44 protein-coding genes and 3 pseudogenes are annotated in these 47139 nt (G+C 38.4%); 28 read left to right on the forward strand and 19 right to left on the reverse strand.

What is annotated here, in order from left to right:
* Positions 1-796: 796 nt before the first annotated feature.
* Both AC2JBO_RS12760 and AC2JBO_RS12765 read right to left on the reverse strand, forming a co-directional pair.
* Positions 797-1048: a hypothetical protein gene (locus AC2JBO_RS12760; protein ID WP_496954031.1), complete on the reverse strand. Its 252-nt coding sequence runs from the start codon at positions 1046-1048 to the stop codon at positions 797-799.
* A gap of 113 nt (positions 1049-1161) precedes the next feature.
* On the reverse strand, positions 1162-2205 hold the full coding sequence (locus AC2JBO_RS12765) for a sensor histidine kinase KdpD (RefSeq protein WP_496954032.1): 1044 nt from the start codon (positions 2203-2205) through the stop codon (positions 1162-1164).
* A gap of 235 nt (positions 2206-2440) precedes the next feature.
* Between AC2JBO_RS12765 and AC2JBO_RS12770 the strand changes: the two genes are divergently transcribed.
* Together AC2JBO_RS12770 and AC2JBO_RS12775 are read left to right on the forward strand one after the other, a co-directional pair.
* Positions 2441-3124 (forward strand): response regulator transcription factor, encoded by a 684-nt coding sequence (locus tag AC2JBO_RS12770; RefSeq protein WP_496954033.1) that lies wholly within the window; start codon positions 2441-2443, stop codon positions 3122-3124.
* A gap of 321 nt (positions 3125-3445) precedes the next feature.
* On the forward strand, positions 3446-3625 hold the full coding sequence (locus tag AC2JBO_RS12775; protein ID WP_496954034.1) for a hypothetical protein: 180 nt from the start codon (positions 3446-3448) through the stop codon (positions 3623-3625).
* 61 nt (positions 3626-3686) lie between these two features.
* Here the strand turns inward: AC2JBO_RS12775 and AC2JBO_RS12780 are convergent, their stop codons facing one another.
* The 4 genes from AC2JBO_RS12780 to AC2JBO_RS12795 all read right to left on the reverse strand — a co-directional run bounded on the left by AC2JBO_RS12780 (position 3687) and on the right by AC2JBO_RS12795 (position 6756).
* Positions 3687-4109, reverse strand: a complete 423-nt coding sequence (locus tag AC2JBO_RS12780; protein WP_496954035.1) for a response regulator — start codon at positions 4107-4109, stop codon at positions 3687-3689.
* A 340-nt stretch (positions 4110-4449) separates the two neighbouring features.
* Complete coding sequence (locus AC2JBO_RS12785) at positions 4450-4899, reverse strand: PEP-CTERM sorting domain-containing protein (RefSeq protein ID WP_496954036.1); 450 nt, start codon at positions 4897-4899, stop codon at positions 4450-4452.
* 279 nt (positions 4900-5178) lie between these two features.
* Positions 5179-6354, reverse strand: a complete 1176-nt coding sequence (locus AC2JBO_RS12790) for an LL-diaminopimelate aminotransferase (protein WP_496954072.1) — start codon at positions 6352-6354, stop codon at positions 5179-5181.
* Positions 6355-6426: 72 nt separating this feature from the next.
* On the reverse strand, positions 6427-6756 hold the full coding sequence (locus AC2JBO_RS12795; RefSeq protein ID WP_496954037.1) for a thioredoxin family protein: 330 nt from the start codon (positions 6754-6756) through the stop codon (positions 6427-6429).
* 210 nt (positions 6757-6966) lie between these two features.
* Here AC2JBO_RS12795 and AC2JBO_RS12800 point away from each other — a divergent pair, with 210 nt between their 5' ends.
* The 3 genes and pseudogenes from AC2JBO_RS12800 (at position 6967) to AC2JBO_RS12810 (ending at position 7631) form a co-directional block, all read left to right on the forward strand.
* Positions 6967-7164, forward strand: coding sequence for a DUF488 family protein (locus AC2JBO_RS12800; RefSeq protein WP_496954038.1), 198 nt, complete (start codon positions 6967-6969; stop codon positions 7162-7164).
* Positions 7165-7226: 62 nt separating this feature from the next.
* A pseudogene (locus tag AC2JBO_RS12805) lies at positions 7227-7292 on the forward strand (hypothetical protein); the annotation flags it as partial.
* A 36-nt stretch (positions 7293-7328) separates the two neighbouring features.
* Positions 7329-7631 carry a hypothetical protein gene (locus AC2JBO_RS12810; protein WP_496954039.1) on the forward strand — a complete coding sequence of 101 codons (303 nt, stop codon included), beginning with the start codon at positions 7329-7331 and terminating at the stop codon, positions 7629-7631.
* Between the two features lie 191 nt (positions 7632-7822).
* On the opposite strand, the gene AC2JBO_RS12815 is transcribed toward AC2JBO_RS12810, so the two are convergent.
* Positions 7823-8686: an Rpn family recombination-promoting nuclease/putative transposase gene (locus AC2JBO_RS12815; RefSeq protein WP_496954040.1), complete on the reverse strand. Its 864-nt coding sequence runs from the start codon at positions 8684-8686 to the stop codon at positions 7823-7825.
* Positions 8687-8899: 213 nt separating this feature from the next.
* Between AC2JBO_RS12815 and AC2JBO_RS12820 the strand changes: the two genes are divergently transcribed.
* Positions 8900-9295, forward strand: a complete 396-nt coding sequence (locus AC2JBO_RS12820) for a VOC family protein (protein WP_496954041.1) — start codon at positions 8900-8902, stop codon at positions 9293-9295.
* 126 nt (positions 9296-9421) lie between these two features.
* Positions 9422-9670, forward strand: coding sequence for a DUF433 domain-containing protein (locus AC2JBO_RS12825; protein ID WP_496954042.1), 249 nt, complete (start codon positions 9422-9424; stop codon positions 9668-9670).
* A gap of 41 nt (positions 9671-9711) precedes the next feature.
* Here the strand turns inward: AC2JBO_RS12825 and AC2JBO_RS12830 are convergent, their stop codons facing one another.
* The 3 genes from AC2JBO_RS12830 to AC2JBO_RS12840 form a co-directional block, all read right to left on the reverse strand.
* Complete coding sequence (locus tag AC2JBO_RS12830; RefSeq protein ID WP_496954043.1) at positions 9712-10674, reverse strand: extracellular catalytic domain type 1 short-chain-length polyhydroxyalkanoate depolymerase; 963 nt, start codon at positions 10672-10674, stop codon at positions 9712-9714.
* A 178-nt stretch (positions 10675-10852) separates the two neighbouring features.
* Positions 10853-11128 (reverse strand): hypothetical protein, encoded by a 276-nt coding sequence (locus AC2JBO_RS12835; RefSeq protein ID WP_496954044.1) that lies wholly within the window; start codon positions 11126-11128, stop codon positions 10853-10855.
* 602 nt (positions 11129-11730) lie between these two features.
* A complete protein-coding gene (locus AC2JBO_RS12840) occupies positions 11731-12705 on the reverse strand; it encodes an N-acetylmuramoyl-L-alanine amidase (protein WP_496954045.1) in 975 nt (324 codons plus the stop codon).
* A gap of 356 nt (positions 12706-13061) precedes the next feature.
* On the opposite strand from AC2JBO_RS12840, the gene metH reads away from it, so the two are divergent.
* Entirely contained in the window at positions 13062-16598 is a 3537-nt protein-coding gene (gene metH, locus AC2JBO_RS12845) for a methionine synthase (RefSeq protein ID WP_496954046.1), read from the forward strand.
* Positions 16599-16993: 395 nt separating this feature from the next.
* The gene (gene tnpA / locus AC2JBO_RS12850; RefSeq protein ID WP_496954047.1) at positions 16994-17452 is read left to right on the forward strand and encodes an IS200/IS605 family transposase; all 459 of its coding nucleotides are present in this window, start codon (positions 16994-16996) and stop codon (positions 17450-17452) included.
* Positions 17453-17567: 115 nt separating this feature from the next.
* Here the strand turns inward: tnpA and AC2JBO_RS12855 are convergent, their stop codons facing one another.
* Positions 17568-18755, reverse strand: coding sequence for an McrC family protein (locus AC2JBO_RS12855; protein ID WP_496954048.1), 1188 nt, complete (start codon positions 18753-18755; stop codon positions 17568-17570).
* Positions 18752-20341, reverse strand: coding sequence for an McrB family protein (locus tag AC2JBO_RS12860; protein WP_496954049.1), 1590 nt, complete (start codon positions 20339-20341; stop codon positions 18752-18754). Before AC2JBO_RS12860 ends, AC2JBO_RS12855 begins: the two co-directional genes overlap by 4 nt.
* A 127-nt stretch (positions 20342-20468) precedes the next feature.
* On the opposite strand from AC2JBO_RS12860, the gene AC2JBO_RS12865 reads away from it, so the two are divergent.
* The 5 genes and pseudogenes from AC2JBO_RS12865 (at position 20469) to AC2JBO_RS12885 (ending at position 23596) form a co-directional block, all read left to right on the forward strand.
* Complete coding sequence (locus AC2JBO_RS12865; protein ID WP_496954073.1) at positions 20469-20804, forward strand: XisI protein; 336 nt, start codon at positions 20469-20471, stop codon at positions 20802-20804.
* Between the two features lie 29 nt (positions 20805-20833).
* Positions 20834-21064 (forward strand): hypothetical protein, encoded by a 231-nt coding sequence (locus tag AC2JBO_RS12870; RefSeq protein WP_496954050.1) that lies wholly within the window; start codon positions 20834-20836, stop codon positions 21062-21064.
* 65 nt (positions 21065-21129) lie between these two features.
* Positions 21130-21285, forward strand: a complete 156-nt coding sequence (locus AC2JBO_RS12875; RefSeq protein ID WP_496954051.1) for a hypothetical protein — start codon at positions 21130-21132, stop codon at positions 21283-21285.
* Positions 21286-21388: 103 nt separating this feature from the next.
* Positions 21389-22564 carry a DUF262 domain-containing protein gene (locus tag AC2JBO_RS12880; RefSeq protein ID WP_496954052.1) on the forward strand — a complete coding sequence of 392 codons (1176 nt, stop codon included), beginning with the start codon at positions 21389-21391 and terminating at the stop codon, positions 22562-22564.
* Between the two features lie 6 nt (positions 22565-22570).
* A pseudogene (locus AC2JBO_RS12885) lies at positions 22571-23596 on the forward strand (MAE_28990/MAE_18760 family HEPN-like nuclease).
* Between the two features lie 183 nt (positions 23597-23779).
* Here the strand turns inward: AC2JBO_RS12885 and AC2JBO_RS12890 are convergent.
* Entirely contained in the window at positions 23780-24121 is a 342-nt protein-coding gene (locus tag AC2JBO_RS12890; RefSeq protein ID WP_496954053.1) for a hypothetical protein, read from the reverse strand.
* A gap of 213 nt (positions 24122-24334) precedes the next feature.
* Between AC2JBO_RS12890 and AC2JBO_RS12895 the strand changes: the two genes are divergently transcribed.
* The 5 genes from AC2JBO_RS12895 to AC2JBO_RS12915 all read left to right on the forward strand — a co-directional run bounded on the left by AC2JBO_RS12895 (position 24335) and on the right by AC2JBO_RS12915 (position 28176).
* Positions 24335-26161, forward strand: coding sequence for a GmrSD restriction endonuclease domain-containing protein (locus AC2JBO_RS12895; protein WP_496954054.1), 1827 nt, complete (start codon positions 24335-24337; stop codon positions 26159-26161).
* Between the two features lie 3 nt (positions 26162-26164).
* Positions 26165-26386 (forward strand): hypothetical protein, encoded by a 222-nt coding sequence (locus tag AC2JBO_RS12900; protein ID WP_496954055.1) that lies wholly within the window; start codon positions 26165-26167, stop codon positions 26384-26386.
* Positions 26387-26792: 406 nt separating this feature from the next.
* A complete protein-coding gene (locus AC2JBO_RS12905) occupies positions 26793-27026 on the forward strand; it encodes a hypothetical protein (RefSeq protein WP_496954056.1) in 234 nt (77 codons plus the stop codon).
* Positions 27013-27432, forward strand: a complete 420-nt coding sequence (locus tag AC2JBO_RS12910) for a type II toxin-antitoxin system VapC family toxin (RefSeq protein WP_496954057.1) — start codon at positions 27013-27015, stop codon at positions 27430-27432. The genes AC2JBO_RS12905 and AC2JBO_RS12910 overlap by 14 nt, the downstream gene beginning before the upstream one ends.
* A 126-nt stretch (positions 27433-27558) precedes the next feature.
* On the forward strand, positions 27559-28176 hold the full coding sequence (locus tag AC2JBO_RS12915; protein ID WP_496954058.1) for an FMN-dependent NADH-azoreductase: 618 nt from the start codon (positions 27559-27561) through the stop codon (positions 28174-28176).
* Positions 28177-28473: 297 nt separating this feature from the next.
* Here the strand turns inward: AC2JBO_RS12915 and AC2JBO_RS12920 are convergent, their stop codons facing one another.
* The 3 genes from AC2JBO_RS12920 to AC2JBO_RS12930 form a co-directional block, all read right to left on the reverse strand.
* The gene (locus AC2JBO_RS12920; protein ID WP_496954059.1) at positions 28474-31260 is read right to left on the reverse strand and encodes a type I secretion system permease/ATPase; all 2787 of its coding nucleotides are present in this window, start codon (positions 31258-31260) and stop codon (positions 28474-28476) included.
* On the reverse strand, positions 31209-31967 hold the full coding sequence (locus tag AC2JBO_RS12925; protein WP_496954060.1) for a peptidylprolyl isomerase: 759 nt from the start codon (positions 31965-31967) through the stop codon (positions 31209-31211). The genes AC2JBO_RS12920 and AC2JBO_RS12925 overlap by 52 nt, the downstream gene beginning before the upstream one ends.
* Before the next feature lie 295 nt (positions 31968-32262).
* The gene (locus tag AC2JBO_RS12930; protein ID WP_496954061.1) at positions 32263-33036 is read right to left on the reverse strand and encodes a TIGR00297 family protein; all 774 of its coding nucleotides are present in this window, start codon (positions 33034-33036) and stop codon (positions 32263-32265) included.
* A gap of 366 nt (positions 33037-33402) precedes the next feature.
* On the opposite strand from AC2JBO_RS12930, the gene AC2JBO_RS12935 reads away from it, so the two are divergent.
* From AC2JBO_RS12935 to AC2JBO_RS12955, 5 genes and pseudogenes are all read left to right on the forward strand, one after another.
* Entirely contained in the window at positions 33403-35310 is a 1908-nt protein-coding gene (locus AC2JBO_RS12935; RefSeq protein WP_496954062.1) for a S8 family serine peptidase, read from the forward strand.
* Positions 35311-35666: 356 nt separating this feature from the next.
* Complete coding sequence (locus AC2JBO_RS12940) at positions 35667-37106, forward strand: C2 family cysteine protease (protein WP_496954063.1); 1440 nt, start codon at positions 35667-35669, stop codon at positions 37104-37106.
* A gap of 250 nt (positions 37107-37356) precedes the next feature.
* Positions 37357-38799, forward strand: coding sequence for a S8 family peptidase (locus AC2JBO_RS12945; RefSeq protein WP_496954064.1), 1443 nt, complete (start codon positions 37357-37359; stop codon positions 38797-38799).
* Between the two features lie 232 nt (positions 38800-39031).
* Positions 39032-39661 (forward strand): annotated as a pseudogene (locus tag AC2JBO_RS12950) (transposase).
* Positions 39662-39700: 39 nt separating this feature from the next.
* Positions 39701-40063: a hypothetical protein gene (locus tag AC2JBO_RS12955; RefSeq protein ID WP_496954065.1), complete on the forward strand. Its 363-nt coding sequence runs from the start codon at positions 39701-39703 to the stop codon at positions 40061-40063.
* 324 nt (positions 40064-40387) lie between these two features.
* Here the strand turns inward: AC2JBO_RS12955 and AC2JBO_RS12960 are convergent, their stop codons facing one another.
* Together AC2JBO_RS12960 and AC2JBO_RS12965 are read right to left on the reverse strand one after the other, a co-directional pair.
* Positions 40388-41884, reverse strand: coding sequence for a beta-barrel domain-containing protein (locus AC2JBO_RS12960; protein ID WP_496954066.1), 1497 nt, complete (start codon positions 41882-41884; stop codon positions 40388-40390).
* Between the two features lie 48 nt (positions 41885-41932).
* Positions 41933-42808 (reverse strand): SDR family oxidoreductase, encoded by an 876-nt coding sequence (locus AC2JBO_RS12965; protein WP_496954074.1) that lies wholly within the window; start codon positions 42806-42808, stop codon positions 41933-41935.
* 59 nt (positions 42809-42867) lie between these two features.
* Here AC2JBO_RS12965 and AC2JBO_RS12970 point away from each other — a divergent pair, with 59 nt between their 5' ends.
* Positions 42868-43035, forward strand: coding sequence for a hypothetical protein (locus AC2JBO_RS12970; RefSeq protein WP_496954067.1), 168 nt, complete (start codon positions 42868-42870; stop codon positions 43033-43035).
* A gap of 584 nt (positions 43036-43619) precedes the next feature.
* On the opposite strand, the gene xth is transcribed toward AC2JBO_RS12970, so the two are convergent.
* Positions 43620-44408 (reverse strand): exodeoxyribonuclease III, encoded by a 789-nt coding sequence (gene xth, locus AC2JBO_RS12975; protein ID WP_496954068.1) that lies wholly within the window; start codon positions 44406-44408, stop codon positions 43620-43622.
* Between the two features lie 639 nt (positions 44409-45047).
* On the opposite strand from xth, the gene AC2JBO_RS12980 reads away from it, so the two are divergent.
* The 3 genes from AC2JBO_RS12980 to AC2JBO_RS12990 form a co-directional block, all read left to right on the forward strand.
* Entirely contained in the window at positions 45048-46115 is a 1068-nt protein-coding gene (locus tag AC2JBO_RS12980) for a glycosyltransferase family 4 protein (RefSeq protein ID WP_496954069.1), read from the forward strand.
* 76 nt (positions 46116-46191) lie between these two features.
* Entirely contained in the window at positions 46192-46380 is a 189-nt protein-coding gene (locus AC2JBO_RS12985) for a hypothetical protein (RefSeq protein ID WP_496954070.1), read from the forward strand.
* A 130-nt stretch (positions 46381-46510) separates the two neighbouring features.
* Positions 46511-47139 (forward strand): zinc-dependent alcohol dehydrogenase (locus AC2JBO_RS12990; protein ID WP_496954071.1); only part of this gene is annotated, 629 nt, incomplete at its 3' end.

The raw sequence follows: 47139 nt of genomic DNA on the forward strand, positions 1-47139 counted from the left end.
CTTGTAGCTTGGCCCGTTCTGCCAGAGCAGCCTGCAGGGCCGGGTGGTCTGCAGCAGCAGATGCAAGCATAAATCAGTGGTCCGAGCAGATTACATCACCCATCAGGGACGACCACATCTGCAAATGAGCACATGCTGCACACGCACACCAAGTCTGATAACCCTACGCTAACCAGCTGTGCTTCCTTGCTAGATTGACAGTGCTGCAGCTTGAGATGAAAGACCCTGCAAGCTATGCATAAGCCACGCGTGTATGTCATGCATGCACGTCAAAGCATAACTCAGAGCATTGCCTACCTGCTGGTAGTGTGTACGTGTACAGTGCTGCTGCTCCATCTGGAAGCTACCTTGCTGGTAATCGAGTGTGCTGCAGCGACTCTACTTTGCAAGCTGTGCTTTCTTGCTAGGGTGAACAGTGACCAGTGCTGCAGTGGTTGCGGCAGGCCCTGCAGGCTCTACTTGAGTTGCGTGTGCATGCCATGCATCATGCTGTATTTGCGCAAGCCGCTCGTGCATGCCATGCATTACGTTGAGTTAGCATTGCCTACCTGCCGGCAGTGTGTACATGTACAGTGCTACTGCTCCCTCTGGAAGTACAGGAGGAGCCACAAGCACGCCCTCAACCTGCAGTGAACAGCAACAGCACAGGATCAGCATGCTAATAACAACTTGATAGAGCAGGTGGCAGCAGCAGCAGAGCAAAGCCAGTTTCATGCCCTTGGAAGCACAGAACGAGCCACTAGCATGCCCTCAAGCAGCAAGGCACCAACGCAGTAAACACATCTTTAAAAACCCATCAGCTGCCCAGGTTGACCACCCTGCATGGCTGTGACAATCCCAAGTGCTGAAATTTAAAGTGATGAACTCCATTGCTGTTGCAAGCAGAGTGGCGCACCTTCAGCGGCTGGAACACAAGCACCCGCTGCTGCTGCTGCTGCTCCGCCTGCTCAGTATCTGCAGCATCACCGGCTTGTTGCTGCTGCTGCTGCTGCTGCTCGCTCTTGTACTGCCCGTTCATCATCTGTGTTGCTATGTTGATGACGTTCACTGCCTTAGGCAACCAGTCCTCATTGTGTGCTACAATGCGCGTCAGGGCCTGCAAGCATAGTTGAAACATGCGTTGTGTCAGAACATGTGGTTTGTGTCAATGTCACTGCAGGGTCAGCAGGCACTAGAGTAGGAGTACTGTTGACTTTCACCTATGACTATTTGGGTAATGTGAAGGTCTGATGCTATTTTGGCTATTTCTCCAGCAACACTATGACTGTTTACTTTAACGAAGTGACCACCAAACTCTTTACAAAGCTTCTCACATGTTTCGACATGTAAACTTTCTTCCTTACTTAAAAAACGGTCGGGGTCTGCAACAAATACTGAATGTAAAGGAGCATTCATATAATTGGCAATTCTGGCGCCACGACGCAATAGCTGTACAGAATTTGGATATGTTGAAATACAAACTAAAACTCGTTCGTGGATATTGCAGCTTTGTCCACTGAGGTTAGAATTTCCATCATCTTCGACTGTATCTGCGACTTCCCGCAGCGCAAGTTCTCGCAATGCAATTAAATTACGTCGCTGGAAAAAATTCTCTAATGACTGCTCAATTTTGTCTAACCTGTAAATTTTGCCTTCTCGCAGTCGTTCTTCTAAAGTTTCTGGTGTTACATCTATTACCACAACTGCATCCGCTTCATCAAGTAAACGGTCGGGAATACGTTCGCGGACGACAACACCTGTAATCCTTGCTACTAAATCATTCAAACTTTCTAAGTGCTGAATGTTGACGGTAGAGTAAACATCAATCCCCGCTTGTAAAATCACTTCGACATCCTGATAGCGCTTTTCGCGTAATGAACCTGGGACATTTGTGTGAGCGAGTTCGTCAACCAAAACAAGCTGTGGGCAGCGTTCCAAAACTGCATCAGTATCGAACTCTTCTAAAGTCACATTTTGATAAAATATGGCTTTTCTCCCGATTAATTCGAGTCCAGTAGCTTTTTCTGCTGTTTCTTTACGTCCGTGCGTTTCAATAATACCAACAACGACATCAATACCTTCTGCCTTGAGTTGATGTGCCTCTTCGAGCATTTTATAGGTTTTGCCTACACCAGGCGCCATCCCAATAAAAATCTTGTGCTTTCCGCGTCGGGCCGGGCGAATGTATGTATTATCTGGAGAAGGAGAAGTAGAGGAATGATACATAGCTGATGATATAAATTAAGATGGTGTAAAAGCCAGTTATAATTTTTGGGGAAGTGAGACGGACAAACGGAATGATAATGTTTATTAAGATATTTTAATTTTATAACCATAAAAGTAAAAAAAAATACTTGCGCTTATGTAACTAACATTATGAGCGTACAAGGGTATAATTTGGGCAGAAAACTAATTGCTCGCACGCTACCTGATTCGTTTATTTAATCTCTGTACGAACTAAATGTCTTCTAGCTGTCTCAAAATACTTCTTGTTGAGGATGATGAACTGTTTCGTCTTGGTCTAAAAACTAGATTGCAGCAAGAACCGGGAATTGAAATCACTGCCGAAGCAGAAGACGGGGAAACAGCAGTTGAACTCGTTAACTCTCACGCTCTTGATATTGTTGTACTGGATGTCGGTTTACCTGGTATCGGTGGTATTGAAGCATGTCGCCAAATCAAACTTATCTTCCCGCAACTCCCAATTTTAGTATTAACCTCGCGTTCAGAGGCGACGCTTCTCGCGCGCTTGATAGAAGTCGGCGCCCAAGGTTACTGTCTAAAAGGAATTCCAGCACATTCACTTGTACTAGCAATTCGTTCAGTTGTAGCAGGTGCCTCATGGTGGGATGCCACGGCAACACAAGAAATTCGTTCGACTTTTGCAAGTAAGGAAAATAATTCAACAGCAGGAATATCAAATAATATAGTCAATACCAACAATCCTCTTACAGGACGCGAACTAGAAATACTCTTGCTTATAGCAACCGGAAAAACAAACCAGCAAATAGCCGAAACCCTATATATTACTCCGGGAACTGTTAGAGTTCACGTTCACGCAATATTACACAAGCTCGAAGTCGGCGATAGAAATGCTGCAATTACAGCAGCAGCAAGAAAAGGATTGATTAACCATCCACATTAAGTAATGTATCTTTATATTTCTGTTCCAGCCTTGTCAAAAATTTTATAAACTAATGTCAGTATTTTTAAAGTACAGATACTCCAACCCAAAACGCGCGTTCGCCAACGGCTACAATTAGCAATATTGTTTATAACTTAGCAATTTTGGAGTGTGATTTTATATTTTCTTATCAAAATCAAATGAACATATCACTCTTCCTAGTGAGTATTTCGGAATTTCTCGAAAATCTTTGCAATTAGGCGGTTCAACGGATTAATCTGTTCATGTGTGCTGGTTATCCTGAATACAACAACAGGTAATGCAGAAAGTGAGGATGTAATCATGAATATACAAGAATTTGAATCTCAATATCGCGACGCGATGGCTGAAACTCTTAACGAATTGCAAACGGCTATATTATTGTTAGCGCAAGTACAGCGTAAAATTAACCAAATTGGCAGTTCCGTGCAAACCTTGAGTCAAAGCGTTGAAGACTATATCACCAAGCAACAAGTTAATTGATTAACAATACTTACGTTAGGTTTTTTGGCTAAATTTATTTAGTGAAAAATTCTTTTAACAGCTATTTAGATGCCTTTAATAACTCTTCTTCAATTGCTGTTACTAGTTCGTTAAGATTAACAGGTTTGACAAAATAACGACTGGCGCCCAATTTCATCGCTCTGTCTTGGTCGGCTTTAAATGCAAAAGCTGAAACCACAATTACTGGTATTCTTGAGTACTTAGGTTTTTGCTTAATTTCTGTTAATACGGAGTACCCATCAATGTCTGGTAACTTTAAGTCTAAAAGTATTAATTCTGGTTGAAATTGCTCAACCGTGGTAAAAAATGTGGATGCTTCTGGTAAACCAGTCACATCGTAATTAAAATAACCTAAATAGTCACTTAGCAACATTCGATTCATATCGTTATCCTCTAATAGCAGAATACGTCTAGAAGGATACGATTCAAACTGGCGTTTAGTATCAAGTAATTGCGCTGTCATTTCTCCCTATAAGATTAGGTAAAAACTCAACGATAACTACTGGACTCAAAATAACTGCACAAAACTCGTTGAATTTATAAGTAAGGTTGTTTTATTTCATGCAGCCTGAAGTAATAAAAAATTAAGTATAATATATTATTATCTATGCTAGACAATATTAACTCAAGTTGTAAAGGTACGTAAAAACCTCTATTTAAAACGGCTGATTTGGTACTTTCCGTAGTCACCAGCAATTTTTGTCAGTCTTTGAGCGTTCATTAGATATTTATCCTATGGGAATAAAATTCTTGTAGTATTTAATTACTACAAGGATTCATCTTGGAAGTGCATTTTCTAGGAGTTATTTAAGCTTGCGTCGCTTGGCAAAAAAAACGAGTATAGCTAGTAAACCAACACTAGTAGCAGGTTCAGGCACTTTTCTTCTGGGAGCAGATGCTGGTAACTTCCAAGGACTTCGAGAAACTACCGGAATATTTGTATTAGTACTAGATGCATTTACTGGTTTGGTATCCAAATTGTAAAGATATATTTTTTTGTCACCAACCGTTTCTTGTGTAACTTGGCTTGCTTGCTTTACTTGGTTAAGGGTATTTTGCGTTTCTTGAAATAGACGATACTGAAGTTCGTTTTTCTCTTCGCTGTTTTTACTCAATACAGCTTGGCTAGTTAGTGGTATTCCAAGCAGTTCGTCACTTGGAATTGCGGCTTTATGTGGGTTATATAATGATTTTATTTGTTCTTCAGATAGTGTGTTCTTTAAGGATGTAGCTCGTGCTGGGGTTGTTACCATAACCCCTAATACAGTAATGATAAATATATATATAGTTATCTTTATATTTATATTTAAGTTTATACTGTCTTGATTTATGTCCAGTTTACTGCTCATAAATTATGACGAATGCCTATCAACTAGCTTTGATTGCGGAGTAATTATTTTTAAATTACGTCCGCAATCAGGATTTGTGTTAGATATATAACATGTTATTCAGTAATACTCCTGTAGTCTAGCTTGTGAATACTGAAATTTAAGGCAATCTTTATAAACTTATGGTTAAGTCGTGATAAAGAACTAGTAAATTTTATGTAGAAACTCTGCTATTCGTTGGACAGCAATTTCTAAAACTTCTGGTTCGCGAACGAGGGCAAAACGAACATAACCTTCTCCTGACTTACCAAACCCTGCACCAGGTGAAGCAGCTACTCCTGTTTCTTGAACAAGTTTGGTACAAAATTCAACTGAGTTTTGATGAACTGGCGCCGGTAGTTTTGCCCAGACGTACATTGTTGCTTCTGGTGTTGGTACGTTCCAACCAATATTACATAATGCATTTACAAAAGCATCACGGCGCCTTTTAAAAGTAGCAACAGTAGTCTCGACTCCTGTTTGAGGTCCAGTTAAAGCTGCAATGGCGCCGTTTAAAATTCCTCGGTACTGGTTAAAGTCAACGGCAGCTTTAACTTGACGCAGCGCGCGAATTAGGAGCGCGTTACCAATGGCGAAACCAATGCGAAAACCGCCCATATTATAAGACTTTGAGAGCGTGAAAAACTCTATAGATACGCTTTTTTCCGGGTCTGCTTGAAATATAGAAGGATTCTCCTGATTAGAGAAAATTAAATCAACGTAGGGAAAGTCATGAACGAGAACGATGTTATGCTGCTGGCAAAATACGACTGCTTCTTTGAAAAACGATAGTGGTGCAGTTGCGGCAGTTGGGTTATGTGGGTAACTTAGTACCATTAAGCGCGCTTTACTTAAAACATCCGCAGGAATATCGGTCAGTATAGGTAAAAAATTGTTTTCCGCGCGCAGTGGCATTGGATAAATTAGTCCAGAAGCTAAATATACTCCACCTGCGTGAGAAGGATAACCTGGGTCAAGTAGTAATGCGTAATCACCAGGGTTGAGAATTGCTAGAGGTAGATGAGCAGTTCCTTCTTGCGAACCGACTAGTGGCAATACTTCAGTTTCCGGGTTTACGGAAATACCGAACTTTTGCTTGTACCAATTTGCAGCAGCCACACGGAATTCTTGCGTGGCGCCAAAAAGTAAGTAACCGTGAGTAGATGGGTTGTTTAATGATTTAGCGATAGCATCAACAACATGTGGTTCTGCTGAACCGTCCGAAGAACCTAGCGATAAATCAATTAACTCTTTTCCTGCTGCCAAAGCTTTAGTTTTGGCAGTATCCATATCCGCAAATACATTCGTTTGCAGAGGGTGTAGACGTTTAGCAAACTGCATTTCAATAAATTTAATGACTAACACTGCTTGCAACCCGGTTTCTAGAAACCGGGTTTCTAGCTAGTTTAGTAGCTAGTTTAAATGGCTATCAATGAAGCTGAATAATTTGTCTTTACCAATGGCGCCTTCAGTAGCTGCCAAAAGTTTACCATCTTGAACTATCCGAAAAGCTGGTACACCTTCAACTTGGTACTGCTTGACAGTAGTCGGATTTGGGTCAACTTCCATTTTAACTACTTTCAGACGGTCGCCATAGGTACTAGCAGCATTATTCACCGTCATTGCCATTAACTTGCAAGGACCGCACCAAGAAGCCCAAAAGTAAAGTAATACGGGCTGCTCAGATTTCAAAACTTCAGTTTCAAACTCAGTATCTGTGATAGTAATTACACCCGTACTCATTCGCTTCTCCAATCAGGTGATATCGTTAATAATTGACATATAACTTAATGTATACCAAAGTTGACCTGAGTCCCAAACTATTTAAGGTTTTTTCTGGTCGGTAAGTAATTAACAATTGTTGCAATAGATTTAATTCATTTACGCTCAGACATCTACCATCTATCTGAGGTAAACGAGTAAAAAATCGAAAACAACAAGTTTTACTTGACCATGAACCGCGAACTTGAACTATTTACCATCGGTCACTCAAACTATAGCAGTGAAGCTTTTATCCAACTGCTCAAGCAACATCAAGTTACAGCAGTTGCGGATGTGCGCTCACATCCTTATAGTCGTCACCTTCCACATTTTACCCAAGCTAACCTCAAAGCTGCTTTAGTCGAAGCGAACATCCACTATGTTTTTTAGGTAAAGAGTTAGGCGCCAGACCAAATAATCGTAGCTGTTATGTTGATGGCAAAGCGCTATATGAAAAAATTGCTGCAACTGAAGAGTTTTCAAAAGGAATACAGCGTTTAATTACTGGCGCCCAAAAGCATCGAATAGCCTTGATGTGCGTGGAGAAAGACCCAATGACATGTCATCGTGCCATTTTAATATGTCACAATTTACGGCATCATGACTTAAAAATTAATCATATATTAAGTAACGGTACATTAGAATCGCACCAGCAACTCGAATCAAGATTGTTACAAAAATACGGGTTGCAAGACGAACAAGTTAATCAACCAGTTCAGCTATCGTTGTTTACAGAGACTAATTCTGTGGAAACACCAATGTCAAATAGTTCAATTGATTACAGACTAGAAATTGCATATCATCAGCAAAGCCAAGAAATCGCATACCAAGAACAAAAATATGAGTCGTCAAATTAATATGTATAGCATTCCTATATGAATTGTAAAAAATATATCTACGTAGAGACGCGATTAATCGCGTCTCTACAACGTGCGGATTTTACAAATGATTTAGGACTACTATAGTTTAGTCAAAAGCATAATTAAGTATAAAAAAGGTCAAAGCTATTAACTTTGACCTAATAATGTGCGATTTCAAGCTAAAATTTTCATTGTCGCTTTAACCAAGCATCTAAATCAGAAATATTTGAGAAATCTAAAAAGTCTTCTCCTAGTGCTTCAAGTTGCTCTGTTGTTAAAGCTTGGAGACGTTCAAGGATTGATGAGTCGATGGCGCCAAATTTTCGATTCAATTGACGACTCAAAAAGCGAAAAGCCTCATTTTTTTCTCCTCTTTCCTCTCCTCTTTCCTCTCCTCTTTTTTCTCCTATTTCTTCCCCTTTCTGTAATATATCTTGATAAATTACTGATTCTTTCATGATGTCCTCACTTAATAAATTACGAATCATGTTTTTGTCGAACTTTAAACCAGCTAATATTTGTGTGTATGCAGCAGTGTTTTGTCTATCATCTCTATCTGGAATTGTAGCAATCTTCTGGGCAACTTGGGATAGTAATTTTTCGGATGAAGTTGTTGCTGCTAACGGCGCCAGTGGTAATAACGCTTCACTGTTTAAAAATTGTTCCGGATTTTGTTCCCACATGCGAATGACTTTGTATTTATGGAGTGTGGTTTCATCCCTATACTCGTCTGTATAAGCGATTGGGTCGTTTGTGAACTGTAAGAAAATTACCACTTGTGTGACAGGAAGTTTGTATTGTCGCTTGAGTCTGACGGAGTAATCCAATTCTCTAAACGGTATTGGAGGTTCAGATTCAGGTCGAGTTTGGAATTCTATATGAAGAATGCGTTTTCCTGCTTTTAAGAATGATACGGAGTCCGCGCGCACTGGTTCAATGCTTAATTCCGTTTTTAGCACTTTAACTTTTTTTGCCCTTGTTGATATTAGCCATTTGGCAAAGTCAAGCGGATACTTTTCTGCTAGAATTTTACAAACGTTGTCGTAGCTCACTTTTGTGACCCTGTATTGTTGATGTTTTTAGAATATGTTAAATAATTGGATAGATGAAGAGCTTTTGTATAATTTGTTGCGGGTTTCCTGTAAAGTTTTTTATAGGTTTTAATAATTTGTAAATTTTAAATATTTCATTTTTAAAACCAAAAAGATATGTAAAATTACAAATAAAATCTGGTACTATAATAATAGTAGATGTAAAGGTTTATTGTGATAAAAGTAGATTCACTCGACCATCTTGTTTTAACGGTTAAAGATATTAGTACTACTGTAGACTTTTATTGTCGTGTTTTGGGGATGGAAGTTGTTACATTTGGTGAGGGAAGAAAAGCATTAAAATTCGGAAGGCAAAAAATTAATTTACATGAATATGGTAATGAGTTTGAACCAAAAGCGCATAATCCAACTCCAGGCGCCGCTGACTTATGCTTTATAATACAGCAACCTTTAGAAGAAGTGATTGATTATTTACTCGAATGTGGTGTAGTGGTGCTAGGGGAACCTGTAAATAGGACAGGAGCTAATGGTTCAATTGTTTCTATATATTTCCGCGACCCTGATTTGAATTTAATCGAAGTTTCAAATTATCTTAATTCAACAGGGTAGTTTAGAATAGCTCAGGAGCGTTGACTTTGAACAGCAAATACATTTTTCTCCAGCCCTAAGCAACTGATTGTTTTATATGTGTATTGAAGTTATTATTAAAGTAATTACTAAATTTTACCTACTTACATGGTAAGTGTAGCAAATAAATCTTATGTTGAGTATAAAGACAACGCTTACTGGGTTGAAGGTACTCGTATTTCTCTAGATTCTGTTGTGTATGCTTTCCGAAATGGGCAATCTCCTGAAAGCATTGTCAAAGATTTTCCATTGCTGACACTTGAACAGGTGTATGGGTCAATTACCTTTTATCTAGCTAACCGTGCTGAAATTGATACCTACTTGGCTAATAACTTATCTAAGTACCTTAAACATTAATCTATAAAAAGAGATTTCAAGAAATAAGTAAATATATTATATTACTGTGCAAGAGCATGACGTGTGAAAAAATTCCAAATAGTCTCAGTTGAATTTAAACCGAGCTTTTGATTAAACTTATTAATATTTTCGTCACTAGAGGCGCCACCGTACCACTGATGTCCACCATTAATTACAGCTAAGTGTAAAACTTCAGACCCTGAAGTACAATTGTTGTAAGCAATGGTTTTAACAGGAGAGTCACTACTTTTATCAGGTTCAAATGCAACATTTTTTATAGAACCTTGACATTGATTTTGTTCTCTCCAAAAGTCTACTGCTTCTGGAATTGAAACTAAGGCACTTTTTTTGGACGGTTCATCACCTTTATAATATACAGATTGGTCATTTGTGCCATTGATCATCAGCATTGATACGGGAGCTTGAGGTTGGCACTGCTGTATACGCTGAACAGGAAGAGAACCAGCAACAGAAGCAAAAGCGGCAATTTTATCAGATAGTGTACAAGCTAGAACTTGAGCAAATATCGCACCTTTAGAAAAGCCTGCAGCGTAAATTCTATTACTATCAATATTTAGGGTTTGCTGAAGATTATCGATTAAATGATTTACAAAGGAAATATCATCAATACCTTTACTATTTTGTTGCTTCAGCTTCCATTTATTGTCTATACCATCGGGATAAACAACAATAAAACCTTTTTGTTCTGCAAGTTTATTAAATTCAGAAACATTACTTATAGAGCGTCCGCTGCCACCATCGCCGTGAAAGACGAATACTAATGGCATAGAACGTTTCGCACTATATGATGAAGGAATATAAATATAATAGCTACGTAATAAATTTTGGTCTGTTAATTTTTGAGAACTGGCGCCAGCAGTAATTTTATTAGATGGAGTTAATTGTTGTGCATGAATTGGTTCACAAGCCGCAATTACACTGATAGAAAGTAACGTAATGAGCAACCGCTTCAAGGCACGAAAGTTATAATTTAGATTATTCATAATAAATATATTTAATTTTTTACTAGCTTAATTTTAATAAAAGTAGAGACGCTTTAACAAGTCATTACGTCTCTACAAACGGTATCGACTGACATCTGTTATAGTAGCCAACACGAGTGAAGGCGTATGTTGGCTTAAAAAATGGAGATGCTCGCGAAGAGAAGCGCAAAGCTAATTATTAACGAACATAAACCCAGTGCCCGTTTACAAAAACTCTTCTACCGCGTGTACGGAAAGCTTCTTCGCGCCGTCTAAGTTCTGCACGACGAGCTTCTTCGCGTCGTCTAAGTTCTGCACGACGAATTTCTTCACGACGAATTTCCGCGCGACGAGCTTCTTCACGACGAATTTCGCGACGTTCTTGTCTGATAGTTTCTGCTGCCGCTGGTTTTGCTGAAGCAGCCAATGTAGTAAGTGGAAGTCCAAGAAGAGCTACTGCAATTACACGTTTCATAAACGATTATGACCTCATTGATAAATTTAAACCCTCAAAACAGCGATATTTACTTATAGAGATCAGATATATAGGTTATGCACTTGATAACAAAATAAAATTAAATAAACATCCTGAAAGTATATACTGAATCTGATTGCTAACTTTAGTAAACCCAGAAGCTTTATTAGAGCTTGCGGGAAGCATGTTTTTTCTGGCTCTTTTACTGTAAAACATTGATTTTATAAATACCATGAATAAAAAGTCACTACTTAGGTATGACTAAAGTAATGGGTAAAAATGTAATCAACTGTACATACGCCTAAAGTATACCCCGTAGGGTGCGTGAAAGCTATTACAATCTATCAATATAATGAAAATCAAAGTGCTTTCACGCACCATCCTTAACAATTAAAATTTTAATTAATATAGAATAAGCAGTGTAATCCTCCGGCGCCTTCTATAGATACTATAAATTCAATAATTTTAAGCCAGGACGGAGAATTAATAGCAGCCAGTAGCAAAGATAATCAAATCAAGCTTTGGAAACTAATCAAATCAAATCAAAATAATTATAATTTCTCTTGTGGAATAGGCATCCCTGCCTGTTCCACAAAATAATCTTAATTAATAGCAAGTTCTCGAAACGAGTGGAGTATACTATAAAACTTGTCAAAATCAAAACTTACGGGGTCAATTCTTTGTCCAGAACGGTCTACCGCGCGGTGAGTAGTAATGCGTTCATCAGGGACATCGCTTTGTGCTACTAACCAAGCTAAAGAATTATACTGTTCATCTGTATAACCGCTATGGCTAGGAACGTTTTTATCCCATGCGTCGGGTGGTGTCTCCAACGAAACGTGATAAGCAAAGTTATTTACAGATGGCTTTAAAATGGAGTTTGTTTGTACTGTTTCCGAACCTAATGGTCCATCGAATACTGAGTTACCGGCACCAAACGCGCGTTTATCTGGTGGAACGAGATAAACAACCAAACCATCACGTGCGATTAAAGTATGATAACTGACTTGTTTGTTTTCGTCCTGTGAATTATTGGTTCTAAAAGTATTAACAGCGCTTTGTGCTGAATTTGAGGTTTCGTGGAGAACTATAATTGGTGCATTGCTTACAGGGGTACCAGTAACATCAGTGGCGAACCTATCCCCATAGTTACTTGGGTCTGCCCAGGCAACTACATATTTAGGAGTGTAGCTTTTAAAAGCATAAGTAGTACTGAAAGTACGTTTAGGTAACTGCGTTTTAGGTGGTGGGTTTGTTTTCTTTACAGGCGCCTTCTTCGGTGGTGCAGCTTGTACCTTATTCGCTTGTAAAGGATGATTATTTATAGGTTGATTATTTATAGGTTGATTATTTATAGGTTGATTATTTATAGGTTTGTTCGGTACTTGTACAGCAGGCGGCTTGATATCAGATTGATATTGAACTTTTGCTGGACTCCAAGCAGCTTGCTCCGAACTTGTATGGCGACCCAGTTTATCTGAGCTTCCAACGTCCTTACTACCCATAAAGAACACAATTACACCCAAGACTACTAAGAAAATAGCCAGCATTCTAGTTATCCAGACGCTATCTCGCATTTCCAATAATTACCCACGCTACTCTATGTAATTTTAATATCAGGTCTATGGTTATAAATAGGCAACCTATATACAGGCACAGAAATTCGTTAAGTTATTTCACCCCACAGTTTGTTTACGCAGCACTAATTAAAAAATATTCAAACAAATGTAGTCAATAATACAGATTTTTTTGTAGAGACGTAATTAATCCCTGCTGGAAAACCTCCGGTTTACACGTCTCTACTCTCTGTCTCCTGATTTACAAAATCTTTAAAAATTTCAGTAGAAATGCAGTTAGTCAAAAACCCCAAAAGTTAGAGAAAATATTAAGTTAAGTGGAACAAAACCACAATAACTCAATTTTAACAGAAAGTATGCCTAATTCCTTTCTCGAACACTTACATAGTCCCAACCGTCCGGTCATAGTGTTTGACGGTGCGATGGGTACAAACTTACAATCACAAAACCTCACTGCTGATGACTTTGGCGGTGCCGAGTACGAGGGTTGTAACGAGTACCTTGTCCATACAAACCCGGAAGCAGTGGCAAAAGTTCACCGTGACTTTTTAGCAGCAGGCGCCGATGTTATCGAAACAGATACTTTTGGTGGTACATCTACTGTGCTTGCTGAGTATAACCTGCAAGATAAGGTTTATTATCTTAACAAAACGGCAGCAGAACTGGCAAAACGCTGTGCTGAAGAATACTCTACACCAGAAAAACCTCGTTTTGTTGCTGGTTCGATTGGTCCAGGTACTAAGTTACCAACATTGGGACATATCGACTACGACACGATGAAAGACGCTTTTGCTCAACAGGCTTCGGCGCTTTGGGATGGTGGTGTAGATTTATTTATTATTGAGACATGTCAAGACGTGCTGCAAATAAAAGCTGCACTTAACGCTGTTGAAGAAGTGTTTGCCAAAAAAGGTGACAGGCGCCCAATAATGGTTTCCGTAACGATGGAAACAATGGGGACAATGCTAGTAGGAACGGAAATTAACGCCGTTGTAACTATATTGGAACCATATAAAATAGATATTCTCGGTTTGAACTGCGCTACAGGGCCTGACTTGATGAAACCACACATCAAGTATTTATCGGAGCATTCGCCGTTTATAGTTTCTTGTGTGCCTAATGCGGGTTTACCAGAAAACGTTGGTGGACAAGCGCATTATAAGCTTACGCCGATGGAACTGCGTATGTCGTTGATGCATTTTGTTGAAGACCTGGGTGTCCAAGTGATAGGGGGTTGCTGTGGGACAAGACCGGCGCATATTCAACAACTTGCAGAAATTGCAAAACAGCTTAAACCTGCTGAACGTCATCCACAGTTAGAACCTGCGGCAGCGTCTATATACAGCACACAAAATTATACTCAAGATAATTCCTTCTTAATTGTAGGGGAGAGACTTAACGCTAGCGGTTCTAAGAAATGCCGCGAAATGCTTAACGCTGAAGACTGGGATGGACTGGTGTCGATGGCACGCGCGCAAGTTAAAGAAGGCGCCCACATTTTGGATGTTAACGTTGACTATGTAGGACGCGACGGTGTTAGGGATATGCACGAGTTAGTATCCCGCATTGTTAATAATGTAAACTTGCCTTTAATGCTTGACTCAACCGAATGGGAAAAAATGGAGTCAGGACTTAAAGTAGCAGGTGGTAAGTGCATTCTTAACTCTACCAACTACGAAGACGGCGAAGAAAGATTTTTTAAAGTATTGGAACTTGCCAAGAAATATGGCGCCGGAGTAGTTATTGGTACAATTGACGAAGAAGGCATGGCAAGGACTGCAGATAAGAAATTTGAAATTGCCCAGCGCGCGTATCGTGCCGCCGTTGAATATGGCATACCTCCGTATGAAATATTCTTTGATACATTAGCTTTACCTGTTTCTACTGGGATTGAAGAAGATAGAGAAAACGGGAAAGCCACAATAGAGGCAATTCAGAGAATTCGTGAGAATTTACCTGGTTGTCACTTTATGCTTGGTGTATCAAATATATCCTTCGGTTTAAACCCAGCCGCGCGGATAGTATTAAACTCAATGTTCCTGCATGAAGCAATGCAGGTAGGAATGGATGGAGCAATAGTCAGTCCTAATAAAATATTGCCGCTTGCGAAGATTGAAGAGAAGCATCAAGAAGTTTGTCGCGACTTAATATATGACCAGCGCAAATTTGAAAACGACATCTGTGTATATGACCCCCTCACAATACTGACGACATTATTTGAAGGGGTAACAACCAAACGCGACAAAGGTGTTGACGAAAACCTTCCTGTAGAAGAACGTCTCAAACGTCATATTATTGATGGTGAGCGCATCGGTTTGGAAGATGCTTTAAAACAGGCGCTCTTAAAACACCCAGCTTTGGATATTATCAATATATTCTTGCTGGACGGCATGAAAGTAGTAGGTGAGTTGTTTGGTTCTGGACAAATGCAGCTACCATTTGTACTACAATCTGCCGAAACAATGAAGTCAGCAGTAGCTTTCTTAGAACCGTTCATGGAGAAAAGCGAAACTGAGGATGCCAATAGTGGTAAAGGAACGTTTATTATTGCCACAGTCAAAGGAGACGTTCACGACATCGGCAAAAACTTAGTAGATATTATCTTGTCCAACAACGGTTACAGGGTAATTAACCTCGGTATTAAACAACCTGTAGAGAATATCATCGAAGCATACAACAAATACAAAGCCGATTGTATCGCGATGAGCGGCTTACTGGTTAAGTCTACAGCGTTCATGAAAGAAAACCTCGAAACCTTCAACGAAAAAGGTATTACCGTACCTGTAATATTAGGAGGCGCCGCTTTAACACCCAAGTTTGTTTACGAAGACTGCCAAAAAGCCTATAAAGGTAGAGTTATCTACGGAAAAGACGCTTTTTCTGACCTACACTTCATGGACAAACTCATGCCCGCCAAAGCATCTACACAATGGGATGATATTAGCGGATTCTTAGGAGAATATGCAAGTGAGAACGAAGTAGGCAGAAACGCGCTTAAAGAAGAAGAAGATGCCAAGAAAAAACCTCAAGAACCAAGGGAAAAAGACACTCGTCGTTCTGAAGCAGTCGATATAAACATCGCGCGTCCCACACCACCTTTCTGGGGAACAAAGTTACTACAAAATGATGATATTCCTTGGGATGAAATATTCTGGCATTTAGACTTGCAAGCACTTGTAGCAGGTCAGTGGCAGTTCCGCAAACCTAAAGAACAAACAAAAGAGGAATATACAGCTTTCTTAGAAGAGAAGGTTTATCCTATTCTTGAAAAATGGAAAGCGCGCGTCGTTGAAGAGAATTTGTTGCACCCACAGGTATTATATGGGTATTTTCCTTGTAATGCTGAGGGGAATACATTATATATATATGATGGGCAGGATGCCCATCCCACAAAAGAGGTTGCTGCATTTGAATTTCCTCGTCAACGTTCTGGGCGCCGTTTATGTATAGCAGATTTCTTTGCGCCAAAAGAAACTGGTATTATAGATGTGTTTCCAATGCAAGCGGTGACAGTTGGAGAGATAGCAACAGAGTTTGCACAAAAGCTGTACAAAGACAATCAATACACAGATTACCTGTATTTCCACGGTTTAGCAGTGCAAACAGCAGAAGCTTTGGCTGAGTGGTCACATGCAAGAATACGCCGTGAGTTAGGGTTTGGCGCGCAGGAACCTGATAATATTCGGGATATGTTGGCACAAAGATATCAAGGTTCACGGTATAGCTTTGGTTATCCTGCTTGTCCAAATATTCAAGACCAGTATAAACAGCTGGAATTGTTGGGCGCCGAACGTATTAAGATGCACATGGATGAAAGTGAGCAATTGTACCCTGAACAAAGTACAACGGCTATTATTACTTATCACCCTGTAGCTAAATACTTCAGCGCGTAAATTTTTAACCGCTTGGGTTCAAACCCCAAGCTCATAGCGAAAGTCCTCTAAAGAGGACTAAAGAATTTTTAAATAATTTTTTATATGCTAGTCCGTTTCAACGGACTTTTGCTATGAGCCTTGGATTTTAATCCGAGGCAGGTTTGGATAATAAGCAGGCACCCGCAAAGAATTTTTAAATAATTTTTTATATGCTAGTCCGTTTCAACGGACTTTTGCTATGAGCCTTGGATTTTTAATCCGAGGCGGGTTTGGATAATACGCAGGCGCCAACTTAATAATTTTTTAATCATAAATTTGACTCTTTCTCGAAATTATATATTTACAAACCCAAGCAAGATAAGCTAAAACCGAAATTATTAAACTATCGATAAAATTACAGTTTCAAACAAATTATGGCATATTGGCGCCTGTATTATCATCTAGTTTGGGCAACCAAAGAACGACGAAAGCTAATTCCCGCAGAAAGAGAAGCAAACCTTTATGATTATATAATAGGAAAAGCTGATCACCTTGATTGCATTATTCACGCGATTGGCGGAATGGAAGACCATATTCATATTGTCACATCAATTCCACCAAGTTTAGCAATTTCGGAATTTGTCAAAAATATAAAAGGAAGCAGCGCGCACCACTTTAATTTAGAATCACCGTTAAATGCAGAAAAATTTAGCTGGCAACGTGGATACGGTGTTTTTTCAATGGGAACAAAGTATCTAGAGAATGCTATAGCTTATGTAAACAATCAAAAACAGCACCACACACAAGCAACTACTAACACACATTTAGAACGAGATGATTCTGAAGATGATGCACCAACTCAACAGGGAATAAAATATATAAAAGTTAATTAAGCCTTCATGCTCGCTGTCGGCTATAGATTCTTAAGTCGAGATAAAAAATAATAGTCCGTTTCAAAGGACTTTCGCTATGAGCCAGGGATTTTTAATCCCTGGTGGATTAATTAGTTTAAAATAACAACTCATGCAAAAAAGTATTGCCCGCATGTTCAAAATCATTATCGAGTGAAAAAGTTAAGCTGCGAACTCGAATATCTCCGACATATTTATCTAAAGGGTACTTTAAATAAGTTGGATAGAGCAAAATAGCTTCTTTGCAATTTTTGGAAACAGCATAAGCTATAACTTGCGCGACATCATCAGATGATACGCTGGTTGTATTCTTATATTTTGTATCAATAATAAAGCGAGGAACACCACTCAAGCTTTCATAAACTACTAAATCAGTTTTAAAATACAAGCTTTTGGCAATATTAATCCTTTCTTGATACTTGATCATCCAACCTTGAGGTAAATTTACTTTAAGCCATTCGGCAATAAATAATTCATATAACCTTGCCATATCCACAAGAAAAGGTAGCGCGATATATTGCCCTGTTTCATGGGTAGGAACAGAATTATCCAAAAATAATCGACAGAGATTGTGTAACAGTTCGTAATCCTGATTTAAACGATTATAATTTATTCCAATACAATCCTTTGAGCTATAAACTTGTAGCGTAACAAAACCTTGTAGTGCATGAAAAGCCCTTCGTACAGTCGCAGATACTTTTTCTGAACACAAACCGCTACGACCTATGATATAAACTGTCCATAGCAAAATTTGGTTGTCTATAATGTCAGCAGTGTGTTCTTGGTAATTACATGTTAATTTAACGTCCCAAGGTTTTTTAATTGCTTCTTGGACATTCAAACGTCCACGGACATATTTAAGTTGGTCGTTTCTATGTAGATAATTTCGATATAATCCTTGACGACAGCGCTCTAAAACTCTCTGGCAAAATAAATAAGCAAGCTGACTATAAAAATCTTGTATAGAGTCACAGTTTATTATCCCTTCTAAAAATTTAAAGCTTCTAAGTTTATAAGCATACTCTAACATTCCAAAAAGATTTTTTATAGGTACTTTAGGATTAAGCTTCAAGTGAATATCAGAAGTAATAGGGATATAACCTACCCATCCTTTTGCTTTTAATTTCCATTTATTGTTTGTTCTATAGTTTGGAAAATCTATCTCCAATTGATTTTTGTATTTCTCACATAACTCGATTCCAGCTAACTCATAAATGTCTTCTTTAACAAAATACTTTTCTTCATACTCGTTTAATTCAATAGTTTTTGCTTTATCTTGCTTCATACAGTTATTATATGCTGTACTTTTTGCCAACGAAATTCACTTACTTTATCTAATTGATTAAAAAAGAACTCTTCTAAATAAGGTTCAATTTCCATACACCAGATATCTTCAATATCTTCTTCCAAGCTCTCCGTTAGAAAGAAAGAAATACCAATTTCAAAATTTTTATCTGCTATTGATTGATTTACTTGTTGTAGAACTTGAATCAATCCATCTACGGCAAAACCTGTTTTTTGATGGTATTGCCGCAAAACTTCGTAATTTGGACGAATTTCAATAAATGCAAAACGACGACGCAGTGCATAGTCAACTAGTGCAATTGACCTATCTGCTGTATTCATAGTGCCAATGATGCGAACATTTTTTGGGATGCGAAACATTCCACCAGTAGCAAGAGGTATTTCTCTATCACGATATTCAAGTAAATACATTAACTCGCCAAAAACTTGAGACAGATTTGCGCGATTAATTTCATCAATAATTAGAACACAAGTATCTTGACAAGTTTCTGCCTTTTCACAAAATTCTATAAATCTGCCTGGAAGAAGTGGATAAGTTAAATCTCCATCTTCACTTTGAGGTCGGATACCTTGAACAAAATCTTCGTAACTATACCCAGCATGAAATTGTATCAGTTCCCAAAAGGCATCAGATCCAGCAATTAAGCTTCTTGCAATGCTTTCAGCAATAAATGTTTTTCCACTTCCTGGTGAACCACACAATATTATTTGACCTTTTCTATTAAGCACATGCAACCATCGTTTTAATTTAGCCTCATCATAGCCAGTATCTTTAGCACACTGACTTAAACTATATTCTTTTTCAACTTTAATACTCTTAGCTATTTCAATTGAAATGTTACTACTATTAGTATTTTGAGAGTCTACTGACTTAATATTTGATACTCGAAAAGAGTCTATATATACTCTAATTCTATGCACTGGGTCATTAGATGTAGCTACTAACATTAAAGGGAATAGTCCTTCAAAGGTTGACTTAATTTTAATTGCTAACTGTTGAATAGAACATTGAAGTATATCAACCTTTTTAATATGTACACTTGCTTGTATATTTTTTGTCTTACTATTTTGTCTTGATAAATGTTTTAGCCAGTCGCCTAAACGATTAATACGATCAAGCTTTTTTTCGGAGTGTAAAGTACAATCACTTTCAATATGAGTATGCTGAAGAATAATTTCCTTTAAGTCACGACAAGTTAGGTAATTACGTATAAATTTTTGTTTATCATCACTATTTTTAGATATAAAAAATCCAAAGTAAAAGTTGTCATTTGTAATTGTCAAAAAGAAATGAGCATTGTTATTATTATAATTTTTTATATAAAAGCAGCATTCGTATCTGTTTTCTGATGGTTTGTTTGATACACAATGTTGTATATCTAGTTGTTCAATAATATAATTAGATAATTGAGATATTACTTCATCAACAATATTATTTGTTGGTTGAATAACATATTTATCAAATTCGTTCTGATGGGCTAAGTAAAATTTTAAAGTTTCTTTTTTAGCAAGAAGTTCAAATGTTTCGTGATATAATGGGCAATCAGGGTGTACTACGTTAGTCATTTTACTAATAACTTATAAATTTTGCTTTTTTAGACTAGCGAATAATTATACCCTTGCTCAAACAGTAGTGCGACAGGATAAATTAAAATTATTAGTCTACGACCCAATGGCTGGAGGCGCCAGTAAAATGGATAAACTAGAACAGTATCGCCAACATATACAAACTGTCTTAACCAGGCACGGTAGCTACAAACCCAAGCAGCAAGACATTGAAAACGAGCTAATCTTTGATACAACACATCACCACTATCAATTAATGCGCGTTGGTTGGAATGGTTTACACCGTGTATATCAGAGTGTAATGCACTTTAACATTAAAAATGGGAAAATTTGGATTCAGCAAAACATGACGGATGTTGACCTTGCGCTGGAACTTTTAGAGATGGGAGTGTTAAAGGAAGATATCGTACTAGGGTTACAACCACCATACAAACGTCCGTACACTGGATACGCTGTGGCTTGATGTAAACTTGTACAGCATAGGGAAAATTTATGAAAGCGAAACTTTATGACCAAATTAAAACATTGGTTGAAATAAAGGACGATTTTAGTAGTCAGTTAATTCCTCAAAATACTTTGGGTACTGTTGTTGAATGTTATGAAAACCCAGAAGGCTATGCGGTAGATGTAGCTATACCTAATTCTAATTTCATTGGAGGCTTTGAGTACTTTAATATAATAGTTTGTCCTGGGCAATTTATTTTTGCGGATACTACAGAATGACTAGCAATGGTGTAAGTAAATCAGTCTTTCACTAGATATTATGTTATGCTACAAGTATTACATAAATGTTGGTACACTGGCGCCTTTTGGAATGCTACTTACTTAACAACTTTCGCGTAGATGCGCTTGTAGGTTGGGTAAAGGTTTTGAGTGATTGGCTGTTGGGTTCCAATCGGACACCCAACCTACAATTAAGTTTCGTAGTAGGCGCCGTCCTTTGATATATTAGATGGGCGCCTTGGATACCCACGTGACAGGCATTTAGTAGTTGATACAATTAGATAAAGCCCATAATGCTTGTATAAGGAGAGAAGTCATATGCTAATGGCGCCTAGCGAAAAGAACATATGGAAAAAATTACCTTCAAAAAACCATGTTAACCAAGGTTTGGATAATAAGAACGATTATCAACTTGCTTTTGGAGGTAAAAAAATAATCCAGATGGTGGGTAGTGAGAAGTTACCCGTTTTAGCTCGTTTATTAGATAATCCTAATTACATAGATATAAATAACTTTTATCAAAGACGATTATCTTGGGATAAACAAGCGCAGTCAAGGTTAATTGAATCGTTTTTATATAATTTCCCAGTTCCGTCCATTACTTTATATCAGAAAGGGCATAACTCATATATAGTGATTGATGGTAAACAAAGAATTCTTGCAATCAAAGATTTTTATGATAATAAATTACAGCTTACAGGTTTAGAATTAAACCCTGAGCTTAACAAACTTACATATAATCAAATACCTGAGAACTTCAAGGAAAATATTAATCGTCGCCCAATAGATACAGTTGTGCTGCTTACGGATAACACTTTTAATGCCGAAGAAGTATCTCAGCAAAACAAAATAATTTTTGAACGACTAAATAGAACAAGCATCAGCGAACCTTTGACAAATCAAGAATTTCGTAGCTATGTTTACTATGGCAAGTTAAATCAATTATTAATTGATTTAGCGTCTAGCAGTATATTTGCCTCATCTTGGGAAATAGCCATAGATGAACCAGATAAATTAGCTATGAACAAACTTCATCAAAATATGGAAGACGCTGAATTGATTCTAAAGTTTTTTGCGCTTCGTCATCTACAAGGTTATCAAGGAAAATTACAAGATTTTCTTGACATTTACATGTTTAGAAGCATGAATTTTAAGAATGAGGATATTCAATTTCTTAAAGAGATTTTCCTTAAAACAATAACACTAGCTCACGATATATACAAAGAGAATCTCTTCAAACCTTTTAATGTAAGATTAAATAATTGGGTTGAAAAAGCAGATAAAGCCTATTATATTGCTGTTATGGTTGGATTGAGTAAACATTTGCACTCCTCTGATATATTAGTCGAGCGTAAATTGAGAATAGTTGAAGAAACGAAGAAGATATTTGAAAAAGTTGAATTTGGTTTATTTACAGATAATATGGATATTACAACTGATATCCTTCAAAGGAAAATTCAACTGTTCGATGATATGCTTTCTAGGGTGATTGCAGGATAAAATTTAATGTTTCAGAATATTCTGGAGACAGTTCGAGAGCATATTTCCGCTGTCCGTCTTACTACAAAAACCAATAATAATTTAAGAGACTTGATTAGTAGGCAGTCAGCAGAAGAGGAGCTAGAGTTAATCGCCAAACTAAAGCAAGATATTCCTAGTACTGAACAGTCAATAACTTATGAACATTGTGCTGTAGTTACAAGATTATATTCAATTTATGAAAGCTTTGCCGAAGATTTAGTCAAAAATTGGCTACTTATTTTACCAAAAATATACTTCAATTACTCTGACCTAGATGAAAGAATAAAAAATACCCATTAGATAGGAGTAGGTAAGCTGTTAACTAATTTACATAAAAATAGGTATAAGCATCTTCCTATAGAAAAAGTTATGAGTGGTATATATTCGGGAGTAACAGTTAATCAAGGGTACCAACTACTACCTGAAGCTTTCCTGATTCATGAACAGAATTTACGTAGAGAAATTCTAGAGCAATTTTTAGCAGATGCTGGCATTTTAAACGTATGGAGTTGGATTGAGAAGCATAGAAAAGTTCAAATTTTTATAGAGCAGGTGAAAGGAAATAGAAGTACGGCTGAAGCTGAACTTCTTCGTTTAATTAACTACCGTAATGAAGCTGCTCATGGAACGCCACAAAAAATTCTTAACACTAAATCATTGCTTGAATTTTGTAATTTTGTAGAAGCTTTATGTGAAGCTCTTACAGAGTTGATGACTTATACAGTTATTCAACAACAGGAATTTGTAGGACAAGCACAAGAAATAAGCACAATTACAGAATGGTTTAAAACTCCTAAAGCGGCAATAGTGAAAATGCAATCTTGTACTTCTTTATCTGTTGGAGCAAGTATTTTTCTTGTCAGTGAAGCTTACTGTCAGTTAGCTCAAATTGAAAGTATTCAAGTTAACGATGAATCAATTAACGTAGTGCAAACTGTTTTAGGACAAGAAGTAGGTTTAAAATTTGATATTGAAGCCAAAAGAGGTTTGCGTGTATATCAATGTTCGTAGCGTGGGCACTGCCTATCAGCTTAATACGGTCAAGATACTCTTTTCCGACTGTCCTGCATTTGTCTTGAAACAACGGCACCAACAATAATCATATTAATTCCCATTCTTCAACCTTGAATATAGAACTAGATGTAACTGGATAGTTAGTACAGTAATGCACGTAACCTTTAGTAAAATCTTGTGCTATACTACAAATGCTACATAAGTATTGATATATAGGCGCCGTCCTTTAATGTAGGTGGGCGCAAACGTATACTCACGTAACACAGATAAATTAGTAGTTGATACAATTAGATAAAGCATGATGCTTGTATAAGGAGAAGATGATATGAGTCTGGCGCCTTGCGTACCATTATGCCATTGGTAAAGTTCATAAACTTCTTCAGGTAAAGAGAACGGGAAGTCTTTGACTAACTCCTCTATTTCTTGACGGTTTAATCCTGGTTGCAGCTTAGAGGCAACTTCAGGTTTGTACTTAAGAAGCTTTTCTCGGATTCTTTCTAATGCTTCTATTAAAACAGACATAATTACTCGTTATTGTTTATAAATTCATCTGGCTATCAAGTTAAATAAAATTTTAGCTTTATACTGCCTCTACTTGTAATAGCTTTACATAATTTAGTACCATAGTATTAAACGACTAACTTGATACATGACAGCTACTTAAGTTAACCTTAAACTGTATTTCAGGGCACTTGAAACCCTAGAGTTGTTTTCTTGTATAAAAATAAAAATAATATGCCAGCAATTGCAAGTACTCAAAGCATTAAAGAATCTCTACGGCAAATATTAGAAAACACAAAGGAAGGTAAAACTCAACTGCCAGACTTTCAGCGTAGCTGGGTTTGGAATGATGAGCAAATACGCTCTCTACTAGCTAGTGTTTCTTTATCTTACCCAATTGGCGCAGTAATGATGCTGGAAACAGGTAATCCTGCCGTCAAATTTAAGCATCGTGTGCTAGAAGGTGTTTTACTTGATACAATACAAAAACCAGGATACTTGATTTTAGATGGACAACAACGTATAACTTCATTGTTTCAAGTACTTTTTTGTTCTAATCCTGTTCAAACTAAAGACGCGCGCGGTAGAGATACTAAGCTTTGGTATTATGTTGATATTGGTAAAGCGCTTTCAGCAAATGCTGAACGTGAAGATGCAATTATTAGTGTGCCAAGCGATAAGCTTATAAAGAATTTTCGTGGTGAAGTTATTGCTGATTACTCGTCAATTGAAAAAGAGTGTAGCTCAGAAGTTTTTCCATTAAATCTTGTTTTTGATACTTTAGGTCAAAATCAGTGGATGCAAACATATTTGCAACTTGACCCTATTACTATCTCAGAACGTCTAACGCGCTGGACTAATTTTTACCAAGAAGTAATTCAACCTTATCAGCAATATCAAGTACCAATTATTCAGCTTTCAAAAGAAACGCCTAGAGAAGCAGTTTGTCAGGTTTTTGAAAAGGTAAACACAGGAGGTGTTTCTCTCACTGTTTTTGAACTATTAACAGCTACTTATGCTGTTGATGAATTTAACTTGCGGGATGATTGGGATAAGCGCGAAAAGAAACTTAAGCAATTCAAAATCTTGGAAAATCTTCAAAACACTGATTTTTTACAAGCTGTTAGTTTGGTTGTTACAAAAGAACGTTTGCCTCACGGTGGCGCCGTAAGCTGTACTCGTAAAGACATTTTAAAACTAACTGTTGACGAGTACAAAAATTTGAATGAGGCAGTTACAAGAGGTTTTGAAAAAGCAGCAAAATTACTTCATACCCTAAAAATATTTACAGCAAGAGATTTACCATATCGACCTCAACTAACTGCACTGGCTGCTATTTTCGCAATATTAGGGAAGCAAGCAGATAATGCAGGAGTCAGCTCAAAATTAGCACGTTGGTACTGGTGTGGAGTTTTTGGAGAACTCTATAGTGGCGCCATAGAAACGAGGCTTGCTAAAGATTTACAGGAAGTTTTAGCATGGGTTAATGACGGTTCTGAACCAGATACTGTTACAAGTGCCAATTTTGCACCAGGTCGTCTTTTAAGTTTACGTACACGCAACAGTGCAGCTTACAAAGGTTTGTTTGCTTTACTACTCCATAATGGTAGTGTTGATTTTCGTACAGGCAGTCCAATAGACACTGAAATATATTTTGATGATAAGATAGATATTCACCATATATTTCCGCAGCACTGGTGTAAAGAACAAGGAATTGACGCTAAACTTTGGGATTGTATTTTAAACAAAACTCCTATTTCAGCAAGAACCAACCGTATGATTGGAGGTAAAGCTCCAAGCGTTTATTTGCCAAAAGTTCAAAAGGAAGCTGGGGTTACAGAAGCTCATATTGATGAGTTCTTACAAACACATCTTATTGAAACTAAGCTTCTACGCCAAGATAATTTTTTGTATGCTCGACAAAAGTCACTTTTGGAAAAAATTGAAAAAGCTATGGGTAAGTCTTATTTATCTACTATTAATATTGAGCAAGAGGCTGAACCTGATGACATTGAGTCGGTAGAATATGACGAAAACTTAGATGATTATGAAAAAGATTAGTAGATGAACACTGTAAATAAGCATTATTATGTTGGTGGAGATGGTATTTTACATCTAGATGTTCCTACTGGATTATCTAATGTTGAGTTAGAAGTAACTGTTACCTTCAAACTTGTTAGTTGGAAAGGAAAAGGCTGGGCGTCTGGCTTCTTTGAAGAAACTTATGGTATTTGTAAAGATCACCCCATTGTAATTGACTTTGAGGGAATTATTGAAGGTTATTAACAGTTAGGTGCTACAATTAAAATGACTGAAGAAGAAATGATAAATTTACATCGTAAAATAGAAGCTGGAGTTAAAGCTGCTGTTGCCCAAGCGATTGAAATACACCGCAGGCGGGCGTGAGTCTATTAGTTTTATGAAAAATGGGAAGATTATAACTTTAACTGCGAAGGAGATTCCTAAGATACAAGTGGATGATAAGGTATAGGCGCCAGTCATACAAACGTTCGTATACCTCATATTGGGTGGACATTTTTAAGTAAAAACAGTTATAATAGGAAATATTTTGACTGTTGTTCTCACATGTAATAGCACACGATCAAACTTTAGGATGGCACTAAAAATCTATCTATAAAGGAATAAAATTTAACTCTGTTGTTACTTTTTGCAATAAAGATAGAGGTTATTTATGTCAATAGTACCAGAAAAGCTAGAGGAAAGAGTCGCAATTTTAGAAGCTGAAGTTGCACGACTTAAAAATAAATTGGATGAAAATGCAAATACTCCTTGGTGGGAAAAAATTCATGGAACATTTGCTAACGACCCAGTGTATGATGAAGCGATGAAGCTAGGGCGTGAATACCGCGAATCCCTACGCTCTAATTCTCTAGAACCAGACGAAAGGAGCGATGTACATTCTTGATACTGACCATATTAGCATTTTGGATAGGGGAGGTATGGAGGCACAAAGTCTTTTACTAAGATTAGCTAACATCAACCCTGGCCAGGTAGCAGCAACTATCATTAGCTACGAAGAACAAATGCGAGGATGGTTGAGTCAAATAGCAAAAGCTAAGACTGTTGAGAGACAGGTTGAAGGTTATCAAAAGCTTCATCGGCAATTAATGAATTATTGCGCTATCGCTGTTATCGAGTTTGAACAAGAAGCAGCGCAAGAGTTTCAACGACTTAAGAAGTTGTATCCTAGACTTGGCACAATGGACTTGAAAATTGCCTCGATTACCAAAGTAAACAATGCTATTTTACTAACTAGGAATTCTTCGGATTTTGGGCAGATAGTGGATTTGCGTATAGATAACTGGATATAAAAATAAAGTAGAGTTTTCAACCCTTGATTAATTATCTAAAAAATTGGTTGTAATTACCAAATGAAAGAAATACACACGTTTGGAATCATTAAGTAATATTAAATAGCACTATAATTAGGCTACATCATGGCAAATATTCTACATGTCGATACAAGTCCTCGCGGAGAGCGTTCTATTTCTCGTAGTTTGACCAAGGAATTTGTCAGCGCTTGGTTACAAGCCCATCCTGGTGATACGGTAACTTATAGGGATATTGGACATAACCCTATTCCTCATGTTGATGAAGCTTGGATAGCAGGCGCCTTTAGTCCTCCTGACCAGCGCACTCCTGCATTAGAAGCTGCTTTGAAGATTTCTGATGAACTAATTGATGAGTTAGTTGCAGCAAATATTTATGTGTTTGGCGCCCCAATGTATAACTTTGGCATTTCCTCGGTTTTCAAAGCGTATGTTGACCAGGTAGCAAGGGTAGGAAGAACTTTCACAATTAGCCAAAATGGATTTGAAGGTTTACTCAAAAATAAAAAAGCTTTGGTTATTACTGCGCGCGGAGGTAGCTTTGCTCAGGGTACACCATTGGCACAATACGATTTTCAGGAACCTTACCTGCGGACATTGTTTGGGTTTTTAGGTGTTACTGATGTTTCCTTTATTCATGCCGAAAATCTATCAGGTGATGGAACACGAGAAAAATCTCTGATAGCTGCGAGGGAGGCAATAGAAAAACTAGTTACTACAGCGTAAGTTTAATTGTTTTGGTGGGCGCCGCCCACCCAAAGTTTCATTTGAAGCAATAAAATAGAGCTGGCTTTCGGCGCCGAAAACAAACTCTTTTAACTCTTCTCTCTGTGAACTCTGTGTCTCTGTGGTAAAAAGATATACCATTAAAATTAATGACATAAACCATTAGTGCTTCATGTCAAAAGTTTTGAGATATAGGCGCCTTTTCTTTACACATCCTAATATTTGGAACGGGCAAGGATGCCCATTCCACAAGATATGAAGTTTACTTAGCACTCAGCACGAGCGCACTTTCTACTCTTAAACGTTGGCTTGCTGACGCTGATAGAGTGACCAATATAGTCCTTTATCGCGTAGTAGTCCTTCGTGTGTTCCGCGTTCAGCTATTACTCCGCGTTCCATTACTAAAATTTGGTTCGCGCGCTTTAATGGGGCAAAGCGGTGAGCAATAATAAACACTGTGCGGTTTTGTGAGATTTTTTGGAGGTTTTGCAGTACTTGCTGTTCGGTTTCTGCGTCGAGTGCGCTTGTTGCTTCGTCTAATATTAGTATCGGCGCCTGTGATAAAAATAGTCTTGCTAAAGCTATACGCTGACGTTGACCTCCTGATAGTGCAGTTCCTCTTTCACCTGCGTTTGTTTCGTAACCGTGGGGTAGTTGACTGATAAAATCGTGAGCGACGGCAAGACGCGCTGCTTCCACTACTTGTTCGGCTGAAATATCTGGGTTTCCTAAAGTGATGTTTTCCAAGATGGAAGCATTAAATAAAAAGTCTTCTTGGAGAACAACAGCTATTTGTTGCCGCAGTGACGATAGGTCTACGCTCTTTATATCAAACCCATCAATTAAAATACGACCCGATTCGATTGTATATAGTCTCTGTAGTAATTTGGAAAGAGTACTTTTTCCGGAACCACTTCGCCCTACTATACCTACAAACTGTCCAGGTTCTACGTCAAATGATATTCCACGCAGTACGGGTTCAGTTCCTTCTTTATAACGGAAAAACACTTGCTCGAATTTGACTTCGCCTTTTAATGGTGGTAGTACTAACCCTGTTCCTGGTTCTGCTTCCGGCGCCACGTTCAATATATCGCCGATACGGTCTACTGATAGTAGTACTTGTTGTAAGTTTTGCCAAAGTTGAACTAAACGTAGTAAGGGACCAGTCACACGTCCCGATAACATCTGAAACGCCACAAGTTGACCGATAGTTAGCTTTTGCTCGATAACTAATTTGGCGCCGAACCATAAAATTAGCAACGAAGAAAGGTTCGTTAAAAAGTCACCGATGTTACTACTGATATTTTGAGTGGTAGATGCTTTAAAGCCTGTGCGAATAAACCTGGCAAATAATCCTTCCCAACGGTCGCGCGCTACTGGTTCAGCAGCATGAGCTTTGACGGAGTGAATACCTGTAACCGTTTCTACTAGGAATGATTGACTGTCGGCACTGCGGTTAAAGGTTTCATTGAGCCAGCTACGTAAAATTGGTGTAGCAACTAATGTCAATATGGCAAATAACGGTAGGACTGCTAACCCAGCGAAGGTCAAAGGAATGCTGTAGTAGAACATTAACGCCAAATATACAACAGCAAATATACTGTCTAGTACAACAGTTAATGCAGTTCCTGTTAAAAATTGACGAATTTGTTCGAGTTCCTGAACGCGCGCTACAGTATCTCCGACTCGACGCGATTCAAAATATGCTAGAGGTAGCCGCATTAAGTGACGGAACAACTGCGCTGATAAACTTAAATCGAGGCGCCGCGCGGTATGGGTAAAGATAAATAAGCGAAGTATACCAAGTAATGCTTCAAACAACGCTACAGATAATAAAGCTATAGCCATTACATCGAGAGTCGCCAAACTCTCCTGCACCATTACCTTGTCAATAACGACTTGGGTAATTAATGGTGTTGTTAGTCCCAGTAACTGTAACGTAAATGACGCTAATAATACCTCAGTAAGTAAACCTCGGTATCGCATCACTGCTGGCAAAAACCAGCTTAAGTTAAATTTCTCCTGCTTTTGAACTACTTCAGCTTGCCATAAATTGCCGTCCCAAGCTTCAATAACCATTTGTTGCAGCAAACTTTCGCACTTACCTTCAGGGTTGAGAGGGTTAGCAACAATAAGTCGGTCTCCCTTCATTGCGTAGACAGTAACCCAGGTAGCTTCCTTTGTTTGACCTGTATTTAAACGCATTAAAGCAGGGTAAGACAACTGTCTCAACTCCGACCACGTTACCCGTAAACGTCGTAAAACAAACCCTAGTTTTTCTGCTGACTCAACAAGGTTTTTTGGGCGCTGACCCCGAAGTTGACGCTGTACCCACTCAAGCTGAACCGGGTTTTTCAAATAAATGGCAGCCATTGTTAAACATGCTGCCCCAGTATTGTGACTCGCAACAAAGGGATATCCACTTGCTGCTTGTGATGATGCTGTTGCTAATAGTTCGCGTTGAAATTGTGACTGTTGCGTTCTCGACCCAGAGGCACTGGGAGTAGAATAATCGTCGCTCGGTGTCTCAAGCCTTGAATGCTGATCATATTCAACCAATTGGGATTTCACTTCATCCCGTTGAATTGGTGTTATCTCAGTCCTGGCAAGTTGATCTATTTGGCTTTTTTCGTTTACTTCAGATACAGAACCTTCCCAAAATGCATCAACTTGGGCGTTGGAAACTTTTCGCCAAGTTTCAACATCCCAACTAACTACTGTTACTTCTTTGCTAGCAGCTACAGCTTTACAGTCAACCGCGCATAAAAGCAAATCACCAAACCAGTCACCAGCTTCCATTGTTGCCAATGGTTTACTAGTTTCTTCCTCGCGCAGTCTCACTTTACCCGTGACAATAAAATAGTGTAAACCACGCTCAGTTCTTGACCATATTTTTTCACCTAACCCGTAGCGGGATGTCTCAGCACTATTTTTTAGTACATTTTTACCTTCGGGTGTTAACCAGCAAAACGGCGCCTCTTCCCAAGGTAAAGATGCTAGCACTGATAAATGCAAGTCCTTATCGGAGGCAGTTAGCCCACTTGCAGTCTGACTGTAAGCTTTTGAATTTTCTCTGCTAGCCATTTCTCAAACAACTCGTTTTGTAGTGTCTGCTTTAGTTGAGTATCATCCAGTGACGCTGTTAAGAATTGTTCCACGCGAAACAAACCAAAGCGTCCTTCTAATTCCAACGGTCCAACTAATGTACCTGGAGAAGCCACATCGATTGCCGCTCTTAGTATATCTGGTAATGTTCCCCGGCTAACTGGTCCCATCATCCCGTTGACCACTTTGTCATCAGCGAGGGAATATTCGCGCGCAATTTGTTCAAATGGTGCGCCTTCATCAATTTGCGCGTGCAGTTCCTCCGCCAGTTCCCGGTTATCAACGATGATTCGGGATAACACTACTCTATCGAGAAAAATCTTACGTTCAATAAAATATTCTTGAAGTTTTGGTTCAGAAACCACTGCTTTGAGTTTCTCTAACTTAAAACTGGAAGCAACCGACGAGTGAAAGGTTTCGTAATTTGTCCCGCTATTCTTCAACCAGTCGTTGAAACGCTGCGGGTCTGTAAGTTGATTTTTTAAACGAAAATCGATTATCGCTTGTTCTGTTAAAGCTGGACTAATGGTAATATCCTCACGGGCTGAGGTTTCCTCGTCAATTACGTATTGACGGAGAATATCACCTATGAACTGTCCCAACTTTCCGGACGCTTGCAGGTATTTTACTGCTTGCACCACGGAAATTGATTGTTCATCGACGGTTATAAATGATAGAGATTCCATTGAGCTAAGTACGTATAAATAAATACGTTCAAGAATTATACTATTGTTTGTCAGCAGAAGCTATCTAGGACGGTTTGCGTTCCCCAACCTTTGGAAATTCTACATTTTAAGCGTTTTGTTATCAAAACGGCTATAGCAATCCTAAGCTTGACAAGCGCAAATCAGCAACTCTACTTGATTTAAAAGTCAAGCTCACTGCTGGCTGTATAAGTAATATCTACATGGTATATGAATCTTGTTGCTGCAAAAAAGCCGACGAAGCAACTTTTGTAACATATTGCTTTACAATCGCGCCCTACCGCACCAGAGATAACCATAACCAGCTGCATACCATAGCAGAAGCGGCGCCAATCAATGTATTTAAAATATTTACCATTTCATTTGTTAGCCATGTATACCTCGATTGCAGTGTTGCTCCAATTACACTCTCAATATTAGTGGCAATGAACGCAGCGAGAACACACCAGCCTATACCAAAATTATCAATTAATCCAACTGCCAAACCAATTAAAGCCTGCATCAAAGAAGCAATGACTCCGGCAATGGTTCCTTCTAAACTTACAGCACCTTCTGTTCCGCGCGCTACAGGAGCCAGCGTTGTAATTAAAAAAGTACGCTTTCCATACGCTTTACCTATTTCCGAAGCACACGTATCTGAAAGTTTGGTACTAAATGACGCAACATAACCCAACAGAAAAAGCGAATGGAGTAATGGTAGTTGAGAATTAGAAGTACATATGGCGCCAACCGCGCATAATGTAGCTATCAATGCTGAACCCCAAACATTTTCTGGACCTCTAGCTCCCGAACGCTTTTCTGCGATACCGAGAGCTTCTTTCTCTGACATGCCAATTTTGGTAACAAACGAACCAACCAGAAAATAGAACATTACTACTATATAACCTGGAAAACCCAAAGTTCCCCAAATTAATACACCCAGCAACCAAGCGTGGAAGTACCCTGCATTCGTCAGCAGTTTTTTTGGCGCCACCGATGCAAGAGCTAATAAAGCCGTATTGAGGCCGATAGCCACAACCCAAGGATTTAAATCGTTAATTAAAGAAAGCATTTAAGTTCTTAAGTTTAGAATTTTAGCTCAGAATTCTAGAAATCTAATCGCACCATTAGTTTATCAATTTCTCAGATGGTATCAACATCCTTTGGGTTTGTACGTGATTGAAAATGGTCAACGAAACAAATTTTACCATAATATTAAAAATTATTGAGTTAAATACTAGCTTTCCTAAGTAAACATACTTGGGTAAAATGTTTATATCTTATATGTAAAGATAGCTTGAATTTAAGCAATACGTGAAGATTAGGTAAAAAATTCATGTTTTTTATGTTAAATTAATCACTCTGATATTTTTTTGTCGCCAAAGCAAGCGAATATCGATTTTGATAGTATTTGTATCTCTCCTTAAAAAAATAACATATGTCTACCGACGTTCCTGGTGGTTCGTTAAGCAACGCGCTGGATATAACAATTAATAGCAATGTGCAAGTATTCACTGATACAATTAGCTCTTCGCAATCGAGCAATTGTTACACATTTGGTTTACAGGGACGTAGTAGTTTTTACTTATCACTCAATGATTTTGATTCTGGAGGTAATCTAAATGTTGAATTAGTTCGAGACGATAATAATGACGGGCTAGCACAGCCAAGTGCAGTAATTGCTTTTTCGAGTGTACAAGACCAGGGAAGTAAATTCATCAGTGCTGACCTTGATAGCGGTAATTATTATGTTCAAGTATACGCAGGAGATAATTACACAGAAGATAATACCCAAACCTTTTACGACTTGTCAGTTTCGGCAACACCCGACGAAGCTGATGCCACCCCATATTCATTTGATACTCCCATTGCAACTGCTGTTGGTAGTACTAGTTTATCAAAGCCAATAGCAACAGCAGCATCACCAACCCCAGTTTCAAGTCCCAGCAACCCTTCGTGGAAAATTGGAACATTAGGCGCCGACATTTTTACTTATGACCCAAGCCAAAGTACTCCAATCATTTATATATCAGGAAACGGTGATATTGACTTTGGGGCAGGTAAACGCGACACACTAGATTTGAAAACTGCTGGTATTGCTTTAAGTCAAGTTAGTGTTAATTGGGCAAATACTCTTGGTGGGGGTGTAAAAGCAAACCCAGGTAATGGCGCCCGTATTTTTGATACCATCACGCTCAACAGCAATTATTACCAGATTTTCTTTGAGGGTATAGAGCAAATCCAATTTAGTGACGTTACAATTGACCTTTCAAATCTAACAATTTTAGCTAATGGCACTAAAGCGACTGTCACTACTAACGATGAAAAGTTTAACCAGCAATGGGACTTACACGCTACGGGAGTTCAAAATGCGTGGCGGTTTACTCAAGGTACAGCAAACGTACTAATTGGGATTGAAGATTCTGGACTTGGTGTTAATGCCAGTGGTCAAATTCATCCTGACTTGCGAAGCACCATTTATTCGGGTACTAATTATATTGATGAATCAGATACGTCTTCCCACGGAACTGCTGTTCAAAGCGTGATTGCTGCCACGGCAAATAATGGCATTGGAATAGCTGGAATAAATTGGTTTTCAGATGTTGAGCAAGTTGATGTAATTGGTGGAAATGCCGATGACAAAGATTTGGCAACTGCGACGCAAATACTGATTGACCAGGCTAATTCTAAAGGGCAGAAGCTGGTAGTTAACTTAAGTTTGTCAGGTGGGACTTCGCAGGCATTTATAAATTTAGTTGCTCAGAATTCAAATAATGTTTTATTCGTAGCTGCTGCTGGTAACGATAATCTTAGTTCCATCTCCAGTCCAGGCAACTTAGCTGCGGATTATAACAATTTCATCTCTGTAGGTTCATCGTGGGGTAATACAGATTGGTATGGCATAGCAAAAAAACCTGGACAACGAGCTGATTACAGTAGTAACAATCCTGAATTGATTGTTGCTAACCAACCGCAAGTTGGTTATACCGCATGGTGGGGTTCTAACTATGTAGATCAAGCTACTGTTAACGCTGGTAGAAGACCATTAACGTTAATGGCGCCAACGGAATATGTTGCAGCAAACGCAGATAGCAACAAAAACGGAACGTTTAGTTTTAATTATAACGATAAATTTAATGGGACTTCAGCATCTACACCAATTGTTACAGGTATCGCTTCGCTTGTGTGGAGCGCAAACCCAAATTTGACTGCTGCACAAGTTAAAACAATTCTTGCACAGACTGCTGTTGATCTAGGCGCCACAGGTTATGACCAATACTACGGTTATGGTTTTGTGAATGCTGATGCTGCTGTTCGCGCGGCTTTAGCTATGGCAAGAGTTTAACCTGTTGATAACCCCCCAACCCCCCTTTGAAAGCTCCTCTTTCAAAGGGGGTTTTTCTTTTGGAATTTGGCACGCTTGTCAACCGTATGTTAAAGACTAAAAGTATAATTTGACATTTTAAATTGGTATAAATTAGTTTTATCCGATAATCTCTTCACTGGTAATTACATAGCTTATTAGCAAATTTTATTACGTGTATTTAACGTGGCTGTTTGAGAAGTTTAAACAGCAATATAGAAATTCAACGATTTTATGAATCGAAGCGTGGATGTGGTGGCTGACTAGCAAGTTCCTTTTAGTACAAGGAGCAATGGGTGCTTTGTGCTTAATTTAGTTGATTTTATAAAGCAAAAGTTATGTCGGTTAATTTATTTAGGCAAAATATCAGTGTTCGTCAAGATTTGAGTCTTAATCAAAACACCCAAGTTTTGACAGGTTCAATATCATTTGCAAATACAGACGATTACTATAGTTTTAATTTTACTAGCCGTAGTAGTTTAAATCTTGTTGTTGATGGCTTGTATGAAAATGCTAACGTCCAAGTCTTAAGTAGCGATGGTCAAGAAATCGCTGGTTCTTATAACTTTCGTGACCAAGATGAAGTTATTAATGTCAATTTAGAAGCGGGTAATTATTACGTCAGAGTTTTTCGATTCAAGAACGCAAATACTACATATAATCTCAAATACAGTACAAACCCAATTTCAAAACCAGTTTCAGTAGTTACAAGTACTGGTTCTTGGATAGATATGCTATTCCGAGATCAAAAAATGCGTGCCAATGTCTATTCATCTCTAAGTGATGGAGTTATTGACCGCAACGAAGTAATCAGAATATTACGCGCGTCAGAGGATGACGGTGTAGTAGATACTGCTGAGTTTGCAGACTTGAAGAATCTAGTTGCGAATGCGTCATTGCTTGGAATACCAGAGTACGTGCGAGTATTACTGAACAAAGTAGTCAACGGTGATATCGCAAACAAAAGCTATCAGAACAGTACACTAGGTAATCTGACTGCGGGTAGCAGTAGCACGACTATGGACAAACTTGTGAATAAATGGTTTCTAGGAAGCGATTATCCAACTACCGGATATACATATCGACAAGCAAATGGTGTACTATTCCAGAACGGTGTTAGTTATCAAGACGTTAAACAAGGTCAGATAAATAATTGCTTTTTCCTAGTGGGGTTAGCTGCGACAGCTCTTCACTCCCCAACCGAAATTCAGAATATGTTTATTGATAACGGTGATAATACTTTTACAGTTCGGTTCTTCCGTAATCAAGTCGCAGACTACGTTACCGTCGATAAATATTTACCAACAGATAACGCTGGTAAATTTGTTTATGCCAATAAAGGTAGTAGTTATGATAACCCTACGAATGAACTCTGGGTTGCACTAGCAGAAAAAGCATACGCACAACTTAACGAATCTGGATGGATTTACCAAGATAATACAAATTCTTATTCAGGTATAGGCAAGAGCGGTTATATCAGCGACGCTTTGTCAAATATAACTGGTGAAAAAGTCTCAATGAGTAATATTTTAAACTTTGACTCACTTATAAATGCGATTAATACAGGTAAATTAATTGGGTTTGCATCTAAGTCAAGTGGGGTGGCGCCAGATATTATTCCCAGTCATGCTTATGCTTTGGTAAATTATAATTCATCTACCAAGAAATTCACTCTATTTAATCCTTGGGGATTTGAGTCGTCAAAACCTGGCATTTTGGAACTTGACTGGAACCAAATTCTAGCTAGCTTTAGTTATTGGGATGGTGCTTTTGTCTAAATTGAAATTGCTTGTACTAGTTAGGTGGGCAGTGCCCACCTAATAACATCATATTTAGCCTTAACAAGAAAAATTTTTATAAAAATATATTTAATTTAGCGTTTCTGTAAAAGTGGCTGCAAATTTTATAGTGTGTTCATAGTTATTCTTTACTAGGAAGTATTAGCTTTTCATCTAAACATATTGTCTAAATATTAGCCAAAGCAAATATTTGATGTCGCCACAGCAAGTAGTTGAGGAATAAATACTCATGTTTATTAATTGCAAGAGTAATGATTTAGCTTTACAAAAAAGTATAGACATTACTTCAACTTCATTTAATAGTTTTGGTAGTAATTATACTGATATAGATACCTATACAAATTTAAGCCGCCGCAGTCGTTTTTATGACCGCAATGTTCGTAATGATGCAATTACGCCTCAAGGATATAGTTCAAATAACGGTTATGGTTTGGTAAATGCATCTTCCGCTGTTGCAAAGAGTATTGGTCAACCAACCTTTGCTGATGTTGCTAATACAGGTGGTAATGGTTGGGGCGCCGATATGGTGAAAGCACCTTCTTCTTGGGCAAAAGGATACACAGGTAAAGGTGTTGTCGTTGCAGTTTTAGATACTGGAGTTGATATTAATCATGTAGATTTGAAAGATAATATTTGGACTAATCCCAACGATGACACCAAGGATGGATATGCTGGAGACATCCACGGTTGGAACTTTGTAGATAATAATAATGATGTGATTGACAGAGATGGACATGGAACTCACGTCTCTGGAACTATCGCAGGTGAAAAGAATGATTATGGTGTGACAGGAATTGCATATGATGCAAAAATCATGCCTGTGAAAGTACTTGATGATACCGGTAATGGTTCTTATGATTCAATTACTAAGGGTATTCACTATGCTGTAGACCACGGCGCCAACGTTATCAATTTGAGTCTTGGTGGTGGTGGAACTAATCAAATGATGCAGGATGCGCTCAATTATGCCAGTGGTAAAGGTGTTATTGTTGTGATGGCAGCAGGGAATAATGGAGGTGCATCACCTATTTATCCCGCGCGTTATGCTGAAAATACTGGTATAGCAGTTGGTGCAGTCGATAAAAATGGTGATTTAGCAAGCTTTTCTAACCGCGCTGGAAATAAACAGCTTGCTTACGTAACGGCGCCTGGAGTCAGTATATATTCAACAGTTCCAAACAATAGCTATGAAAGCTACAGTGGTACATCAATGGCAACTCCTCATGTTGCTGGTGTTGTTGCACTGATGCTAAGTGCAAACCGTAGTCTCAGCGATAGCCAAGTTAGACAAATTCTTGCCGACACATCAAAAAACGCTGGACAAAACAACAGTACCATTCCTAGCTTCAATTTTGGTGATATATTCTCTGGCTTTAACCCATTCTCTAACAGCACCGAATCTACAAATTACAGTAACCGCTTTTATAATTACACCAGTGGATTAAGTACAGCCGAAACAAATACCTTAACAAGCTCTAACATGTCTAACTCTGATATATCTAGCTCTAGCATATCTGACTACTGGAGTACCAAGAAAGATATAGTACAAACATATGAATACTCAAGTATGGCTAGTACAGACCCACAAGACCCGCAAAATATCTTAGAACGCTATGGAAAGATATTGCTAGCTCCTTATCAAGAATATTTGCGCTTAATACCATCTTCATAAAATAAATACGATAATCATACTCTTAATAAACCCGATGTGCAGAAGCTATCGGGTTTTTTATATCTTCATTTTTCTACTAGACAATTTCACATAAAATTTAAAGTAAGCAAAAGCAATAGAAAAAATTATCAATACAAAAGCATTATATAACAAGCTCTCAGGAATTGAATTGGATGTAAGTCAAGCATTGTTAAGAGAAACAGCAAGTGATTTAGTTTATCTAGTTCAAGCAATGGGTGGAGAGCAACCAAGTTTATTACCTGGATATAAAGTTAAATTCGTGGATGGTACATGCCTTGCGGCAACAGATCACAGATTAGATGCTATTCGCGCTTACGCAGCAAAAACGTTACCAGGAAAAGCGATAGCTATATTAGACTCTTCATCAAAATTAGTAACAGATATTTTTTTAGTTGAAGATGGTCATGCTCAAGAACGCGCGTTATTTGACCAAGTACTTTCTCAGGTAAAACCACAACAAGTGTGGTGTGGAGACCGCAACTTCTGTACAGCAAAATTTTTATATACACTCATACTGAAAAAAGCGTTTTTTGTAATTCTTCAACATGGGTCATTAGGCTTTAAACAATTAAGTGAGTTAAAAGCTTTAGGAAAAACTGAAACCGCAAAATTATTCGAGCAGAAAATAGAAATATCTTATGAATAATAAATTTTACAACTTAGACGGGTTCTGCTAAAGCTGAATGTAGAGACACGGGATAAGGAATGGGAAATAGCAATTTTTACAAACTTACCAAGTAGTAATGCAAGCGCAGCAGAAGTTGCTGAAATATACCGTAATCGTTGGAAAATAGAAAACCTTTTTCAAACTGTAACTGAGAACTTCAATGGAGAAATTTAAACTTTAGCGTATCCAAAAGCTGCCTTATTTTCATTCTCAATGGCATTAGTTGCATACAATATACTTGCGACTTTGCGAGGTGCCTTGGGAAGCGTACATGGAGTTATTAAAATCGAGGTTGGCTTATCTGATTTTTATTTAGTAGATGAAATTCAAGGAATATATAGAGGCATGATAATTGCAATTCTACTACTACAATGGGAAATTTTTGGTACATATTCTTTAGATGAAATAGCACAACTTTTACAACAGCTTACAGCAGGGGTAAATTTGAAACGTTTTTTAAAAGCAACGAGAGGTAAAAAGAAAAAGCGAGAACCTTTAATTGTTGATAGAAACCACCGCCATGTTTCTACCGCGCGGCTCTTAGAAGCCCATCATCAAAATAAATCACGAAGTTAGTTATAAAAGAAAGAATATTATTTTTCTTAACTGCTAGTTGCACGTAACATCTTTGACGAGGTGGATATTTTTCATGTCAGCTATTTATAAAATATTATGTTTTTAGTTTAGAAAGCTTTATGAAAAAACTTTAATTTGATAAGATGTGTAAATAATAAAACATATTTACACACTAATACTAACACAATTGAAAATATTAACGTTGTTAAGGGAAATTGTCATGTGGTAACTCGTAGGATAAATATTCGCTTACAACCAGTTAAAACAAGACGTTAGATATATAGAGACGCGATTAATCGCGTCTCTACGTAAATTGGGGGTAATTTATCTAACAGAGAAAGCTTCGCTAAATCTGCGGGTGATTGGCTCCATAATAAAGGTCAAAATTGACTTTTGACGAGTAACTATTTCACCATTAGCGGTCATACCTGGTGTAAATTGTACTTCTTTGCCGCGTACTACAACTGAGTGCTTGTTTAGCTTAATCCTTGTTGGAAATACTAATCCCAATTCTTTATCAACAATTGCGTTAGGGCTGACTTTTGCTACCTCACCCTCAATTGTACCGAATTCTTGGAAAGGAAATGTTGCCATTTTAACTTTAGTTTTCATTCCCTGACGAATAAAACCGATGTCGCGGTTAAGTACTTTGACCTCAAGCATTAACTCTTCACCATCAGGTAATATTGATAACAACTCTTCACCCGATTGTACTGGACCCTTTGTTGCTTTAACTTTGTAAACAGTTCCCGCAACTGGTGACTTAATAGTTTCATAATCGGTTTGTTTACGGGCTTGCTCAAGTTTACCAGTAATGTCAGTGTATTCTTCGCGTCGCTTATTTATTAGCGTCAAAATTTCGCTTTGTCGTTCAGAAGCTAAACGTTTGGCTTGATTTTGAGCAGATTGAAAGGCAGCTTCTGCTTGACGGATTTCTTGAAGTTGAGCAGATGCATCTTTTCGTAATGATGCGACTTTATCTTGTGCTTCGGTAATTTTGTTTTGATTATTTGTTATTTCATCATCCGCGCGTGTAATTTCAGCGTTAGCACGGTTTAGTCGGTCTTGCGCTTCCAAATAGTCAAGTCTGGGAACGGCGCCACTACGAGTTAAAGTACCCATACTTTCCTCGCGCTTTTTAGCGAGGGCTACGTTTGCATTGACTTTTTGACGTAAGTTTTGAGCGTTTGCTAAGTTTGTTTGAGCATTTGTAAGGCTGGTTTGAGAGTTTACTAAATTCTCTTGTAAGCGCACAAGTCGAACTTTTGCTTGTTCGATTAAAGCAGCTTGTTTATTTGCTTCAGCTTCAGCAGCAGCTTGTTTGGCTTCAAAGTCCCGCAAACGGGCAGCTAAAAGCTCATCTTGTATAGGAGTACCAGCACTTTTGTTACCCGTGCGCTCTGCATCAAGGCGCCGTAAATCTTGTTGAATTAGTTTAGCAGACTGCGCTAATCGCGTCACATCCAATTTTTGAAATTCTGGGTCGCGTTCGACTAACACTTGTTCTTTAACTACACGCTGACCCTCTTTTACACGTACTGCTGTAATTGATCCATTTCCAATTGATGTTACAGGACGTACTTGAGTTGAAGCAATCAGCTCCCCAGGCGCCGTAGCAACTTCATCAACTTTGGAAAAATGTGCCCATGCAATGCTACCAAACACTATAGCGCTTATTGTTCCCGCTAGTAATCTGGTATACAAAGGTGGTAGCTCCTGTACCGCTTTACCCAATTCAAAAGATAACTGCTCCTCTGGTCGAGCAAATACTTGTTTTGTTTGACGTGCTTGTGCAGCGTTTGCAGCTAAAGGAGAACGCATAGGATTTTAGATTTTAGATTTTAGATTTGTCTTCGACAATGAATGGATTTATGTAGCTAAATAGCGTCGGATGAAGCTTTCCAACGGTTCCAGGGGAAAAGTGAAAATTGCTTCTAAATTATTAATCTCTTCTGTTTTACAGAAAAATTCATTCGCTAGCAATGTTCTAAAGGTTCCGAAGGATTTTTGTGCTTGTGGGTTTACTAGACCTAATGCACCTCGAAACCCATCGACTAAAAATAATGGTGGATTGATTATAACTGGCTCTTTATTGAAAATACGACTGAATATACGTGGTATATCCTCGCGCGTTAAGATTTCGGGCCCACCTACAGGTAAAATTTGATTACGGGCGCCAATTACACCAACTGAATTAACAGCTATCTTCGCTAAATCATCAGTACTAACTATCGAAGTTCGATTTTTTGGGTCGCCAATAAGCAAATATATCCCAGTTTCGCGAAACCGTTCCGCAAGCGATAATAAATTAGATGCTAATCCAGCCGGACGCAAAATAGTGTAATTTAAACCACTAGCTTGTAAATACCTTTCGACTTCCCGTTTTGCCTTGAATACAGGCGCATCTTCATATCCTCTATCTGCACCAAGTACGGAGATAAACACAAAATGCTCAACTCCTTGTGCTTTTCCTTGGTCGATTAGTTCAATATTCGCACGGTAGTCCAACGCAAGTGCATCACCATCAGTTCCATGAGTACTAATAATATATCGAACACCTCGACAAGCTTTTTGGATATCACGCTCAGAACGTAAATCACCAATAAATAGCTCGGCGCCTCGATGTTCTAATTCACCATATCGCGATGTTAAACGAACAAACGCTCGTACATGCTGTTGTTGTTGGCGTAAAAGTCGCACCACTCGGCGCCCGATTCCACCAGTTGCTCCTGTTACCAAAAACATAATGATTTTGGATAGATTTGGGTTTGGGGTCTTAATCAATTTTAATAACCCTGCGGCAAATGGGCGAATTAACAAGTAAAGCTATCGAGCAAGAAATGCAACGACGTAAAGCCTGGGCTGCACATCGAATAGTTGCTCGCAGTGAAAAAATAAAAAATAGAACTAATGCACAACCAAGTTCAGCTTCACGAATTCGCGATTTAAGAGAAGGAAAAGAACGACGCTAATTAGAAGTGTGTTGTAGCAGACAACTAGTATACGGAGAGAAAGAGTAAGAGCTTATCAACACCCCAAAATTAACGACACGAAATACCAGTGGTTTGTGTCAATAGTTTTGGTATATTTTCTCTTCTTAATTCTTCCTTTGCGTCCTTTGCGTCCTTTGCGGTTTGTTTTTTCTACTCCCCAAAATTAAGGATACAGACTATTGGTCTGTGTCAATAGTTTTGGTGTGTTCTCTTCTCTTCTTTCTTCCTTTGTGTCCTTTGTGTCTTTGTGGTTCATGTCATTAAATTTGGTCGGCTCACGGCGTCTCGCCTGACCGCACGCACAGGCGAGACGCCTATGCTACAACTCACCAAAATTAATGACACAGACTATTGGTGGTCTGTGTTATTAAATTTGTTAGGTAGAAGATTGGCAAAGGATATAACAGACAAATTATTGGATACAAACAAAAGTCGGTGCGTGACGCTATCAGTTTTGCGCTTCGTTTTCAAATTTTAGTAGCGTCACACACCCTACAATTAAAAATAAACCATCCGTTACATCCGTTTATAATCCGTTGCCCAAGATATTATTTGATGAAGTTTTAAACTAGCAACTCCATGATAACTGGCGCGTGGTCACTAGGTTTTTCCAGTTTTCTAGGCGCCTGGTCAATTATGCAGCTTGTTACGCGCTCGTATAGTTCGGGTGTTAAATAATGATGGTCGATGCGCCAACCTAAGTTACGACGAAATGCCATCGTGCGATAGTCCCACCAACTGTAATGTCCTGCTTCTAAAGTAAATTTACGAAAAGCATCGGCAAATCCTAACTCTAACACTTCTTTGAGCGCTTGACGTTCGGCATCCGATGACATTATATGGTTTTTGATATCAGCTTTCTCATGAATATCTTTGTCTTCAAGCGCAATATTAAAGTCACCACACATACAAATGTTGGGATTTTGCGACAATAGTACTTGTAGGTATTTTCGGAGTACGGTCAACCAGCGCAGCTTGAAGTCGTATTTGTCACAACCGACTTCGGAACCGTTTGGTACGTAAAGATTCAAAATTCTTATGCCGTCAATTACACCCGTAATTACTCGTTTTTGCTCGTCCCATATTGAATCAAGTTCTGGCAATATGCTTGTAAACCCAGTACTGACTTGTTCTAATGGTTTTTTACTCAGCAGCGCAACCCCGTTGTAAGATTTTTGCCCATATATATATGTATGGTAATTCAGAGCCTCAAACTTTTCGCGCGGAAAGTCTTTATCAACAACTTTGGTTTCTTGCACGCAAAGCACATCAACAGGGTTTTGTTCTAGCCAATTGACGACATGTTCTAAGCGTGTACGAATTGAGTTAACGTTCCAAGTAGCTATTTTCATTAATTTTTACGAAGCCAACTATTATTAGTATTTTCTCTAGCTTCTTCATTCATATATTATTACTACTAATGTTACAAAATATTAATAAGATTTTGTAATATAAGTTACCAAATCTTGTTTTGCTTTTATAAAGTTATATATACTTTTTCAAAGATATTTACAATTATGAATAGCTATTATAAATCGGGCATATTTGAGCTACAGCGCAAGCGCGAATATCTAAGTAAGATTACAAGAGCGTTGCTTTGATTTTAAACTCGAACGAGTCATTTTTTGTCTTTTTTCAATGATTCTAGTCGCTACTGGCTTAGTAGAAAATTCTCAGTGTGGATAAAATTAGTGCCGAATCAATACTTACTACTTTATAGTCTAAAGGCTTATGGCTTTCAATGATCCCCAAGATAGATGAAGCTTTTTGATAGGTGATTGTAATGTTATAGATGTAGTTACCTAATGATTAATAGCTGATTGGTCGAAAAAGTTTACATTAAGCTGTCAAGTACGGTTAACCGGAAAGAATTGCTTTCTGGTTGGCACCTTGATTGATGTAAACTTGGGATGGGTGAGTATAAATGCTCTGCCAAAAATCTAATAATAGTCCTGGGATACTAGGCTTTTTCACCTGTACCAAAACAATTTATGAAAATCGCTCAAGTGGCTCCCTTGTGGGAACGAGTTCCACCTCCAAGTTACGGAGGAATCGAACTGGTAGTGAGTCGTCTGACAGATGAACTAGTACGTCGAGGTCACGATGTTACTTTGTTCGCATCAGGAGATTCCCATACGCTTGCGAAGCTCGAAGCAATTTGTCCGCGTGCATTACGTTTAGACCCAAATTTACGGGAATATTCAGCATACGAGACGCTCGAACTGAGTCACGTTTACCAGCGCGCTGAGGAATTTGATATTATTCATTCCCATGTAGGCGTTCCAGCATTACTAAGCGCAAATTTTGTGCCAACACCAACGGTGCATACATTGCACGGTAGTTTTAACAGCGAAAATATAAACGTTTACACCCATCATAAAAAGCAACCATACGTTAGCATTAGCAATACTCAACGTCAAGTCCAGCTTAATTACGTTGATACAGTTTACAACGGTATTAACCTGTCAGATTACCCGTTCATTGCTCAACCAAAAGAGGCACCTTATTTAGCATTCTTAGGACGCTTTTCACCAGAAAAAGGACCGCAACATGCGATAAAAATCGCGCGTGCGACTGGATGGCGTTTAAAAATGGCTGGAAAAGTCGATGTAGTTGATACAGAGTTCTTCGAGGGCGAAATTGCACCGTATATCGACGGTAAGCAAATCGAGTATCTTGGTGAAGTAGATAATGCTTCTAAAGTAGAACTTCTGGGAAATGCTTCAATTGCACTGTTCCCAATTACATGGCGAGAACCTTTTGGTTTAGTAATGATTGAATCAATGGCAACTGGTACGCCAGTGATCGGAATGAATATGGGCGCCGTACCAGAGGTTATTGCCCACGGAGTAAGTGGATTAATATGTACTAGCTATGAGGAAATGGCAGCAATGATTCCTCAAGCATTACAGCTTAACCGTCATGAATGTCGCAAACACGTAGAAAACAACTTTAGCGTAGCTCGTATGGTTGATGGATACGAAAAAGTGTACGAAAAAATTATTCAAGATCGGATTCATCAGAACGGACGTATCCATGCTGCCAAAATCGTAATTTAATGAATTGTCGCGCGCATATTAAATCAATACAAAACAAATCAAATCAAATCAACAACATAAAAAGGAGAACAATAGTATGAGTATGAGAGCGAACAGTTGTCCCTGTTGCGGTAGTTCCATGCTGTTGCGCCACGTTCGCCACGGTAAAGTATTCTGGCTATGTCAATCTTGCCGTCAAGAAGTTTCTTTACTGACAGTAAACCGCGTACCCACAACAGAAACAAGAAATATAGGAATCGTCTCACAACCAACCGTTGCATCATAAAGCATGTAGTTGTAATTTATCTCTGAGACTATTCTCTGAGGCATTAAGTTCCTGACTTGCATTAAAGTTTGAACTGCTTCACCTGTTAAAATCAGGTGAGGCGATCTATATTGAGTGCGAGGATTGAAACTTGCTTGCAGCATTACTTTATGGTCAAGAAGATTTACGACTCCAACAGGTAAACGACCCCGTACCCCAAGCAGGTGAAGTTGTAATAAGAGTAGGTGCTGCAACAACTTGCGGTACTGACCTAAAGGTGTGGAAAAGAGGTGGTCATGCCAAAATGCTCAAACCACCAACTTTATTTGGACATGAAGCAGCTGGGGAAATTGTTGCTGTTGCTTCAGATGTGACAAAGTGGAAAGTTGGTGACGCTGTTGTTGCTAATAATTCTGCACCATGTGGTAACTGTTTTTTTTGTCGAAAGCAAGAATATTCACTCTGTCCCAACCTTACCTGGAATAACGGTACGTTCGCACAGTTTCTCAAAATTCCGGCGCCCATTGTTGAGCAAAATTTACTGTTACTTCCTGATGGTTTACCATACGAACTTGCAGCAATGACTGAACCGTTAGCGTGCGTATTACATGGGATTGCACGCTCGAATATCAAACATGGTGATACAATTGTTTTGTTAGGTGATGGCGCAATTGGCTTAATGTTTGTTGCTGTCGCTCAAGAATATAATGCATCAGTACTGATATTTGGAGGTAATGAGCAAAGATTAGAGATAGCGAAGAAACTTGGCGCCGCGAAAAC

Source organism: Calothrix sp. CBUCES-K 9914 (assembly GCF_059640475.1).

What these genes read in the sequence shown, in the direction of transcription:
- AC2JBO_RS12765 (WP_496954032.1), bottom strand. Translation starts at nt 2,205, where the DNA reads ATGTATCATTCCTCTACTTCTCCTTCTCCAGATAATACATACATTCGC.
- AC2JBO_RS12770 (WP_496954033.1), top strand. Translation starts at nt 2,441, where the DNA reads ATGTCTTCTAGCTGTCTCAAAATACTTCTTGTTGAGGATGATGAACTG.
- AC2JBO_RS12775 (WP_496954034.1), top strand. Translation starts at nt 3,446, where the DNA reads ATGAATATACAAGAATTTGAATCTCAATATCGCGACGCGATGGCTGAA.
- AC2JBO_RS12780 (WP_496954035.1), bottom strand. Translation starts at nt 4,109, where the DNA reads ATGACAGCGCAATTACTTGATACTAAACGCCAGTTTGAATCGTATCCT.
- AC2JBO_RS12785 (WP_496954036.1), bottom strand. Translation starts at nt 4,899, where the DNA reads ATGGTAACAACCCCAGCACGAGCTACATCCTTAAAGAACACACTATCT.
- AC2JBO_RS12790 (WP_496954072.1), bottom strand. Translation starts at nt 6,354, where the DNA reads ATGCAGTTTGCTAAACGTCTACACCCTCTGCAAACGAATGTATTTGCG.
- AC2JBO_RS12795 (WP_496954037.1), bottom strand. Translation starts at nt 6,756, where the DNA reads ATGAGTACGGGTGTAATTACTATCACAGATACTGAGTTTGAAACTGAA.
- AC2JBO_RS12800 (WP_496954038.1), top strand. Translation starts at nt 6,967, where the DNA reads ATGAACCGCGAACTTGAACTATTTACCATCGGTCACTCAAACTATAGC.
- AC2JBO_RS12810 (WP_496954039.1), top strand. Translation starts at nt 7,329, where the DNA reads ATGACATGTCATCGTGCCATTTTAATATGTCACAATTTACGGCATCAT.
- AC2JBO_RS12825 (WP_496954042.1), top strand. Translation starts at nt 9,422, where the DNA reads ATGGTAAGTGTAGCAAATAAATCTTATGTTGAGTATAAAGACAACGCT.
- AC2JBO_RS12830 (WP_496954043.1), bottom strand. Translation starts at nt 10,674, where the DNA reads ATGAATAATCTAAATTATAACTTTCGTGCCTTGAAGCGGTTGCTCATT.
- AC2JBO_RS12835 (WP_496954044.1), bottom strand. Translation starts at nt 11,128, where the DNA reads ATGAAACGTGTAATTGCAGTAGCTCTTCTTGGACTTCCACTTACTACA.
- AC2JBO_RS12840 (WP_496954045.1), bottom strand. Translation starts at nt 12,705, where the DNA reads ATGCGAGATAGCGTCTGGATAACTAGAATGCTGGCTATTTTCTTAGTA.
- metH (WP_496954046.1), top strand. Translation starts at nt 13,062, where the DNA reads ATGCCTAATTCCTTTCTCGAACACTTACATAGTCCCAACCGTCCGGTC.
- tnpA (WP_496954047.1), top strand. Translation starts at nt 16,994, where the DNA reads ATGGCATATTGGCGCCTGTATTATCATCTAGTTTGGGCAACCAAAGAA.
- AC2JBO_RS12855 (WP_496954048.1), bottom strand. Translation starts at nt 18,755, where the DNA reads ATGAAGCAAGATAAAGCAAAAACTATTGAATTAAACGAGTATGAAGAA.
- AC2JBO_RS12860 (WP_496954049.1), bottom strand. Translation starts at nt 20,341, where the DNA reads ATGACTAACGTAGTACACCCTGATTGCCCATTATATCACGAAACATTT.
- AC2JBO_RS12865 (WP_496954073.1), top strand. Translation starts at nt 20,469, where the DNA reads ATGGATAAACTAGAACAGTATCGCCAACATATACAAACTGTCTTAACC.
- AC2JBO_RS12870 (WP_496954050.1), top strand. Translation starts at nt 20,834, where the DNA reads ATGAAAGCGAAACTTTATGACCAAATTAAAACATTGGTTGAAATAAAG.
- AC2JBO_RS12875 (WP_496954051.1), top strand. Translation starts at nt 21,130, where the DNA reads ATGTTGGTACACTGGCGCCTTTTGGAATGCTACTTACTTAACAACTTT.
- AC2JBO_RS12880 (WP_496954052.1), top strand. Translation starts at nt 21,389, where the DNA reads ATGGCGCCTAGCGAAAAGAACATATGGAAAAAATTACCTTCAAAAAAC.
- AC2JBO_RS12890 (WP_496954053.1), bottom strand. Translation starts at nt 24,121, where the DNA reads ATGTCTGTTTTAATAGAAGCATTAGAAAGAATCCGAGAAAAGCTTCTT.
- AC2JBO_RS12895 (WP_496954054.1), top strand. Translation starts at nt 24,335, where the DNA reads ATGCCAGCAATTGCAAGTACTCAAAGCATTAAAGAATCTCTACGGCAA.
- AC2JBO_RS12900 (WP_496954055.1), top strand. Translation starts at nt 26,165, where the DNA reads ATGAACACTGTAAATAAGCATTATTATGTTGGTGGAGATGGTATTTTA.
- AC2JBO_RS12905 (WP_496954056.1), top strand. Translation starts at nt 26,793, where the DNA reads ATGTCAATAGTACCAGAAAAGCTAGAGGAAAGAGTCGCAATTTTAGAA.
- AC2JBO_RS12910 (WP_496954057.1), top strand. Translation starts at nt 27,013, where the DNA reads ATGTACATTCTTGATACTGACCATATTAGCATTTTGGATAGGGGAGGT.
- AC2JBO_RS12915 (WP_496954058.1), top strand. Translation starts at nt 27,559, where the DNA reads ATGGCAAATATTCTACATGTCGATACAAGTCCTCGCGGAGAGCGTTCT.
- AC2JBO_RS12920 (WP_496954059.1), bottom strand. Translation starts at nt 31,260, where the DNA reads ATGGCTAGCAGAGAAAATTCAAAAGCTTACAGTCAGACTGCAAGTGGG.
- AC2JBO_RS12925 (WP_496954060.1), bottom strand. Translation starts at nt 31,967, where the DNA reads ATGGAATCTCTATCATTTATAACCGTCGATGAACAATCAATTTCCGTG.
- AC2JBO_RS12930 (WP_496954061.1), bottom strand. Translation starts at nt 33,036, where the DNA reads ATGCTTTCTTTAATTAACGATTTAAATCCTTGGGTTGTGGCTATCGGC.
- AC2JBO_RS12935 (WP_496954062.1), top strand. Translation starts at nt 33,403, where the DNA reads ATGTCTACCGACGTTCCTGGTGGTTCGTTAAGCAACGCGCTGGATATA.
- AC2JBO_RS12940 (WP_496954063.1), top strand. Translation starts at nt 35,667, where the DNA reads ATGTCGGTTAATTTATTTAGGCAAAATATCAGTGTTCGTCAAGATTTG.
- AC2JBO_RS12945 (WP_496954064.1), top strand. Translation starts at nt 37,357, where the DNA reads ATGTTTATTAATTGCAAGAGTAATGATTTAGCTTTACAAAAAAGTATA.
- AC2JBO_RS12955 (WP_496954065.1), top strand. Translation starts at nt 39,701, where the DNA reads ATGGCATTAGTTGCATACAATATACTTGCGACTTTGCGAGGTGCCTTG.
- AC2JBO_RS12960 (WP_496954066.1), bottom strand. Translation starts at nt 41,884, where the DNA reads ATGCGTTCTCCTTTAGCTGCAAACGCTGCACAAGCACGTCAAACAAAA.
- AC2JBO_RS12965 (WP_496954074.1), bottom strand. Translation starts at nt 42,808, where the DNA reads ATGTTTTTGGTAACAGGAGCAACTGGTGGAATCGGGCGCCGAGTGGTG.
- AC2JBO_RS12970 (WP_496954067.1), top strand. Translation starts at nt 42,868, where the DNA reads ATGGGCGAATTAACAAGTAAAGCTATCGAGCAAGAAATGCAACGACGT.
- xth (WP_496954068.1), bottom strand. Translation starts at nt 44,408, where the DNA reads ATGAAAATAGCTACTTGGAACGTTAACTCAATTCGTACACGCTTAGAA.
- AC2JBO_RS12980 (WP_496954069.1), top strand. Translation starts at nt 45,048, where the DNA reads ATGAAAATCGCTCAAGTGGCTCCCTTGTGGGAACGAGTTCCACCTCCA.
- AC2JBO_RS12985 (WP_496954070.1), top strand. Translation starts at nt 46,192, where the DNA reads ATGAGTATGAGAGCGAACAGTTGTCCCTGTTGCGGTAGTTCCATGCTG.